General features: G+C 42.8%; 44 protein-coding genes, 3 pseudogenes and 1 riboswitch (1 of these 48 running past the window's edge). Of the genes and pseudogenes, 21 read left to right on the plus strand and 26 right to left on the minus strand.

Translation table 11 applies throughout. The annotated features are described in order from the left end of the window. The first annotated feature begins 400 nt into the window (after positions 1-400). A complete protein-coding gene (locus tag E3K36_12625; protein MCF6156061.1) occupies positions 401-1,147 on the plus strand; it encodes a class I SAM-dependent methyltransferase in 747 nt (248 codons plus the stop codon). 288 nt (positions 1,148-1,435) lie between these two features. Here the strand turns inward: E3K36_12625 and E3K36_12630 are convergent, their stop codons facing one another. The 4 genes from E3K36_12630 to prfB all read right to left on the minus strand — a co-directional run bounded on the left by E3K36_12630 (position 1,436) and on the right by prfB (position 5,637). Further along, positions 1,436-1,921 (minus strand): rubrerythrin, encoded by a 486-nt coding sequence (locus tag E3K36_12630; protein ID MCF6156062.1) that lies wholly within the window; start codon positions 1,919-1,921, stop codon positions 1,436-1,438. Between the two features lie 92 nt (positions 1,922-2,013). After that, positions 2,014-3,036 carry an NAD(P)-dependent glycerol-3-phosphate dehydrogenase gene (locus tag E3K36_12635; protein MCF6156063.1) on the minus strand — a complete coding sequence of 341 codons (1,023 nt, stop codon included), beginning with the start codon at positions 3,034-3,036 and terminating at the stop codon, positions 2,014-2,016. A gap of 118 nt (positions 3,037-3,154) precedes the next feature. Continuing rightward, a complete protein-coding gene (locus tag E3K36_12640) occupies positions 3,155-4,417 on the minus strand; it encodes a serine hydroxymethyltransferase (GenBank protein ID MCF6156064.1) in 1,263 nt (420 codons plus the stop codon). Positions 4,418-4,529: 112 nt separating this feature from the next. Beyond that, positions 4,530-5,637, minus strand: a protein-coding gene (gene prfB / locus E3K36_12645; protein MCF6156065.1) for a peptide chain release factor 2 whose coding sequence is annotated in 2 segments (ribosomal slippage) — positions 4,530-5,567 and positions 5,569-5,637 — 1,107 coding nt in all. Because the reading frame shifts where the segments join, the coding sequence is not laid out codon by codon here. 387 nt (positions 5,638-6,024) lie between these two features. Between prfB and rsmD the strand changes: the two genes are divergently transcribed. The 8 genes from rsmD to E3K36_12685 all read left to right on the plus strand — a co-directional run bounded on the left by rsmD (position 6,025) and on the right by E3K36_12685 (position 13,661). Then, entirely contained in the window at positions 6,025-6,621 is a 597-nt protein-coding gene (rsmD, locus tag E3K36_12650) for a 16S rRNA (guanine(966)-N(2))-methyltransferase RsmD (protein MCF6156066.1), read from the plus strand. Next, positions 6,618-7,508, plus strand: a complete 891-nt coding sequence (gene ispE, locus E3K36_12655) for a 4-(cytidine 5'-diphospho)-2-C-methyl-D-erythritol kinase (GenBank protein ID MCF6156067.1) — start codon at positions 6,618-6,620, stop codon at positions 7,506-7,508. Before rsmD ends, ispE begins: the two co-directional genes overlap by 4 nt. Before the next feature lie 18 nt (positions 7,509-7,526). Next, a complete protein-coding gene (locus E3K36_12660; protein ID MCF6156068.1) occupies positions 7,527-7,991 on the plus strand; it encodes a stage V sporulation protein G in 465 nt (154 codons plus the stop codon). A 204-nt stretch (positions 7,992-8,195) separates the two neighbouring features. Continuing rightward, the gene (ilvB, locus tag E3K36_12665) at positions 8,196-9,869 is read left to right on the plus strand and encodes a biosynthetic-type acetolactate synthase large subunit (protein MCF6156069.1); all 1,674 of its coding nucleotides are present in this window, start codon (positions 8,196-8,198) and stop codon (positions 9,867-9,869) included. A gap of 93 nt (positions 9,870-9,962) precedes the next feature. Beyond that, positions 9,963-10,514 carry a Uma2 family endonuclease gene (locus tag E3K36_12670; protein MCF6156070.1) on the plus strand — a complete coding sequence of 184 codons (552 nt, stop codon included), beginning with the start codon at positions 9,963-9,965 and terminating at the stop codon, positions 10,512-10,514. Positions 10,515-10,571: 57 nt separating this feature from the next. Beyond that, a complete protein-coding gene (locus tag E3K36_12675; protein ID MCF6156071.1) occupies positions 10,572-11,396 on the plus strand; it encodes an RnfABCDGE type electron transport complex subunit B in 825 nt (274 codons plus the stop codon). Continuing rightward, positions 11,397-12,131 carry a 16S rRNA (uracil(1498)-N(3))-methyltransferase gene (locus tag E3K36_12680; protein ID MCF6156072.1) on the plus strand — a complete coding sequence of 245 codons (735 nt, stop codon included), beginning with the start codon at positions 11,397-11,399 and terminating at the stop codon, positions 12,129-12,131. A gap of 126 nt (positions 12,132-12,257) precedes the next feature. Continuing rightward, positions 12,258-13,661, plus strand: coding sequence for a nicotinate phosphoribosyltransferase (locus tag E3K36_12685; GenBank protein MCF6156073.1), 1,404 nt, complete (start codon positions 12,258-12,260; stop codon positions 13,659-13,661). A 102-nt stretch (positions 13,662-13,763) separates the two neighbouring features. Here E3K36_12685 and E3K36_12690 read toward each other — a convergent pair. The 4 genes and pseudogenes from E3K36_12690 to E3K36_12705 form a co-directional block, all read right to left on the minus strand. Continuing rightward, a pseudogene (locus E3K36_12690) lies at positions 13,764-16,274 on the minus strand (type III deoxyribonuclease). Between the two features lie 46 nt (positions 16,275-16,320). Beyond that, positions 16,321-16,653 (minus strand): nucleotidyltransferase domain-containing protein, encoded by a 333-nt coding sequence (locus tag E3K36_12695; GenBank protein MCF6156074.1) that lies wholly within the window; start codon positions 16,651-16,653, stop codon positions 16,321-16,323. After that, positions 16,653-17,063, minus strand: a complete 411-nt coding sequence (locus tag E3K36_12700; protein ID MCF6156075.1) for a nucleotidyltransferase — start codon at positions 17,061-17,063, stop codon at positions 16,653-16,655. Before E3K36_12700 ends, E3K36_12695 begins: the two co-directional genes overlap by 1 nt. Further along, positions 17,060-17,176 (minus strand): annotated as a pseudogene (locus E3K36_12705) (site-specific DNA-methyltransferase). Before E3K36_12705 ends, E3K36_12700 begins: the two are co-directional and overlap by 4 nt. Before the next feature lie 717 nt (positions 17,177-17,893). Between E3K36_12705 and E3K36_12710 the strand changes: the two are divergent. Together E3K36_12710 and E3K36_12715 are read left to right on the plus strand one after the other, a co-directional pair. Continuing rightward, positions 17,894-18,043: pseudogene (locus E3K36_12710) on the plus strand (hypothetical protein). An 86-nt stretch (positions 18,044-18,129) separates the two neighbouring features. Beyond that, positions 18,130-18,693, plus strand: a complete 564-nt coding sequence (locus E3K36_12715; GenBank protein MCF6156076.1) for a hypothetical protein — start codon at positions 18,130-18,132, stop codon at positions 18,691-18,693. 288 nt (positions 18,694-18,981) lie between these two features. On the opposite strand, the gene E3K36_12720 is transcribed toward E3K36_12715, so the two are convergent. From E3K36_12720 to truA, 16 genes are all read right to left on the minus strand, one after another. After that, a complete protein-coding gene (locus E3K36_12720) occupies positions 18,982-20,556 on the minus strand; it encodes a thiamine pyrophosphate-binding protein (protein ID MCF6156077.1) in 1,575 nt (524 codons plus the stop codon). A 2-nt stretch (positions 20,557-20,558) separates the two neighbouring features. Next, positions 20,559-22,436: a thiamine pyrophosphate-binding protein gene (locus E3K36_12725; protein ID MCF6156078.1), complete on the minus strand. Its 1,878-nt coding sequence runs from the start codon at positions 22,434-22,436 to the stop codon at positions 20,559-20,561. Between the two features lie 27 nt (positions 22,437-22,463). Beyond that, positions 22,464-24,887 (minus strand): hypothetical protein, encoded by a 2,424-nt coding sequence (locus tag E3K36_12730; GenBank protein ID MCF6156079.1) that lies wholly within the window; start codon positions 24,885-24,887, stop codon positions 22,464-22,466. A 154-nt stretch (positions 24,888-25,041) separates the two neighbouring features. Next, the gene (locus tag E3K36_12735; protein MCF6156080.1) at positions 25,042-27,408 is read right to left on the minus strand and encodes a GMC family oxidoreductase; all 2,367 of its coding nucleotides are present in this window, start codon (positions 27,406-27,408) and stop codon (positions 25,042-25,044) included. A 256-nt stretch (positions 27,409-27,664) separates the two neighbouring features. Beyond that, a complete protein-coding gene (locus E3K36_12740) occupies positions 27,665-29,791 on the minus strand; it encodes a hypothetical protein (protein ID MCF6156081.1) in 2,127 nt (708 codons plus the stop codon). Positions 29,792-29,947: 156 nt separating this feature from the next. Further along, a riboswitch (cyclic di-GMP riboswitch) is annotated at positions 29,948-30,059 on the minus strand. Between the two features lie 107 nt (positions 30,060-30,166). Beyond that, on the minus strand, positions 30,167-31,648 hold the full coding sequence (locus E3K36_12745; protein ID MCF6156082.1) for a TrkH family potassium uptake protein: 1,482 nt from the start codon (positions 31,646-31,648) through the stop codon (positions 30,167-30,169). Positions 31,649-31,675: 27 nt separating this feature from the next. Beyond that, positions 31,676-33,037 (minus strand): Trk system potassium transporter TrkA, encoded by a 1,362-nt coding sequence (gene trkA, locus E3K36_12750; GenBank protein ID MCF6156083.1) that lies wholly within the window; start codon positions 33,035-33,037, stop codon positions 31,676-31,678. 26 nt (positions 33,038-33,063) lie between these two features. Beyond that, positions 33,064-35,181, minus strand: a complete 2,118-nt coding sequence (locus E3K36_12755; GenBank protein ID MCF6156084.1) for a tetratricopeptide repeat protein — start codon at positions 35,179-35,181, stop codon at positions 33,064-33,066. A 249-nt stretch (positions 35,182-35,430) separates the two neighbouring features. After that, positions 35,431-36,066, minus strand: a complete 636-nt coding sequence (locus E3K36_12760) for a hypothetical protein (protein ID MCF6156085.1) — start codon at positions 36,064-36,066, stop codon at positions 35,431-35,433. 148 nt (positions 36,067-36,214) lie between these two features. Further along, positions 36,215-36,949, minus strand: a complete 735-nt coding sequence (locus E3K36_12765) for a type 1 glutamine amidotransferase (protein MCF6156086.1) — start codon at positions 36,947-36,949, stop codon at positions 36,215-36,217. Between the two features lie 29 nt (positions 36,950-36,978). Beyond that, positions 36,979-38,253 carry a phosphomethylpyrimidine synthase ThiC gene (thiC, locus tag E3K36_12770; protein ID MCF6156087.1) on the minus strand — a complete coding sequence of 425 codons (1,275 nt, stop codon included), beginning with the start codon at positions 38,251-38,253 and terminating at the stop codon, positions 36,979-36,981. 98 nt (positions 38,254-38,351) lie between these two features. Beyond that, positions 38,352-39,173 carry an rRNA pseudouridine synthase gene (locus E3K36_12775; GenBank protein MCF6156088.1) on the minus strand — a complete coding sequence of 274 codons (822 nt, stop codon included), beginning with the start codon at positions 39,171-39,173 and terminating at the stop codon, positions 38,352-38,354. Beyond that, on the minus strand, positions 39,173-40,888 hold the full coding sequence (gene recN / locus E3K36_12780) for a DNA repair protein RecN (GenBank protein ID MCF6156089.1): 1,716 nt from the start codon (positions 40,886-40,888) through the stop codon (positions 39,173-39,175). The genes E3K36_12775 and recN overlap by 1 nt, the downstream gene beginning before the upstream one ends. A gap of 28 nt (positions 40,889-40,916) precedes the next feature. Then, entirely contained in the window at positions 40,917-41,243 is a 327-nt protein-coding gene (gene metG / locus E3K36_12785; GenBank protein ID MCF6156090.1) for a methionine--tRNA ligase subunit beta, read from the minus strand. Positions 41,244-41,793: 550 nt separating this feature from the next. After that, the gene (locus tag E3K36_12790) at positions 41,794-42,132 is read right to left on the minus strand and encodes a PilZ domain-containing protein (protein ID MCF6156091.1); all 339 of its coding nucleotides are present in this window, start codon (positions 42,130-42,132) and stop codon (positions 41,794-41,796) included. Between the two features lie 138 nt (positions 42,133-42,270). Then, the gene (truA, locus tag E3K36_12795) at positions 42,271-43,038 is read right to left on the minus strand and encodes a tRNA pseudouridine(38-40) synthase TruA (protein ID MCF6156092.1); all 768 of its coding nucleotides are present in this window, start codon (positions 43,036-43,038) and stop codon (positions 42,271-42,273) included. Between the two features lie 303 nt (positions 43,039-43,341). Between truA and E3K36_12800 the strand changes: the two genes are divergently transcribed. From E3K36_12800 to E3K36_12815, 4 genes are all read left to right on the plus strand, one after another. After that, on the plus strand, positions 43,342-43,725 hold the full coding sequence (locus tag E3K36_12800; protein MCF6156093.1) for a RidA family protein: 384 nt from the start codon (positions 43,342-43,344) through the stop codon (positions 43,723-43,725). Positions 43,726-43,843: 118 nt separating this feature from the next. Then, positions 43,844-45,589, plus strand: coding sequence for a hypothetical protein (locus tag E3K36_12805; GenBank protein ID MCF6156094.1), 1,746 nt, complete (start codon positions 43,844-43,846; stop codon positions 45,587-45,589). A gap of 110 nt (positions 45,590-45,699) precedes the next feature. Next, positions 45,700-46,176, plus strand: a complete 477-nt coding sequence (locus E3K36_12810; GenBank protein MCF6156095.1) for a 2-C-methyl-D-erythritol 2,4-cyclodiphosphate synthase — start codon at positions 45,700-45,702, stop codon at positions 46,174-46,176. A gap of 25 nt (positions 46,177-46,201) precedes the next feature. Continuing rightward, positions 46,202-46,744 carry a hypothetical protein gene (locus tag E3K36_12815; protein ID MCF6156096.1) on the plus strand — a complete coding sequence of 181 codons (543 nt, stop codon included), beginning with the start codon at positions 46,202-46,204 and terminating at the stop codon, positions 46,742-46,744. 48 nt (positions 46,745-46,792) lie between these two features. On the opposite strand, the gene serS is transcribed toward E3K36_12815, so the two are convergent. After that, positions 46,793-48,067, minus strand: a complete 1,275-nt coding sequence (serS, locus tag E3K36_12820) for a serine--tRNA ligase (GenBank protein MCF6156097.1) — start codon at positions 48,065-48,067, stop codon at positions 46,793-46,795. A gap of 561 nt (positions 48,068-48,628) precedes the next feature. Here serS and E3K36_12825 point away from each other — a divergent pair. From E3K36_12825 to E3K36_12850, 6 genes are all read left to right on the plus strand, one after another. Further along, complete coding sequence (locus tag E3K36_12825) at positions 48,629-51,352, plus strand: hypothetical protein (protein MCF6156098.1); 2,724 nt, start codon at positions 48,629-48,631, stop codon at positions 51,350-51,352. Positions 51,353-52,022: 670 nt separating this feature from the next. Continuing rightward, positions 52,023-53,381 (plus strand): phosphoglucosamine mutase, encoded by a 1,359-nt coding sequence (locus tag E3K36_12830; GenBank protein MCF6156099.1) that lies wholly within the window; start codon positions 52,023-52,025, stop codon positions 53,379-53,381. Positions 53,382-53,387: 6 nt separating this feature from the next. Beyond that, a complete protein-coding gene (locus tag E3K36_12835) occupies positions 53,388-54,572 on the plus strand; it encodes a glucose-1-phosphate thymidylyltransferase (protein MCF6156100.1) in 1,185 nt (394 codons plus the stop codon). A 204-nt stretch (positions 54,573-54,776) separates the two neighbouring features. Then, on the plus strand, positions 54,777-55,382 hold the full coding sequence (locus tag E3K36_12840; protein MCF6156101.1) for a hypothetical protein: 606 nt from the start codon (positions 54,777-54,779) through the stop codon (positions 55,380-55,382). A gap of 665 nt (positions 55,383-56,047) precedes the next feature. Next, positions 56,048-56,233, plus strand: a complete 186-nt coding sequence (locus E3K36_12845; protein MCF6156102.1) for a hypothetical protein — start codon at positions 56,048-56,050, stop codon at positions 56,231-56,233. A gap of 9 nt (positions 56,234-56,242) precedes the next feature. Continuing rightward, positions 56,243-56,536 (plus strand): hypothetical protein, encoded by a 294-nt coding sequence (locus E3K36_12850; GenBank protein MCF6156103.1) that lies wholly within the window; start codon positions 56,243-56,245, stop codon positions 56,534-56,536. 278 nt (positions 56,537-56,814) lie between these two features. On the opposite strand, the gene E3K36_12855 is transcribed toward E3K36_12850, so the two are convergent. Further along, on the minus strand, positions 56,815-57,671 hold the end of the coding sequence (locus tag E3K36_12855; GenBank protein MCF6156104.1) for a hypothetical protein. Its footprint extends 2,119 nt past the window's final position; only the last 857 of its 2,976 coding nucleotides appear in the window; its start codon lies beyond the right edge, outside the window; it ends in the stop codon at positions 56,815-56,817.

A 57,671-nucleotide genomic window follows, 5' to 3' on the forward strand; every position in this document is an offset into this window, starting at 1 on the left:
TACCTCCTTGGTTCTATTTTGGTTCTATTGAAGATATTTGATTCGTAGGAAATTATACCGTATTTGAGCCTCGTTTCATCAATAAATACTGTATATAGACAAATTTTTTCATTTGACCCAGTCTGGTAGTTTGTCCGTGTTGAACTTGTAGAATATTGTTTTTTGACTACCATCGACATCGGCAGGGGATATTTAGCATGAGTACTTATCCAGTTTCTTGATATCACTCAATTTGTAATGTTAACAAGTTAGAATTGTCGGAGTGAGAATTTTATACGTCAATAGTTATGTTAATTTTCCCTTGATTTACACTGTCATCTTTGTCAAATTAAAGAAAACTTGTTGATAACATCGTTAGGCCCGACCGAATCCATTCACACCCGTAAGGAGATTTTCTGCGTTGGATATTCCACGGATCTTCAACATTACCGAAAGTGCTCACCGCATCCATAACCCATTCACACCCGAAAAGCTCGCCACTCTCGGGGCGGCGCTGCGCCTAGAAAGGGGGACCCGAGTTCTCGACCTCGGCAGCGGTTCGGGGGAGATGCTGTGCACCTGGGCACGCGATCACGGCGTCATCGGCACCGGCATCGACATGAGCCAGTTATTCAGTGAGCAAGCGAAACTCCGCGCTGAAGAACTCGGTGTCGCCGATCAAGTCAAGTTCATTCATGGCGATGCTGCCGGCTATGTCTCTGACGAGAAGGTCAGTGTGGCAGCCTGTGTCGGTGCCACTTGGATCGCCGGTGGAGTCGTCGGCACTATCGAGCTTCTGGCGCGGAGCCTGCGCGCCGGAGGGATCATCCTCATTGGCGAGCCCTACTGGCGGCAGTTACCGCCGACGGAAGATGTTGCCAAGGGGTGTCTTGCCAACTCAATCTCCGACTTTCTCATGCTTCCAGAACTTCTCGCGTCTTTCGGCCACCTCGGCTACGACGTCGTTGAAATGGTTCTGGCTGACCAAGACGGCTGGGACAGATACGAGGCGGCCAAATGGCTCACCATGCGGCGATGGCTTGAAGCCAATCCCGCCGACGAGTTCGCGAAAGATGTTCGAGCCAAACTGATCTCGGAACCCGTGCGCTACGCCGTTTACACCCGTGAATACCTGGGTTGGGGTGTGTTCGCGCTGATGCCGCGTTGATGCATTGGCGCATCCGGCGGATCCGTAAACGGCTGTGCCGCGCAACAGCTGGTGGCTCGTCAAGATGTTATTGCGCCTGAATTCATTTCTTATGGTCCAGTTATCCGTGCAATCAACAGAAAAGGTCTGTCTAGGCAGGCCTAACAATTCATTCAAGCCAACGCCGCTTCGCGGCGCGGCTTAATTCAAGCGTTCTTGAGATTATCCCGGAGGAATCTCGAGTCATATCCGATAGATAATGGTAAACAAATTATAGAATAGGTAAACCGCTTTTGTGAATAAACCAAACTAATATTCTTCTAAATGATACCACTCTGCATTTTCAAGCCAGTTTTGTGGACGTGAAACAAAGTCAAGTATATTTTCCAATATAAAATAATGTTTCTTTTCTTCATCCGCTATCTTCAAGAATATCTCCTTTTGAGATGGATTATTTACTTCACCGGCCTTTTCTAAATAAAATATCTGGCTTTTTTTCTCAATTTCCTGTGCCTTTTTATATAGTCCAATTTGCGAGATATTTACACCAACTATATCATTCTCTTCTTTCATCTTTGCAAAAATATTTTTTACGTTTGATAATATCTCTGTATCAAGCATTTGAATTGTTTCGCTGTTTTTCATCTTCTGTAAGATATCGTAATGTTTTACTTCGGCATCTGCCAGGAGATATAATATTTTTTTAATTCCTGAGTTGTTGATCTTTTGGGCTGAATCATGGTAATAGTTCTCACCGTCTTTTTCCATCTGCATTGCATAGTCATAGATATTCATTGTGTGATCTCCTGGTTTTCGTTTGTATGGGCTAACATAAAAGGAAGATTGGGGCTATTGGTAAAGAGAAACCGCTTTTTGAAAGAGTTTTTTCAGATCAATTCTTCCATCTCTGATCTGGGAGCGCGCATCATAAGGTTACTCACCGCCTCTAAGGGATTTTTGTCGGTAAAGAGCACTGAGTAGATTTCTCTCGTGATGGGCATTTCTACCTTAAATTTATCCGAAAGGGTCATAACGGATTTTGTAGTCCAGACGCCTTCTGCAATTTGTTCCATTTTCTCCAGAATTTCCTGCAATTTTTTCCCTTTCCCAATCTGCTCGCCAACCCACCGGTTTCGTCCGTAAGGACTGATACACGTTGTTATTAAGTCGCCCAGCCCTGTAAGGCCAGAAAAAGTGCATCTCTGTGCCCCCATTGCAATACCGAGACGGCTGATTTCTGCCAATCCGCGCGAAATAAGGGCTGCCTTCGAATTATCACCAAATTTCAGGCCGTCACATATGCCCGCGGCTATAGCGATCACATTTTTCATAGCTGCGCCCAACTCAACACCGATCATATCAGGGTTTGTGTAGACCCTGAACCTCTCCGTGGTGAAAACTTCTTGAACGACTCGTGCCAAATTACCATCTATTGATGATGCAACGATGGTCGTGGGTAGTCCTCGCGCGACCTCTTCCGCATGACTTGGACCCAGAAGCAAAGAGATGGGTTGCTTCCCCAGCACGTTTGTAATAATCTCGCTGGGTCTCATGAGTGTGTCATTTTCAATTCCTTTTGTAACGCTGACGATTGGTATGCCAGGAACAAAGATGCCTTTAAATTTTGTGAGCACAGAGCGCAGGTAAGGGGTGGGTGTAGCAGATACAATGAGTTCTGCATTCATTAACTTATTTGAGATATCTGAGGTTATGTATATTCCTTCAGGAATTGGAATACCTTTTAAAAATTTAACGTTTTCTTTTTTTTCACGCAGATAATCTACGTATGATGCATCGGCACCCCACAGGGTAATTGCATAGCCCTTTTTATGTAACAGGATGGCAAGCGTGGTTCCCCATCCACCGTTGCCAACAACCGTTATTTTTTTAATGAATGATTTCGAAGTCATTTTCTCATTGAAGGAATAAAAAATAGGGCTGGATTGCTCCAGCCCTTGAAATGCCTCTTAAAAACCGCAAATAAACTAGGAAAACGACCTGCAATAGGTAAATTTATCTTCCCAATTGCTATTTTGCAACCTGATATGCCTCAACTTCAGAATATAATGGGTATGCGGAACAGAGGTCTTTCACCGTTTTCCGAACGGCATCTTTAACTTTAGTATCGTTTGGTTGCGAAAGTACTTTGTCAATACACTCTGCTATTTTAATGACCTCAGCTTCTTTCATACCCCTTGAAGCTACCGTGGGTGTTCCAATACGGATACCACTCGGTTCGTTTGCGCCCCTTTCATCAAAAGGAATCGTATTTCTATTCAGGATGATATCTACTGTCTCCAACAACATTTGAGCCTCTTTTCCCGTAATACCCTTGTTGCGTAAGTCGATCAGGAAAAGATGGTTGTCTGTCCCACCCGATACGATGTTATAACCCCTTTTAACAAATTCCTGAGCCATTGCCTTTGCATTTTGTACCGTTTGTCGTTGACATTGTTTGAATTCCTCAGTCATTGCCTCTTTAAATGCAACTGCTTTTGCCGCAATGATGTGCATGAAAGGACCACCCTGAATTCCTGGGAAAACCACTGAGTCAACCTGTTTTGCATACTTTGCTTTGCATAAGATCAAACCGCCTCTGGGTCCTCGCAGTGTCTTATGAGTTGTCGTGGTAACAAAATCCGCATAGGGAACCGGATTAGGATGTACACCGCCGGCAACAAGTCCGGCGATATGGGCAATATCTGCCATAAAGTACGCTCCAACCTCATCTGCAATTTTTCTGAATCGTGGGAAGTCGAGTATCCTGGGGTATGCACTTGCACCAGCGATGATCATATGGGGTTTCGTTTTAAGAGCAATGTCACGTAATTCGTCGTAATCTATATATCCAGTTTCTTTTTTTACACCATAGTGGGTAATCTCATACAGCATTCCCGAGAAGTTCTTTTTAAATCCGTGGGTAAGGTGTCCACCGTGGGACAAATCCATACCTAAAATACGGTCTCCTGGTTTTAGCACTGCAAAGCAAACAGCCATATTGGCCTGTGAACCTGCGTGTGGCTGAACATTGGCATATTCCGCCCCAAAGATTTTTTTTGCCCGTTCAATTGCCAGCATTTCTACGGTATCTACATTTCCACAACCGGCATACCATCGTTTTCCTGAATAACCTTCGGCATATTTATTGGTCATGGAAGACCCCTGGGCTTCCTGTACTGCAGGACTGCAAATGTTTTCAGATGCAATCAGGTCAATAGTATTTTGTTGCCTTTCTGATTCCTCTTGTATGGCCTGCCATACTTCTGGGTCGTCATTTTTTAACGTAATCATAATTTTGCTTTATCCCTAAAAAATATGTTTACTGTAGTACCGACTTGCGTAGTCGGATTTTGGTGGGTATTGATTCCCACGCTACGAAGTTACTGTGAAAATCCCTAAAAGTTTAATGAGTTTTTACCAACCTCCATTTTAGATACGCTTCCATAAACTCATCAATTTCACCATCCAGCACAGCTTGTGTATTTCCTGTTTCTTTACCAGTACGTAAATCTTTCACGAGTGAATAGGGTTGTAGTACATAGGATCGGATTTGATGACCCCATGCAATTTCTCCCTTCTCGTCATAAGCTGCAGAGAGTTCTTTCTCTCTTTCTTTTTCTTTTATCTGATACATTTTTGCTTTTAACATACTTAAGGCCATTCGTCGATTCTGGTGCTGTGAACGTTCACTCTGACATTGTACAACAATCCCCGTGGGAATATGGGTAATACGAACGGCCGATGAAGTCTTGTTTACATGCTGACCTCCAGCCCCGGATGCACGGTAGGTATCCACCCGCAACTCATTTTCGTTAATTTCAACCTCTTCTTCCTCTTCAATCTCTGGCAGTACATCGACTGCCGCAAACGACGTGTGTCTCCGTGCATTTGCATCAAAAGGAGAAATTCGTACCAAACGATGCACCCCGATTTCAGACTTTAAATACCCATAAACATAGTCACCCTTTATGAGTGCGGTAATTCTTTTAATTCCAGCTTCTTCACCAGGCAATACGTCAATGAGGGAAAGTGTATATCCACTTCTTTCGACCCAGCGGCTATACATACGGAATAACATAGATACCCAGTCACATGACTCTGTCCCACCGGCTCCCGCATAAATACTCAAGTAAGCACTGCAATGGTCATGGGGTTCGCCAAGCATTGTACGCAATTCAAATTTTTCGAGCTTTTGGGTAAAGGACTTAATGTCTTTGACGACTTCAGCCTCCGCTTGTTCATCTTGCTCTTCTTCCGCAAGCATAGATAAACACTCGATATCATCGAGTGTCTTTTGTAATTCATGAAGAGGCAAGATAATCCCTTTGAGTGATTTCAATTTTCTGATAGTTTGTTGTGCCTTATCCTTCTTTTCCCAAAAGGTTGGTGAAGAGAATTGTTCTTCTAATATTGAAAGCTCTTTTTCTTTATTCTCCAGGTCAAAGAGAGTCCCTGAGGTGGAGTAAGCGCTCTCGAAGGGGGGTTAATTCCTTTTCAATATTACTGATCATAATTACGTTACCTTAACTATACTGTTTAAAAATTCTTTTTTGAGATTATTTTGGTTGCAGGGTTTACCTTGAGGTATCAAAAGCGTGGCTATTTACTCCGCTCAAGATGGCAATGCTGAAAGGCTCTCCCAGAGTATAATATACTCTAAAAATGCGAAAATTCTCATTTAAGAAACAAAATTATAAATTATATAATATGTATATGTCAATATAGAATTTGGAATTGACTTGAGTGGGAAATATTCTTATCATGTTTCATAATGTCTGGCCAATTACTTATAAAACTTTGGACGGTTGTTGATTGGCGGTGAAAACTTGTGCGGCAATCTTGCCAAAGAAACTCAGTTAGAGATAAAAACAGGGCCAATAAAATAAAATAATACGAATGTGCGTGTGATTGCTGGCAGTGCAAGGGGTATCTGTCTCAGTTCGGTAAAAGGAAGTTCGACAAGACCTATACCGGATAGGATAAAAGGATCGTTATTCAATATCCTTGCGGATGTTGTTCCAGGGAGTCGTGTTCTTGATATGTATGCCGGTACCGGTGCGATTGGAATAGAGGCATTAAGTCGAGGGGCAAAATCCTGTATTTTTGTAGAAAACGAGTGGTCGGCTATTCAGGTTATTAAAAAAAATCTTGAAGTGACCAGGCTTCAAGATAAGGCGCGAGTCTTAAATTATGATGTGTTCGAAATTGCCCCATACCTGGAAAAAAACAATGTCGAAATTGATCTTGTACTTGCCAGCCCACCATATCCTCTTATCGAAAAAAATTCATATAGAGATAAACTCTTGACCTTGTTTTCGTCTTTATGCAGTAAGCATATCATACAATCAGAAGGCCTGATAATGCTGCAGCACAGAAAAACAGATTTTGAGATGGCTCCGGAGGTTTTTTCTATAGAATTATTTGATACTCGAATTTACGGTGATACACAAATCTCTTTTTTCAAGAACACCATGAAACAGGGTCATTCTTCATGAAATACTGGGAAGAACAAGGGAAAATAAAAATTGCAGCGCCTGCAAAGATTAACCTATTTCTTGAGATATTGGGTAAGCGACCGGACGGTTATCACGAAATTGAAACGGTTATGCAGGAGGTTAGTTTATGCGATTATATTTATATGGAAAACCATGACAGAGACATAGAATTTGTCTGCTCGAATCCAAAACTTCCTATTGGCGAGGATAATCTTGTTTTAAAGGCTGTCCGTCTCTTTCAGAAAGAATCCGGGATCTTTAGAGGGGTGAAAATATATTTAGAAAAAAGAATACCAGTTGGGGCGGGACTTGGCGGAGGAAGTAGCGATGCAGTGGCCACCTTGTTTGGGTTAAACAAGATATGGAAGGTTGAGTATAATGAAAAAAAATTAATGTCACTTGCTGAAAAATTAGGTTCTGATACCCCCTTTTTTGTTCCTGGAAGCACAGCGATATGCAGAGGAAGGGGAGAGGTGGTTACTCCATATCCTTTAAATGTAAAGTATAATTACATAATAATTTATCCAAGATTTGAGGTAAGTACTGCGACGATATATAAAAATTTCAAAATTGTCTTGACAAAAAATTTAAAAGATGTTAATTTTCTCCTGCAATCATTGTCGTCAGGCAGCCCGGAGAAATTAGGGGCTTGTTTACATAACCGCTTGGAAGAAGTGGTCTTTCGGCTCTATCCAGACATTGAGAGAATAAAAAAAACGTTGGCAAAGTTTGATTTTTGTGGCATACTTCTGTCGGGAAGCGGTTCGGCTTTATATGGTTTATGTAAGGGGGAAAGAGATTCGAAGGAAATTGAACGGCAAATAAAGATGCTTGATATTGGCGATGTGTTTGTGGTAACCAATGATTTCAATGACAATGCTAAGTGAACGGAAGGGGGAGAAAACGTGAATATTACTGAAGTCAGGGTAAAGTTAACAGAAGCTAAGAAAAACAGATTACAGGCATTTTGCAGTATTACGATAGATGACGATTTTGTCGTAAGGGATCTAAAGGTTATCGAAGGACACAAAGGGGCATTCGTGGCTATGCCCAGCAGAAAACTCACAGATAGATGTCCAAAGTGTGGTGGTAAAAATCATTTAATGGCGCAGTACTGTAATGATTGTGGCACTAAATTGAATGAGAAGCGTGCATCCAAAGGTGCAGGGAGATTGAAGTTACATGCAGATACAGCCCATCCAATAAATTCACGCTGCAGAGAACAGATACAAGAAAAAGTACTCACCGCTTATAGGGAAGAAGTAGAAAAATCCCAAAAACCTGGTTATAAGCCTCCCAAGTATGAAGATATGGAAGATGTCGATTTCGAAGATCTGGAGGATTTGGAATCAGAAAAAAGCGATACCTAAAAGTAACTTTTTATAGATAGATTCATCCTGTCAGCTTCATGCCAGATTTTTGATAATAAATAGGCTTTTTCCTTGTTTATCAAATTTGTGCCCCCCTTAAAACATACCTTTAAAGGCGATGCGTGAATGGTATCGCTGTTCCTATAACTTTAGTTTAATGTTTTGTACATTGATTCATAACTCTTTTCATAACGTAACAGTTCAATGATTAAAACAGGTTCACAAATTTTATTGGATGCATTAATTAGGGAAGGGGTTGAGTATATCTTTGGAATTCCAGGAGGTGCAAATCTCCCTCTCTTTGATGCATTATATGAGTCTCCCATAAAGTTCATATTGACTCGACACGAGCAAGGCGCAGGTCATGCTGCGGATGGATATGCCAGGGCTACCGGCAAGGTGGGTGTTTGCCTTGCCACATCGGGTCCCGGTGCAACAAACTTAGTCACAGCAATTGCAACGGCCTATATGGATTCTGTGCCTATGGTTGCTATAACAGGACAGGTCAAGACATTTCTCATTGGGAATGATGCCTTCCAGGAAGCTGATATTATTGGAATTACACGTCCTATAACAAAGCACAGTTACCTGGTGAAAGATGTTAAAGACCTTGCCAGAATCGTAAAAGAAGCATTTTATATAACTAACACAGGAAGGCGCGGTCCGGTGTTGATTGATCTTCCCGTAGATATTACCCTGGAAAAATGTGAGGAAATAATACCAACAGAGGTTGACCTCCCTGGATACAAGCCCAGATACGAGGGTAATATCCGCCAAATCAAGATTGCCGCTGAAGAGATTAATAACTCCGGGCGGCCTGTTGTCTACACCGGGGGTGGTATTGTTGCTTCTGATAGTTCAAAGGAGTTGCTTGAACTAGCAGAAAAGGGGAATCTCCCGGTAACCACAACGCTTATGGGTCTCGGCGGATTTCCGGAAGACCACGATTTGTCATTGGGAATGTTGGGTATGCACGGGACTGTATACGCCAATTTTGCAGTGACCGAGTGTGACCTTCTCATAGCTATCGGATCACGGTTTGACGATCGGGTTACCGGAAAGATTGATGAATTTGCCCCCCATGCGAAGATTATCCATATTGATGTCGATCCAGCATCCATCAGTAAAACCATTAAGGTAGATATCCCCATTGTTGGTGACGCAAAAAATATTTTACAAGAACTCAATAAACATATTCATTTTGCGGAGAGGAAAGAATGGTTTGATAAAATCAAATCCTGGAAGGAAAAAAATCCATTATTGTACAACAAGAGTGAGAACGTTATTAAACCACAATATGTCATTGAGCAAATATGCGATGCGGGTAAGGGGAACGTTATCATCACAACAGAAGTAGGACAAAATCAGATGTGGGCAGCCCAATTTTTCACCTATACAAAACCGCGGACATTTCTGTCTTCAGGAGGACTGGGTACGATGGGTTATGGTTTTCCTGCCGCAATCGGTGCTCAATTGGGATGTCCAGACAAAATTGTTGTGGATATTGCCGGTGATGGTAGTATCCAAATGAACATCCAGGAACTCAGTACCGTTGCACGTTTAAATATCCCTGTAAAGATAGCTATTTTGAATAATGGTTATCTGGGAATGGTACGACAGTGGCAGGAACTATTTTACAATAAACGGTATTCCGGTGTTAATTTGAATGGTAATCCTGATTTTGTCAAGTTGGCTGAGGCATACGGCGCAAAAGGATTTTTAGTGGAGAAAAAAGAACAAGTACGACCAACGATAGAAAAGGCTTTTTCTATCAAATGTCCTGTCATTATGGATTTTAGGATTGACCCAACAGAGAATGTCTTTCCGATGGTGCCAGCAGGACAAGCGATACACAGAATGATCGGAACCATGGCATAACGGAACTAATTGTAGCTATTTTATGTTTTAACCCATAGAACAGATGCTCCACGAGCAAACTTATAATGCGTAATCAAATAGAGGGAATAAGCGATGGCCGCTGTAACTACCAGGAAAAAAATGACATATGCTGATTATTTAAAGATTGATGACAATAATCGCTACGAAATTTTAAGCGGGGAATTATGTATGGTTCCAGCGCCATCAACAGACCACCAAGGTGTGTCAAGGAATTTAGAGTTTCTTATCTGGAACTTTGTAAAAGAAAAGAGGCTTGGGAAGGTTTTTGATGCCCCAATTGATGTCGTTTTCGATGATGACGAGGTATTTCAGCCGGATATCGTTTTTATTACCAGTGAAAACCAAGGTATAATACGCAAGACTGCAATCCATGGCATACCCGACCTTATTGTTGAAATAGTATCCCCGTCGTCCGCTTTTTATGATACGGTGGAAAAGAAGGAAATATATAGAAAATACGGTGTAAAAGAATATTGGATACTATTTCCTGAAGAAAGAGTTATTGAGGTCTTAACTTTAGAAAAAGGTGAATACCTGGAATTTTGCAAATCAAAAAGAGAAGGGATAGTGAAGTCTAAAATATTGGAAGGATTAGAAATAGACTCTAAGGATGTGTTTAATTGAAGAATTTTTATATCATATTGGAATTTTTAAAATAGTAATTTTTTGGTGGAAGATCAAATGGGTTTACTTTTAGGAGCAGCAATTACGTTAGTCATTTTAGGCATGGTCTTTGGGATAGGTCTTGCCATTGCCTCAGATAAATTTGCCGTGAAGGTCGATCCCCGCATTGACAGCATTAATGAAGTGCTTCCTGGTGCAAATTGTGGGGCATGTGGCCAACCCGGTTGCAGTGGTTTTGCCCAGGCAGTAGTGGAAGGCAAGGCGCCTGTAACAGGTTGTACGGTAGGACAAGCCGCGGTGGCAAAGCTTGTTGCAAACGTTATGGGGGTCAAATTTGAAAATAGAGAACGTGTTGTTTCCGTTGTAATGTGCCATGCGAGGGGAGTTAAGGATAAATTTGTTTATCATGGGATTAAAGATTGCCGTGCTGCAAATATTGTTGGCGGGGGTTTTTTAGGTTGTGATTACGGCTGTTTGGGTTTGGGTACCTGCGTAGAGGCCTGTAAATTTGAGGCGATGTATATGGGGGAAGATAATCTTCCCAAGGTAATTGAGGAGCGGTGTACAGGCTGTGGAAAATGTGCAGCTGTTTGTCCCAGAAAGATTATCAGTATATTGCCAGAATCCAAAATGGTGCACGTGCGATGCAAATCCCTTGATAAAGGCGCAGTAGCGAAAAAGATTTGTCAGGATTCTTGTATAGCTTGTAAACAGTGCGAGAAGATATGTCCATACGATGCCATCCACGTGCAAAACAATCTTGCCGTAATTGATTATAACAAATGTACCTCCTGTGGAAAATGTGTTGAGGTTTGCCCCAACCATACAATAATCAATTTTGCCAGAGAGCGCAGTCAGATCAAGCATACCTTGACCGTATAAATGCATCAAGACCGTTTTTACCTACCATATGCACCCTCAACTCGTGAAATTTGGTTGAATGGTGACGAAGCTCATCATATCCTGCATGTAAAACGAGCAAAACTGGGGACAAAAATTACCCTTTTTGATGGGAAAGGGTTTGAATACCTTGCACATGTTACTGAAATTTTAAGTGACAAATTAAAGATATTCATTGAGGAGTGCAAATCTGTCGATAGAGAACCCGGTATTGATATTACTATTGCCTTTTCTATCCCCAAAGGGAAACTCGTGACCTTTCTCATTCAAAAATGTGCAGAGTTAGGCGTAAAGAACCTGATCCCCCTCCACTGCAAACGAAGTGTCATAGATATCCGAGACAAATCCGCTGAAAAGATTGAAAGATGGAATAAAATCACAACTGAGGCGTCCAAACAGTGTAAACGAAACTTTGTCACTAATGTAGAAAATATCATGTCTTTGGACGATTTAATAAAAAACATTCGCAATTACGACCTTTCACTCATTGCATGCACCGAACCCCATACGAAGACATTAAAACGTCTATTAAGTGAACACCCATCAGGTAAAAAGATTATTTGTCTCATAGGGCCGGAAGGTGGTTTTACCCCAAGTGAAATTGAAACAGCAGAGAAAGCAGGCTGCATACCCGTCAGCATGGGTCTTTCGACATTGCGGATCGAAACAGCTGCCATTGCTGTCTCTTCCATGCTTCTTTATGCATATTCTGATTAGAAAAGACGGAAGAAAGGGTTGATTTCTTTCCATACCTTGCTATGCTACATTTACTTAAGCCCCTTCAACCTGAAGGAATCCATCCTGCAGTGTGTAAAGGGCTAAAGAACAATTATTCCGTGGGTTATGAAAGAACCAAAATCCCTGTTCCTGACTGAAGATTCACTTGGCATCGTTACAGACCTTTATCAACTGAGTATGGCTGCCGGATACTTTGAACAGAAGATGCACGATGTCGTAACTTTTGAATTGTTCGTTCGCCACTTACCGAAAAATCGCTCTTATCTCGTTGTCGCAGGACTGGAACAGGTGCTGCACTATCTGACCCATATTACCTTTTCACCAAAAACTATTCAATTTTTAAGACGGCTACCTATCTTTCACAATGTGGGTCAGGAATTCTTTGAATACTTAAAAAATTTTACTTTCCGTGGAGACGTTTACGCTATGCCCGAAGGAACAATTGTCTTTGCGGATGAGCCCATGCTTCGGGTTACTGCCCCTATTATTGAGACACAGATTGTAGAGACGTATCTTCTTTCAATCATTAATTTCCAGACCTCAATAGCCACAAAGGCGTCAAGGGTCGTATCTTCAGCCCAGGGGCGAGAGGTAATTGATTTTGGTACTCGTCGTGCCCATGGTCCTCAGGCAGGTGTCCTTGCAGCAAGGTCGTGTTTTATCGGTGGATGCAAGGGTACCTCCAATGTATTTGCGGCCTGTGAACTGGGCATACCAGCAGTAGGAACAGTAGCCCATTCGTGGGTCATGGCCTTTGAAAATGAACAAGATTCATTCTATAAATTTCACGAAATATTTCCTGATAATACTACCCTGCTCATTGATACGTATGATACCCTGGCCGGAGCAAGGCATGCGGCCATGATTGGTAAGAAGCTGAAGGGTGTTCGTATTGACAGCGGAGACATATTGGAACTTAGCAAGAAAGTACGAAGTATTTTAGATACTGAAGGGTTACAACATGTCAAGATCGTTGCCAGTGGCGATCTCAATGAAGATCGTATTGATAATTTGTTAAGGAATGGTGCACCCATTGATTCCTTTGGCGTGGGTACCGAGATGGTAACTTCCAAAGATGCTCCCGCATTGGGTGGCGTCTATAAGTTAGTTGAGCAGGAGCATAATGGGAAAATTATTCCGAGGATGAAATTCAGTAAAGACAAACTTACGTACCCATGCAAAAAACAGGTATATCGCATCATCGATAAAGCGGATAATTTTGTAAACGATGTAATCGGGCTTGAAGGTGAAAATTTGCAGGGAATATCCCTTTTAATACCTGTTATAAAAAATGGTAAGATATGTTACGACCTGCCAACAGTGCACGAAATCCAACGTACCACATCAAACAACCTTACACACCTGCCAGTACCCTTCAAACGGTTAACCGATGCTGAAACCTACCCTGTTACCAAAAGCAAAGGACTGGAGGCAAAGAGACACGAGGCTGAAAAAATACTGAAGGACATTAATATACCGTTGGCTGCGTTGTTTGAAGGGCCTGTTTAACCTAAACCTAAAATTAAGGAAAATAAGCCAAATCTTTCAAAATGACAACCAAAAGGTAGTTACACCGCCTTTTGCTTATGAAGAAACGTGCGCTTGTCTCAATTAGTTCAATACAGACTCAAGACCTGCCCTGAATTGATTTTCGTCTTCGTTGTTATAGAATGGTACACCAATCAAACGATATTTCTTGTCTCCAAACATCAGCGGTTTACCGCCAAACTTGGAAGTGATTTCTTTCAGGAAGGTCTCTTTCCATCGGTCATACTCTTTGAGGTGTCTCCCCTTTGGCTCGATGAAAAGCTGGTAGATAAGCAACTTGCCGGTTTTCTCGCGCAGGAACAATACGAAATCTGGCTGAAAGGCTTGACCATCGGCAAAGTTGTAGATGGCAAAGTGCCCTTCATTACGCAGCAGATAGATTTGCTCGTATTGCTCTTGCAGTTTTTGCATCTGCCGATCCAGCATACGTACAAAGGCTTTTTCTTCGCATGTGCCGTAAATGGTGTTGAAGGCAAACCAATCTTTGGCAGAGACAAAATGCTCAAACTGTGCGTCATCTGCGGCGCGGGGATTTTTCGCGTCAAATTTCAACACCTTGTCTTTGAACACTTCGCATACCCCACCACATCTGAACCCTCGCGTGCCTTCGTAATCAGTAACGTTGGCATGGATTTCGGCTTCGATTTGCGCCAGCAGGCCCTGCACAGCGGCGAGTTTTTCGGCACGGCTGTTATCCAACCCGTACATATTGCACTGAAAGGTGATTTCTAATCCGGCAAGATGATCTTCACCAGTAATAAAGTCGCGCATGGAGGTAAGATGAGGAAAATAGCGTTTCAACGATGCAAAGGTAAAGAATGGATTACGGGCAATGGCGGATTCAATAATGTTGCGCTCGATATCCCGCACCTTCACGTCCCGTCGGGTTTCGTCATTCACGACAGCGCCCTTTTCCCCGCTTCCCAGCGCAGGGGTAGCACCGCCGCGACCTGTGGCGATAAGGTGGATGTAGTTTCGCTTCTTCACGCCCAAATCGGCAAAGAACTTGACGCGTTGGTAATCTTTTAGCTGGCGGTCATTGAGCCAAATAATCCCATACTTGTAAAATGGTGTTTTCTTGAACGATTCTTTCAGTCTCAGTTCGCGGGTCACTTCTCGTTCGTCCATCATGCCCTGCTCAATGAGCGCCTGTCGGATTTCAGCAATGTAGCGCGAGTCATTGATGCTGTGATAGCGCAATTCTTCCAGCACGCACAGTTCGTGTTAAAGGTCGCTGTCGAATTTGCGGCGGAATCGGTTGCTACTTTGAGGAAGAACAAACGGGAAATAACGTGCCCCGCGCCCGATGAGTTGCGCTTCAGAGAGCATCGTTGCCCCGAGTTTGTTGTGGCCTGAATCACGTATCTCATAACAGCGAACAATGTCGAACAGGTTCAGCACGTCCCACCCTTCGTTGAGTTTTTGCACGGCGAAGATGTCGCGGATGTGGTTGGCTTTATCTTCGAGGGTGTTGACAAGGATTTGATAATTCTCTTTTTCTTTCTCGTCATTCACAGAGAGACAAAAGTCTTGATGAAACTCCCGTTTCAGACGTTCCGCCAATTGCTCATCGCTGATGCCATTTTCGTCGAAGAAATGAAATGCCCGTTGCACCAGCGGGATGTTTGATTTACGGATGCGGGCGATGTCCTTTGCCGTAAGACCTCTGATGAGGGTGTGAAATTCGGCCTTAACCTGCCTGGATTGTTCGATGGTGCGCTGGGCTTTGAACAGGATGACGGGTTTGTGATTGATGCGGTATTTTGCCGCCACCACCTGCTTGTATTGATTCAGAAGCAGGGCTTGCAGGATGCGCTCGCGCTGGCCAAAATCCGATTGAATAATGACGATATCTTTCGAGTAGCAATCGTTGCGGAATTGGAGCAGGTCTTAGCGGATGATGACCTTATTGCGGTATTTCTCCACCATCGCGGGCGTGGCGTAATCATGCGTGACCGTGAATTCCAGCAGCAGGTTGCCTTCACTCTGCGTAAAGATGCGCTCGACGGTGTTTTCCCAACTCTCAAACAGCACACCCTGCGCTCTGGTCTTGGCATTCATGTGATGCGCTTCATCTGCGATCAGCACGACCCTGTGCTTGCGGAAGTCTTCAAAGGTAATGGCGTTCTCTTTCTCGCTGGTTAGGCCGGAGTGCAGTTTTTGGATTGTAGTAAAGCAGATGTTGATGTCGCTGGGGTTGACCGCTTCAAAGTTCTCAACAGGCGTGACACACACGCGGTGGCTAGCGATGTGAATGTCCTGATTGAACAGGTATTTGATGCTGGCGGGATTAAGAAAGTTATCTTTTGTCTTTTCGATGATGTTTGTTGAGTTGACAAAGAACAGGAAGTTGCGGTAACCCTGCTCGTAAAGGTAGAGAATCAGTCCTGCCATGATGAGCGTCTTGCCGCTACCCGTTGCCATGTTGAAGAGTAAGTGCAGGGGATATGCTTTGTTCGGAAAATCGTTATTATAGCAATGGAAAAAACGCGCAAAGGCTCCTATCTGATAGGGGCGCAGTTCATAGTGCTGGTTCAGATTTTGAGCGACACTGTCGGGAATTTTTTTCTCGATATTGCCTCATTGGGAAAGCGTGTCCAGTTGCTCGCAGAGAAATGACTCAGACGTGGGATGTCTCCGTTGCTTTCTGATAGAACACAACCCCCACCCGCTGTATATGGTCAATCACATCAGGGTCGCTGATTTGCCGAAAGATGGACAGGTCGAAGGTATAGGGCAGGAGCAGGTCGTCTATCTCGTCCGTGATGCTGTAGAGAATATCAAGCGTCAAATCCTCCCCTCCGAATAGCGTCAGGTCAATATCAGAGCCGTTTTTGAAGTTACCTTTGGCGCGTGAGCCATAGAGGATCGCCTTTTCCACCTGAGGATAATGGGCAAATATGGCGCAAATGGCTTGTATGTCGCTTTCCTCAAGACCAAAGCGGTTTGTCATTAGTTCTTCTCCATAAAATTTTGCAACCTGGTTCGGAACGCAACGAATTCAGGATAATATTTATTGACAATAGCAGAGCAAACCTCTTCGGCAATGTTTTCATTATAAGTGTGAGTCGTTAAAGTTCTGCTCTTAATCATATCCATCCATGTTTTGCCGTTCTCAATCAGCCCTCGTCTGAATGCCAGACGAAAGGTATCACGACTGCCGTGTATGTCGGTTTCTCCCTGGGCTTCGAAGTAATCTTTAATAGTGTTCCAAGCTAATTCATAAGTATATTCAAACGCCTGAATCAGCCCCTGTTTTTCGAGCTCACTCAGATCGCCTTTCTCTATAAATTTTGTCAATTGGTTTAGCGCCTTATCAAAATGGTTGTACCGCTGTATCCAGCGAATATCCTCTGCGCTCATTGGGATTCTCCATAAAACTTTTTGTTCAGTTCCTTCTCCTCTTCGCTGACCTTGAGTTGCACGTCGTCAATTTCGGAAAGGTTGACATACAATTGGTTCTTGTCGAGCAATTCTGCCCGTGTTTCTGTTTTTCGAAACCGTTTGGCTCTTTGCCAATTGTCTCAAAATCCTTACCGATTTCAATATCACATCCGTCTTTTGTCTTTTTTGCCCGCAGCAAGTGTTTGATTTCTTCCACGCTTTGCCTGGCATATCTCCATTTTCGTTCTACTTTGTCCTTGTCAATTGGATATACATAGTATCGGTTGCCACGTTTTTCTGTTTGCGCTTTTGGCTGTTTATCGTCACCAAGAACATTGCCAAATCCAACAACCAGGTCGTCCTCCACAATTATTGTATTGGATAAAAACAATTTTTAGCGTCTTCGCGTTTCGATTCTCCACCCCCCAGTTCCTGAGTGGGGATCAATCAATTTTCTCTTCATCATCCGCAAAGCGCACGTCTGTTCTGAACAGGTCAATCAATTTAGAGTGAAAGGACACTAATTACTCCTATGGTTCGCAAACCCTTTGGCTGGGTTAAGCCGCATAACAAGATAATACGAAATTGTTTCTTCTTTAAAAAGGATAATAATACAAAAATAAAAAAGAATGCAAGTTTTTTTCATTTTTTTCCGGGGAAAGAACGGGGGCGAATCTTTCCAGGTTTTTTCCGAGAGGTGTATTTTAGCAAATTCATGTGTCATAATTTGTACTAATTTTGTGCTAAAATCAATCCAAAAGAATAAAATTTGTTTGCTAAAGGCGCACTTACATATTAAATTAAAAGCCATGAAAATTGCACTGGCACAGATTAATCAAACAGTAGGTGACTTTCAAAGGAATACCGAAAAAATATGCTCGTACATCGATCGTGCCATGAGACAAAACGTCGATCTTGTCGTTTTTCCAGAATTGGCCGTTACGGGCTATCCTCCAAAGTAGCATTCATGGGGTCAACATTCATGGGGATCAAACCTTCATATTTCAATTGACAAACTGTACGTAGTGGTTAAAAATAAAGCACTATAGCAAGACCATTACGATTGGAATTTGAAGGTGCTTTTTATCATATCACATCAAGAGGCAATCTGAGAGTCAGAATATTCCTTGATGATAAAGATAGGGAAAAGTTTTTGGATATCTTACGAAGAACAAAGGAGAGATATGGATACCACCTCCATGCATATGCCCTGCCGGAAAATCACTATCACCTTTTTCTGGAAACACCAAAGGCAAATATCTCTCAAATCATGCAAAATATTAACACAAGTTATACGATTTATATAAACAAAAGGCATAAAAGATCAGAGGATTATAGGTGGACAAGTTATAGGGAATATATCGGTGCTTATAAGGAAAAAGAATCAATAGTAGATACAGCAGAAACACTTTCCTACTTTTCCAAGTCAAAAACTGCTGCAATGAAGGCATACGGAGATTTTGTAAAGGAAGGTACAGGAGAAAGAAACAATCCCCTGGAAGATGTGGAAGCTGGAGTTCTCCTCGGCAATAAAATATTCATAGCAAAGATAAGAGGTATGTCACAGAGGCGGAAACCTGACGAAGAAATTCCTCAGGTGAAACGCTAAAGCGAGTAGAAACCCGGATAAAAAGAGAGAGAAAATTCCAGAAAGAAATCGATGTGTTAAAAAACAATTAATTATTGAATAACGAAGGTCTGACCCTTAATTTCCTCTCTTCATAAAAGATATTTATCTCTATCATCTTCTTCCAAACTTCCGGGAGGTTCTGCATAGTGTTATCTCAGCAATGCAAAGTATATAACAACATCACGGGAGCCTTTCTGGAGATGTGTATCCAACACAGAAATCCCATTAAATTCTTCCGCCTTACTATCCATGCCCACCGAAAGAATTTCACTTTATTATTATTGCACAAGGTGTTTTGATTTTGCCCTTAACTATATCATCCCTTTTTATTGACAAAAGGTCTATCTCCTTTACAGGGCAGTCCATGCCTTCCAATGCTAATCTCGTGTTTGCTACATTATTGTCTTTATTTATAGTATCCACGCATATGATAGTAAACTCTAATCCTGCTGAAACGGCTGGTTGTAATTCTCTTATATGGTAAAAAAGTGAATTCTTATCCGTGATAAGAACTACGTTATTATCTGGATTACCAATCGCTGCACCTATCGCAAAAGGGAGTCCAGCCCCTGGTATGTCCCGGTCATCCATGATAAAAAGATTTTTATAGATGGCCTTTCTAAAGAAACAAGATGCTGCAAGTGATAACTCTTTCCCATCAACGATAAAGATATCAGTGCCGGAAGAAATATTTTTAAGTGAAGCAAATATTTTCCCTGCATCGTCAAACCCTTTTGACAACTCTCCTGCTAATAGGTCGCAATTTTTATAGAAATCATCCCTCCATGTACGGAAAGCGTTTTTATTCGTTTTCGCTTCTCGTTCAAAATAAGAGAAACTACTCTTGGGATCTGCATGTACGGGACAAAGGTTAGGAATGCTGTCTGCAAAAGCTGACGGATCAATTTCTATCTGGATAATACTCTTTAAATGCGAAGAATTTTTCATCTCAGAGAGAATACGTTCTGAATAAGGATCGATTCCTGCAATAATGAAAAGATCCGCCTTATTCAATAATTCAATTCCTAGCTTTGAATTCACGAATAACGAAGCATCTCCAGCATAACAATTATCATCACCACAAAAAACTCCGGAACTGTGCACTGTAGTTATAACAGGTATTCCCAGTTTATTTGCGGTCTCTTTCATCTCCTGATATCGCCCGGGACGTCCAAAACCCTGACCTAAAACAATAATAGGCCTTTCAGACTTTTGAATTGTCTCACAGGCTTCTTTCAGATAAAAGGAGTCTCCCACTATGTTACCTCTATACATCGTCCTCTCGGCAGGAGGCATTATACTCTGCCTTTTCTTTTTTGTAAGTACCTTGTATCTGAACAATACATCCACAGGGATATCAACATGTACCGGTCCTGGTATACCTTGCCACGCCTCCCTGAACGCCCTGTAAATCATTTGGGGTATTCTCTCCCAGGTGTAAACGATAGTATTCCATTTGGTAATAGGGAAAAATATTTCATCCTGATTACAACCTTGTAAATTTTCCTGATGCGGTTTTATTTTCCAGCTTTGAAGCTGTGGGGCAATAGATAAAACAGGCAGATAATTGAACCACGCCTTTGACAGCCCTGAAACTTCATATATGACCCCAGCCCCGACCGTTGACATTGCTACGCTTGAGCATCCTGTAGAGGCAGTATAGCCGGATGCCATGAGAGCTGCGGCAGTTTCACAGCGTGGGACAATCAGCTTAATTTCCGGGAATTTTTCAAATGCATCATATACTGTGCCTATGTGTTCTCCGGATATAGAAAACACATACTTGATTCCACATTGAACAAGTACATCTAAAAGCAATGCCCCCCCAGTGATTATTTTCATTTTTAAGACCTCCACCTGGCCATTATGTTCACCCTCAATAAAGCTTTCCTGATATAGGTAAGATTAAAGAACACCTTGCTCCATCCTAATTTCATTATCAATAATGAACTCTTTAATACCTTAATCGGATTTAAAAGCTTCAATAAACCATCAAACTCAATAAGAGAGAAACTCGACAGACAGTCCGGAAAATTGTTTTTGTCAGTTATAATATCAACGAGCGCAGCTCTGCCTTCACTTACCCCTTTTTCGTACGCGGGTAGTATGTCCTCGACCTTATCCACCCGTGTTGCAGGCAAGCCAAATCCCCGGGCTATTTTTGAGTAATCAATGTCAGGAAGCATAGTGCCAACAAAATTTCCTGCAAACATGAAATACTGCATCGCCCTGATCATATTCCATGCAGAATCATTGGAGATTATTATCATAATAGGTAAGTTTAGCCTGCAAATGGTCTCGAGTTCCTGGATATGGTACAAAAATGACCCATCACCGCTTATCAGCATAACCCGTTTCCCCGGTGAGGCTAATTGAACCCCAATGGCATAAGGTATCCCACAACCAATTGCGGCCATGCCAAAAGGATAAAAAGATTGCCGGGGCCCCAGTGAAGGCGCATGCGTAGCAAAAAAAACTGGTGTGTTACCTCCATCCAGTACCAAGACCAGATCATCCCTCTTTATGACTTTCCCCAGCTCTTGTATGACTTTTCCCTGTTGTATAACCGGCCACTTTTTATTGATAAATTTATTAAGTCTCTTGTACCGGCCCTCTTTCAGATGAGAAAGATACTTTGCCCATGACCTCCATGCAGGTTTTCCGCTAAAACCTTCAGAACGCAATTGCTCTGTTAATTGATTAAGAACAGTTTTAACATCCCCCAATATTGATATCTCGGGAGATACGTTCAGACCAATCTGAAGCGGATCTACATTGACATGAATAAATTTAATCTTGTCAGACCATAAAGGAGGAAGACCAAATCCGTCTAATCCACAAAAGCTTACTCCCAGCGCCAGTACAATGTCAGCATCTTTGATAGCAACATGAAAGGCCTCACCCGTTGTATAGGCCGGCCCGCCAAGGCAATACTCATGATCTGACGGTATAGAGCCGAAACCACCCATTGTTGTAGCAGCAGGAATCTTAAACGCTTCAATAAAACGAATAACCTCTTCATAGGCCTCAGAGACTTTCACTCCTCCCCCGCAAAAGATGAGAGGTTTTTTTGCATTTTTAATACTCGATGCTGCTTTTTCAATTTTAAGTTTATCTCCGGCCAGCCTTATGGGTCTCATTTCGGTTGTAACAGATGAAGATGGCGGTGAGAATACGGTAGTATCAAAAGAGATTGTTTTCTCTAATAATCCGAAAGGTATGTCAATATGTACCGGACCTCTTTTATGCCTGGTACTTTCAAGTTTTCCCTTCTTTATAGTGTCTGGAATGCTCAAAAGTGTATTGATCCGTTTCCTCCAAATGGTAATCTCATGATACACTGTATTTTGGTCAAATCTGTATCTGTTGAACCCTTTATTGTAATCAACTTCATCATCATTGCAAATTGACAAAGAAAGCAAAGGGGTCTTATCAGCCCAGGAATTTGCAACTCCGTAAATCTGCGATAATGATCTGCCATTGTCATCAGTTAATACAACGGCAAACTTCCCGGAACGCCTAATGTAACCATCTGCCATTAAGGCCGCTGCCCCTTCAGTTCTCGCAATAATTACGTTTATACTCGCCTTCTTTTCTAAACACGCTCTGAGAGGGCCAAGTCTGTCTGAAGATGTAGTAAAAACATAATTGATTCCATTGGCAGCAAGACTTCTCGCGATGAGTTCGTTACCTGAAAGATCTTCCACGTTTAAATCTCCCAATAGTTTAAATTACCTGTTTATTTCATACTAATCCTTTAAAAAGTCTCCTCTTATCTGATATTCCAGGGCAAAATCAGATCTTTCCCGATCCCATAAATCGAAGGGATTTTTAACATTACGTAATGCTGGCCGAAGTTTTGGAAACTGCCGTCTGATGACATCCACCATATTAGTGGTATTCACATAATCGAATCCCCACCGGGTATAAAATTCTGGCCGATAATGTTCGGTAAAAAAACGATCGCTAAACAACCTTCGGGAAGCGTTTAAAATAAAAACCTGAAACTGAGTTTCACTGATCACGAAGCCATGCGGCCGTGAGAACTCGGCGAGGAGACCAACCAGAAGATCTACTTTTTCAATGTCGCTGTCATAAACCTTGCGCATTTCTTCCACCAGCCGTTGCTGACGTTTCAGTTCTGCTTGTTTTGCCTGAAGTTCGTCAGCGGTAAGACTGGGATCTTTACGGAAATCACGCGATCTCTTGTTTTCAATTTCCCACACAAGCTCTTTGTCGATAAAATCGGTAAAATCCTTCAAAGGTTTCAGTTGCAGTTGCCGGCGAAATTCATTGAAGCGCGGGACCCCACGCTCTCTATCCCGAATAATGTCCATTGCAGCAAGGTCAATTTTACCTCCGGGTGCCTGGGGTACTGTAAGTTCAGTCATAAAACGGGGAAAATTTTCGAGGGTGAGTTGCCCACAGCCGGTAAGGCCAAAAGACAATGCGATGCTATCGATCCCGATTCCCCGTATAAAATGTTTCGAACCCTCCCTGACGGTATCGACGATGGCGATTTGGTCCTGAACGGTTTTTATACCAGGCACCTTACTTTCTAACTCTCTGCCGCTAAATTGTCGCACTTCACCTTGGGAAAGTACGTCAGCATCATAAATTGCTAAATAATCTGGTATAGTGGGATGGAGCCGATAGACAGAAGTAAATTCCTCCGTTAAGGTGAATGGGACACCAAAATGTTCAGCTCTGGGCATCCCCATGATTCCAGTGCCCGTAACCGCAAGGCTGACCAACTCATCTTTGCGAAGATTTTGTAATGTAGCGGTGAAGTTGTTGATAGCTTTCTTAGAGCCTTCCATGGCTATGCGCATGATTTCCTCTTTAAATAAGGAATCCCCTTGAGTGCTACGCAACAAGCCTTGCCAATTGGTATGCATAGCCATGTCCCCCAGCCGATTATAAAGAAGTTGTGGTGTCCATTCAATGGTATGAATTTTGGCCAGTAATGCGGAGACGATTAGTCTGGCGGTATCATAGAGTTCCTCATCACTCCATGCTGCAGCCCCACTCGGGGGGGCAGCGTTTTGCCTCAATTGATCAACGATATAGTTGTGCTCTTTAGAAAACATAGTGTGCATCAAACTAAGGCCTATCCACCAGTTATCTGCAAAAGCTGATATTTCCTGGTCAAGGAAGCCTTTGGGGGGATGGAGTCCAACTTCACTGTAAGTGGGGAGCACACCAGTTTCCGACACTTTTAATTTGGCTTTGTCTTTGGGATCGATCACTCTTTGTTGCGTTTCCTGGTCCCAACCGTAAAGTTGCGAGGCATCCCACCAGAAGGTCACCGTATTTTTCCATGTTTCCACTGGAATGTTTTTAAAGCCAGCCAAATCTTTTTGGTCGTCGTGGGGAGTTCGTGCCACCTCCCAACCACCCTCTTGACCGACTTTCGGTAAGTTTTGCAATTTGCTTTCAGAAACGGAAAAGGTATTGCTATTATCGTTCCACCCATCACGGGTATGAGAAAACCAATCATGGGTCATAAATTGGATCCAGGCAGAGGCCCAAAGATTAAAAAATGGAGCTGCATGATGGTTAAAGGGGTCTTTTCTCACTAAAAGTCGTTCGCTGATAACGCGGGGATTAGGTTCACCCGCTTCCTGCGAAGAAGCCACTTTGCGATGGAAATCAATGATAGATATATTAGCGGTCTCAATGGTTACATTCCGCCCGAATCGTTGACCTACGGAGCCCATCAATGGGTTGTCAAAATCGTTACAGCGTCCATCGAGGGCTCGTGCGCGGTAGACGGGATTTTTCATACTCCTTTCCCCGCAAGATGAACCATCCCGCATCGCCTTCCAGACAACCCGCCGTTCGTCTCCTGTTTGCTGGCCCCGGTCACCCCATGCGCCATTGGTATCGTGCATATTCTTGGCCACAAGATTTATACGGAACTTTTCTAGCTCACCTAATGCGGCAGCAATACCAATAGCTTGTGTTAATTGATGTGCGGCGGTATCATAACGTGTTCCCGTAAACCATTGCCAAAGTACCCAGGGGCGACCCTGATTGCGTTTCACTCTGGGATTCAACCAGGCTGCGATATCTTCTACCTCAGATTTTGCTTCACTTACTCCGGTCTCTGGTTTTTTGCATCCAACAAAAGCAGACAAAAATATACTTGAGATTAATACTATGCGGATCATATCATTCTCCACTTTGAAAAGATTTGCAATAAAACGAATGTTTTTTTAGGCTGAAGATATTTTCAGATAATCTGCTGTATGTGGGGGCCTCCTTTCCCTGCTCATTGTCTCTTTTAACACTATCACTCCATGTGCACGAAAGCAGGAGCATCTCTCATCCATGAGTTTGTTGACTGGGCAAGAGATGTTTCACATATGTTTCATATAATTCACCAAAGAAAAAGGACATAAATTTGTTTTTAGTACTGAGTGCTGTCTTGAAATTGGGCGCATTACGAACCCTAATAGTGGCTAACTGTTCGGTAATATCATGTAAATGTATACGAATAATTCCTTGCCCTAATACAGGGTCTTGAGTGGTATTCCCTTTGTAAATCGTAGCGAAAAGGGTTGTATAATCTTTCCATATTTCCCAGGTATCAAAATCAGGGTCATCCCGAATCTCTTTATAGCCGTCTAGCAAGTAAGGTTGGCCATCGTCATCGAGGAATTGTAATGAAAAGAGCATACGTTTTGTATGTATTTGCGGGTCTTTGATGAACAAGTTAAACCGCCCTTGTTCAACCATTTGCTTCATGCTTCTTATCTTTATATGGCCTTCTGCACGAGCATCATGTGCGTGTTCAATCACAAATTTATCGACACTGTCTATGTACACTGTTAGTTTAAAGCCGATATTGTTCCCTTCCTGTTTTCCACGAGTTTCAGCTTTACAGTAATCTTCAGGTGTTTTTGCATTTGTCACACTCTCCGTAAAATAGCCATTCATCTCTGTGGTAAATTCAATTCCTACAAGAGGTGAAATAACCGACGGAGGGGGGAGACCGCCTTCCCTTGGTTTCTTATTTATGATGGTATCCTGAACGATCAGGTCAGCGATTCGTTCAGATAAAGCGGAGATAGTAAAAAACGGATTCACTCCTAACGAGGTTGGAATTATTGAACCATCAGCAACAAACAGTCCATTATGAACTGAGCCTAATGTATCTTGTGCCGGATCAAAGACCCTCCCGCGATGATCAACAACGCCTATATCAGCACTTTTGCCCATAGCACAACCCCCCAGCGGATGAACCGTAATTATATTCCTGCCAAAGAACGGCGTCCACCTGGGATTCCTGATGTAAGTCCCTCCCAGTGCTTTCGTTAGTTGTTTCATTTCATCATCAATCTTTTGAAAAATTGGTTTGGACGGTGCTGCTGCCCAGTGAATGCGTATCTTCCCTTCAGGGTCAACAGCAATAACGCCATCTGCGCTGTCGTGCCCTATTCCCAGATATAACATGGAATGGTTCAGGGCACCTTTTGCATCATAATGTGCAATATCTCTCACCACCCGTGCGGCTTCTGAAGCCTCATCAATGACACTGAAATCGGTGTCATGGCCGACAGCCGCACTGATCTTTGGCATAGCGTACCGGGTAAAGTCTACGAATGCCCGAGGAAAATCACCCTCTTCTATGATGTAACGGTCTTTCAGATCCAGTTCTTTCCTGCGATAATCGATAACAGAGAGGATCAAAGGACCGACTTGAATCTTCGAACGTTTGTCTCGAATATTGCCAAAACCGAGCACATCGGTTTTCTGGTCATTATTATAACCAACCCCAAATGAGTCTGCATTTCCGGAAAAATAATGCCCAAGCTTATCAGAAACGGCAAGACCACGATCGCGGGAATTCAACAGTATATGCGTAGATCCCAAGGCACCGGCAGCTATAATGACGACATTTGCATGAATAAACCTGGATTTTTTGTCCTCCGAATGGGAGGTACAATGCACAAAATAACCACCACCATCGGCTTTACTAATGTAGTTGACTTCCATTTCCGTTATAATGAATGCGCCCTGACTTTTCGCAAAAGGAAGATAATTCATGTATAATGTATTCTTAGCCAGGACGTTACAGCCGGTCATGCAGTCGCCACATAAAATGCAAGGTCTTTGATGTACACCAACATGATTGGGTTCATCATTATATTTTTCAAAATTAACTGCCAGATTCAGTTTATAGTATTTACCGGGACGGTCTTTGGCTGATTTTTCATGCGCTTTTATTTTCCCCACAGATGGACGGTTGTCCGGATAGACAGCGCCCTGTAACATGTCATTTACTTTTTCAAAATATTTATTGAGTTTGCCATTATCCTGGTCTTCACGAATCTCGTCAGGCCATCTGGTGTTGTTAAAAACGTCGTCTTCCGGTTTAAAGATGACGTTCGCATTAATTAAAGATGTCCCACCAAGACCACAGCCCACAAAAACATCAACGTCCTCAGTTACACGATAGTCATATAATCCTAATGGATTGCTATCTGAACGAAACTGTGCAGTTACTTCATCGATTTCATCAGGAAACTCGCCCGGTATCCACTCTTTACCTCTTTCGAGAAGACAGACCTCATATCCTGCTGCTGCCAATCTTGCCGCAGTTATTGAGCCACCATAACCTGAACCAATGACTATAATTCCATAACGATCTTTCAGTTCTGTTATTGAATTAGATAACTTTGTGCTCATTGCGTTCCTCCCGGTATAAAAGATGAATACTTATTATCACTAATTAGTAAATGATAGAATACTATGATAGATTACATAATGTGGCGAAGCCGCAGCCAAAATAACCGCCCCTCTTTCCCCCCTTCGCAAGGAGGGGACTTCGTCGTGAGCTCAGTCGAACGATGAAGGAGAGGTAAAAAACTTCCTCAAAACTTGTCCTCATGAAAATGGGGAAAGAAGTTTTTATACAGTAATACTTTAGAGCAGCTACGCAGCGCTAGGGGATATTTGCATGTGAGAATTCAGTAATCTGCCCCTCCTTGTTTATGACTACCCGTCTGTAATATGGCGGTTGATTGCCTAGCCTTCGTATTCCACAGGATGCAGTTTGGACGATTACAGGACTCTGCCCCCACCATGCATACGGCTTGTCATGGTTAAAATTTTCGCTGTACCTGTCGTGATATATCCTGATCTCATGATTTTTATCTTTCTCTATCCTAAATTCAATATTCCGGTGGGCGTGTCCTGAAAAAACAATGTCTATTAACTTAAACTTACGATCCGCGTCCTGTTTTACCAGATCTCCCTCTCTGTATCCCATGCAGAGATAAAAGAACTCGCTCAGATAATAATTAATCGTTCCGTATGTCAGATTACATTCCTCTTCAGGAACCCACCTTGGTCCTGCCTTTCTTTCAACTTCCCGCAGGGTATCCATATCAACATGCTCGGGTGAGTTGATGGGAGGGGCGTGGAAAAAGATGAAATTTCTACCATGAGCATCTGGCTTCTTACTCACAGCTTTCATGACTTTCTCTAACCATACTATTTGGCTCCAATTATAATAAACCTGTTCTGGATCAAACGCCTTTGAATCGGGAGATCCTCCCAGGATATTATCCTTTACACCTATTTTCTTGAGGTATTTAATCTCTTTCTTATCCAAAATTTGCCCAATGAAAATATCAGATCCTGTATCCATAATTATAAAGCAATGGTTTCCATAGTAAAAGGCATAGTCAAGGTATGGGTTTATATATCTGAAATAATAATGAAGTGCGCAAGCTTCAGCATGGAGGGGATTGTCTATAATGAAGTCAGCTATTTTACGCGTCTGATATCTTATAAATTTATTAATCCCCCATGTTGCTATTCCTGCAATTCCGGCAATTATAAAATGAGAAACGTAATTTGCTATTGGATTTACCTTTTCTCCTATACCTATCAATCCTAAAAGCGGCAAAATATGCATGAGCCAGGTTCCTATAATACTGCCAAGAAACTTTTCCAACTGTATTTTCCATTTATCGGTTTTTTTCAGGGCGTCAAGGTTAAGTCTATTTAAGGCACCGCTCGTTATCTCTTCCGCCAATTTTGCCCTCTTATCCTCTGGGTATTCTGAAGAATCAAAGGATTTGTATCTATAGTGTTTAAGCTCATCTTCCATTAAGCCGAAAGTGTCTCGGTTGTACTTTGAAATGTTTGGATCGTAAGGGCGAAGACGCCAATCATGATTCCCGGTTGATGTAAAAACCGCTATTTTTATACCGGGATTATTCCGTTCCTTTTCCTTTCCTGCACCAGTAATTATATTAACGAAGGTTTTCCAATTGTTTTCATCTAAATTTATTTCGTCTTCCCAACCATGAAAGGCAAAATCTACTAAATCTCCTGTAATTACAACAAAGTCAAGTTCACCCTCCTCAGCCATACTGTTTGCTTTCTGGATAAACTTTCTCAGGTTATGGTTGAAGTTAATGTATCTCTTTGCGATGTCGTCTCCACTTCTCTTCTCATACTTTACTTTCAAGACTTCATCGAGGATCTCGTCATTCCGCGTGGCAACATGAAGATCGGTGACCTGAATGAATTTGCAGCCATCACCAAAGCTTTTAACAAATTGTACAGAATGGTAGTTAACCCTCTCCCACTTTTCTGATTGGTCTCTGTATACCAAATCGTAAAGACACGGAGGGCATTTTCCTCCCTTTTGAGATAAAAGAAGAGTTTCATAATCTTCTGTACTTTTACAATCGATACTGACCGCGATTTTCCAATACCGGGTATTCTCACCCATTACATTGTAATGGAACTCACTAGGAATAATCTCTCTCGTATCGTCTACACTATTGAAATCCGATAGTTGATACCAATGAATAATCTCCTCAGGTTCATCGCTAATAGATAGTGGAATATCTTTTTTATCTTCATTTCCTTTATGAGAAGGCCGTAAATATAAAGTTCCCGTGAAATCATCCTTTATGGGAACCTTGTTTCCCCTGTATTGTCCGGCTATTATTAACGAAAACACCTTCTCTTGCTTAAACTCCTCAGTAGAAATAATCTGCGGGCAACCGAGGTTAGGACTTATTATCAATGGAAAATCATCTCTTTTTGTCAATTGAATCTCTTTTCCTTTCTTTGGGTAATCATTCTGTATAATTTTAATAAACTGACAGTACTACCGTAGAGATCAAATACAGGTTTTTCCATGTTCTTCTACTTTTTCAATCCTGAAAATAAAAAAGCCTTACTGCAAAGATATATTTACAACATCTTCGGCAGTAAGGCTGTCTTTTTATGAAAGGTATTTTATGCTACTTCCCTGTATGCTTAAAAGACCCTTTACTTTGCGTCCTCTGATTGCTCAGAGTTTGCCTTTATCGTATTGTTTTTGTTTATATTCCTTCATGCTGACAAAAATCATAATTGTCAGTCTTCCGCATTAAAATATCAAAGTATCGTTGGAAGTCAAGGGAAAAAATAACACAGAATTCTACCGTTTCCATAGAATAGGTAAAAATATGAGGATTAAACTATAAATTTCCAGCCTTCCTAAGAGCATACAGAAACTTAAGATCCACTTGCCGGCATAAGCCACTTCGCTATAGTTAGCCATGGGACCGACCTTTGCCAGACCAGGACCGCAGTTGGCCATGCATGTCGCCACAGCGGAAAAGGCAGTAATTATGTCTGTATTTAAAGCCATTAATGCCAGTGTGAAAATACCAAAAAAACCTAAATATACGACGAAGAATACAGAACTTTCCGTAATAATCTCTTCACTTACGGACTCACCATTGAGCTTTACGTGTTTTATCATGCGCGGCCTTAATATCCTGCCAAATTCCCTTGCACTTGATTTTAGCAACAATAATATCCGAACGCATTTTATACCGCCACCCGTCGAACCAGCGCATGCGCCAATAAACATTAATAAAACCAGGAGAAATCTGGAGGCATTCGGCCATAAGTCAAAATCAGTGGAAACATAGCCAGCTCCGGTACATGCAGTTAACACTTGAAAAAAGGCGTATCGGAAAGAATTTCCCAAACCGTCATAACGGTCGTCCTTGATTCCGCCATTATACGATTCCGGTTGGCTGAAATATAAAGTTGTCGCTATAAATACAATTGCCGTCAAAATTAATCCTGCAAAAAATCGAAGCTCTGAATTTTTAAGAACCTTTTTGAATTCCTTTTGAAAACACTTGTAATACAGTGCAAAGTTACATCCGCAAATAAACATGAAGACCGCGACGACAATTTCAATGTAGAGGCTGTTATAATATGCAATACTCGTATTTTTTGTGGAAAAGCCACCAGTGGATACAGTACTGAAAGTATGACATATCGCATCAAAGATGGGCATACCCACGCTGAAGAGGAACAATATCATCGAGGCAGTGATGGCGAGATAGATATACCATAGCAATTTTGCCGTTTCACCTATTCTTGGTTTCAATTTATCAGCAGTAGGCCCGCTAACCTCGGCGCTAAAAAGTTGATACCCGCTTACGCCCATAGCAGGCAATAAGGCAACGAAGATGACGATAATTCCCATGCCGCCTAACCAGCAAGTAAATGACCTCCAAAAAAGGATGCTATATGGTAGTATCTCAACGTCTCTGAAAATAGATGCACCTGTGGTTGTAAAACCACTGGTCGTTTCAAAAACTGCGTCACAATATGTGGTACATACGCCTGAGAACTTGAAAGGAAGAGCTCCCAAAAAGATACATATGATCCAGCTGAGTGTTACAATGGTGATACTCTCTCGGATGCCAATATCTTTCTTTTTTCTAAAGAATGCCTTGCTTAGACCGCCCAAAATTCCTGCAATAATGATGGTGTAGATAAAGGCCCACATTGTAGTATCTTCTTTATAATAAAAAGCTACCCCTAATGGAATCAACAGTATACCGGCCAGCATAAGCGCAAGGTTGCTTACCGTATACAGGACAATGGAAATGTTCATAATCGACGTGCGTTAAAATTGGTGAATTTATGTCCGGTCTTTTTTACCTATGAAAAGGGATTGAACCTTTTCGATGGCATTGGGTAGGGCGAAGACGATGACTCTTTCGTCAGGATTAATAATGGTATTACCTGCCGGTATTTGCATGACGCCTTCGCGTACGATAGCGCCGAGGATAGAACCTTGTGGAAAAGGTGTTTCTCTGAGAGGTTTACCCACAATCTTAGAGCCTTCCTCGGCGACTAACTCGATAGCTTCTGCCTCACTCTGATGAAATTTTACAACGGAAAGCGTGTGGCCGCGCCGGATATGTTGCAATATAGAACCTACAGTAATAAGCCTTGGATTTATCACAATATCCATACCCAGGGAATTGATAATTGGTACGAATGTCGGGTCTACCGTAAGTACGATCGCCTTTTTTGCACCGAGCCTTTTTGCCAGTAACGAAGAGAGAATATTCGTTTGCTCATTTTCGGATAAGGCTACGAAAAAATCGGCAATATCAATGGACGATTCTTTCAGAAGGTCAATATCAAGGACGTCACCCTGGAGTATAATGGTTTTATCAAGGACCGTTGCTGCTTGCTGTGTTTTTTCCTTATCAGATTCTATTATGGTAACCCCGATTTTTTGATCTTCCAGTTTTTTTGCTAGCTCAAGGCTTGCGCGATTTACACCATAAATAGTGATTTTTTCAACCTCGTCTGCACGCCTGTTGACCATCGGTAAGAAGTAAGGCAATGCTTCCCTGGCCACGAGTACAAAAATGTTGTCGTGCGGGAGTATTTTGGTTTCACCAGTCGGAATAACCATCTCTTCATTCCGCTGGATGGCAACGATAAGGAAGGAATCAGTCGACTCGATTTCCCTTAATTCAGAGAGTTTTTTTCGTGCTATGGGGGCATCGTCAGGTACATTAAATCCCCTCAGGAGGATGTCACCTTCTGTGAAATCGGCCACGTAGATGGCCCCCGGTGTTCCAATAATATTTAAAATAGAGTTGATAGTGATTTTTTCCGGGTTTACCACGTGACTGATGTGGAACCCATTTTGGTGCAAGACTGGTTGTTTGCCGGTAAACTCGGGACTTCTTATTCTGGCAATTTTTGTTTTAACACTGTAACTATGTGCAAGTGTGCACACTACCATATTGATTTCGTCGCTGTTTGTAACGGCCAATACCATATCGGCATTTTTTATGCCTGCCTCTTCAAGGACTATGGGTGAACTGGCGCTTCCTGGAACAACAAAAACATCCAATTTTTCATGAATTCGTTTTACAAGATCCTGGTCTTTTTCTACAACAGAGATATCATGTCCTTCTTTTGATAATTGTTTAGCCAGATTAAACCCAACAGCTCCAGCACCGACAATAAGTATTTTCATGATATCATAAGTACCTCAAGCCAAAACTAGTCTCTATCCCGGAAACTGGAGGTTTGTTCTGTACCTGAAATCTGACTCACTCTCTCAGAATTGGCTAAATCTTCCAAGCACTTTTCCGCCAGTTTTTGAAATTGGGACTTAAATGGTTCTCCGCCAAAATTGGGATCCTCTGCATGCAAGCTATCGATAAGATTCTTCACATGTTCAAACTTCCCCTGTTCGAACATGGTACTGGCGATATCCAAACGACCCTGCCAGCACAATTGATTATTTTGCGGTGTTTCTTTAGCCCATGCTGCGTACCATTCCAAAGCGCGGTCATATTGTTTCATTTCTTTTAAACACTGAATGAGTTCCGATTTTAGTGTTTCGTCGTTGGGCAATTGCTTTACCATTTCCTCATAAAGATACAACGCCTTTTGCCACTCTTTTATTGCAGACAGCGTTTTGGCTAACTTGATCTTCGCTTGTGAAATCTTTTCCTGGAGTTCTGGTTGTTTTGAGTATTCCGTGATTTGTCTTTCAAGAAGGGCGACGGCCCTTTTATAATTCTTGTTGGTATAAAAAGTGGTTGCCACTGTATCCAGAGTGTCAAAATTCATCTTCTTAATATTGACCAGAGATTCTGCGGCTTGTTCTGCTACGCGTTTATCGATATCCTGAAGTGCTTTTATCAGCGATTCTATTGCCTGTTCATTTCCGATTTGTCCTAATGCCGTCACAGCGGATTCTCTTACCCGTGCACTGGTATCTGAGAGTAATTTAACGACAGACTCCACACAAACAGGGTCACCGATTTTCCCCAAACTATCAGCAGCGTACCAGCGCACACGTTCCTGCTCGTCACTCAAGACTGCAATGAGAGGTCCCACGGCACGGGCATCGCGAAGCTTTCCAAGTGATGCAGCCGTACACTCTCTTATTTTTGATTCTTTGTGCGTTAACGAGGCAATCAAAGGTTCGACAGCCCTTGTGTCCCCAATTTGTCCCAGAGCTTCGATGATAGAAGATACAATAGACAAATTCGTATTGCTGTTTAATGCCAAAATTAAAGCCTCTACTGCTTCATGCTTTCCTAATTGGCCTAATGCCTTGGCGGCCTTTTCAGTGACGACCATACTTTCGTCATTCAGGGTATAAATCAAGGGTTTTACAGCCCTCTCATCGCCAATTTCTCCCAATGCCTGGACTACGACAATACGAACCCCTTCCTCTTTATCCGAAATGGCATTAATCAATACATCGATTACCGACGGGTCTTTGATCTTGACTAATTCTTTTGCTGCAAATATTCTTACTTCCGGGTATTCACTCTTGATGGCCTCGATTAATGGTTTTGGATCTGTTTTGTCAGGCCGAACTTCGAGCAGTTTAATTGACTTTTGGGCCACTTCAAGTTCCATCTGTGCGATCTTTGATTCCAGTTGTTTTGCATTTTCTTCCTGCTTTAATACGATATCTTCCATCCACTGTTCGCGTGTTTTTGTTTTATTGAGAAGCCACCATTCATTCCACCACGCTACATCGTTGCTGTTGGTTAACTTCGTAATTTTTTCCAAAGATTTCATTGCAGCTTCCCTCAAACCCCTGTCATCCACCGCAAGTATTGTAATCAGGGGTTCGACTGCATCCCGATCATTTGTATTACCCAGGGCCTTTGCCAACATGATTTTTGCATTCAGAGATCGCTGAGGGTCCCGTAGTGCCTCCGACATTATCTGGATAGAATTATTAGTTTTTAATTCCCCGAGGCTCTCTGCCGACGCTGTTTGTATTGCAACAGAATCGCTGTCCAGCAAATTAATCAGGATATCAGTTGCGCAATCATCTTTGATAAAGCCAAATGCTTTGATAACCGAGATCTTAACGTCGTCACGTTCTTTGTCGTCTTTTAATATCCTTATGAGCGGTTCCTGCGCATTGTGAAGGTTTAGTCCCAATAAAGAAACGGCCGCAGAGCTTCGTATCGTAGGGTCATTGGAATGCAACTGATCCGTCCACTCGTCCAACTTGCGCCGAAGTTCCATGGCAGTTTTCAGATGTACCTTTTCAATCGCAACCTTTCTCGAAATTGCAGTGCATCCTGTAAGTAAACTTACAGCTATGAGTAATATACTACAAAATGTTTGTTTTCTTTTTTGCATAAGTACAAATCTTTAAAATCAATTGCATATTATTATCTTGTATGGGAAAAGGCAGTATTCGGTGAGAGCATGTAATGTAGTTGTTCTCTATATAGCATGTTAACAGGAGTATACAATAGAATAACAAATTTTATTTTTTCAGTCAACATAAAAGACAAACCCTAACGTGTTAAATGTACAAGGCAGAACGCACGTTACGCAACCCGAGACATGTTTTTAAGTTTTTGGTCACAAATATGCTGCGCCGGGTTAGGGGATTACTTTTGATAAATCTATGACAAGCCAGTTTTCGTGGCCGGGTTCTAACTGTTGTCCGGTTGAAGGGAGTAATTTCCAAAACCCGCTGCGTCTCTTTTTCAGAGGATTTTCTAGTGTCGTATAATAATACCTTTTTTTTTCTGACATGATGTCATTGTATGTTTGAAATTTGTGAACACGGCTGAAGACAATATTCAGATTCCGGTTCTCTATGAATAATACACAATAATTATGCCTGTCGGTTAAAAGCAAACGCTCAGAATAAGACGAAACGGTAACGACTTGTGCCGGTGTTGCAACTGAAAATGCATGCACAATCAGGGGAACCAACTGTTTTATTTCCTTGTCTTGAAAGACATTTAAGGTCTTTATCCTTTTAAACAGTCCTTTTTCTTTATAATGAATATTTGATAATACTTTTGCGATAACATCTTCCATAAATTCATACGGATGGTCAAATCGGATGCGATGGCCGTTCTTCTTGACAGGTAATTCTTTGTGTTCTACGGCAACCATACCGTATTCATTGGTATACGCATGGATGTCGCACAACCAGGCAGAGAGCAGTATGCAAACAATTCCTGTAGCTAAAATCAGGTGTTTCAATTTTTGATTTCTTATGCTCATTTACACTTCCGGGCCGTTCTTGTATTTTATAAAAAATATTTCGACATTTCCGTGTAAAATAAAATTAACCCTGTCAGGGTTTGTAACCCTGACAGGGTTGACACACAAATTTCGTGCTTCGGATTTTGTCTTTTCCGACTCGTTCGGGTTAGGTAAAAGAGAAAAACTTTTTTTTCAACAAACCTGCCACAGTAAAAAAATTTACATAGAACCGTTCCGCTTGTTTCACGTAATCCTTTTCTAATTTGGTATAATCTTCAAGCATTTTTTGTTTCTCTGAGATAATGCCCTTGAGTGATTCCAATTCTCCCTTGTAAGCATCGGCCCACCGGGTGATCATATCTTTTGTCACTTCGACATGAAACTGGATGCCATATATATTTCGGCCGTATTTTAACGCCTGATTCTGGCAAAGTTCTGAAAAAGCCAATCTTTTTCCTCCGTGAGGTATTTCAAAGGTATCCCCATGCCATTGAAATACTGTGAAAACTTCCGGAAGGTCTCTGAACAAATCATCCTTAAGTCCATTATCATTAAGGACTATCTTGTACCATCCAATCTCTTTCTCTGGATTTTTTGTTATTTTGGCACCGGTTGCTTTAGCGATCAATTGTGCACCCAGGCAAATCCCCAGAAATGGCACTTCCTCTTCAGCGATTCTTTTGAGCAGGACATCCTCGTCTTTCAGGAACCGGTATTTCTCCTCCTCATACACATTCATGGGGCCACCCAGAGAAATAACCGTTCGGAAATCCTTTTCCAGTTTAGGTACTTTATCACCCTGCAAGAGATCAATAACCGTGTATGGCAACTTGTTATCTTCCAAAAAATCCGCAATAGTGCCTGGCCCTTCGATATCTATGTGTTTTATGAATAAAATCATTCTTACTCCAAAATAGAAACCAGATGATTTTATACCTTATCGCTGAGTTTGAATACACAGTATTCAGCGCACATGGAACAGACTTCTTCGTTTTGTGGTCGTCCCTTTTCGCGAATGCTTCTGGCTACCGTGGGATCGATACACGTGCTGAACTGTCCCTCCCAATTCCTCTTTCGCCTGAATTGTGACATCTTTTTGTCCCACTCCCATGCCGATTTAATACCCTTGGCAATATCGGCGGCATGGGCGGCAATCCGTGCGGCCATTACACCGCTTCTTACATCGGCTGGACTAGGCAGGCTCAGATGTTCTGTCGGTGTTACATAGCATAGGAAGTCTGCACCCGCGGCGGCTGCTATAGCCCCCCCAATGGCAGATGTAATATGATCATATCCGGGGGCGACGTCCGTGACGATTGGACCGAGTACATAAAAAGGTACCCCTTTACAGAGTTCCTTTTGTAACTGAACCTGTGCAGTTACCTGATTTAAAGGGACGTGTCCGGGCCCTTCTACCATAACCTGCACACCGGCATCCAGCGCCCTTTGCGCAAGCTCTGCGAGTACGTTTAACTCATACACCTGTGCACGATCAAACGCATCTGCCAAAGCCCCCGGTCGCATGGCGTCTCCCAAACTCAGAGTCACGTCGTATTCCTTTGCTATAGCCAATATTTCTTCATATTTATCATACAGTGGATTCTCCTGTCCATTGTGGATCATCCATTCTACTAAAAAAGTTCCTCCGCGGCTTACCACGCCGCAAATGCGTTTATTTTCTTTCAGATGCTTGAGTACCCCCTTTGTGGCGCCACAATGCACGGTAACAAAATCCACGCCGTCCTCACAGTGCAATTGAACGGCTTCAAGCATATCCTTAGCCGTCATATCGACGATCGCACGCTTGTGCTGGACGGTCTTTACGGCCGCCTCATAAATGGGTACGCTGCCTACAGCGATAGAAGACGATTCTATAATCTTTTTCCGTATCGCCCGTAAATCGCCGCCGGTGCTAAGGTCCATTACTGCGTCAGCGCCTGCTTCTTCCGCCGCTTGCAACTTTTCCAATTCGTTTGTGACATCAGCATAATCGGCAGAAGTCCCAATGTTGGCATTGACCTTGGTTTTGAGTCCTGCACCAATACCGCAAACCTTTGATGCCTTACGTTTGCGGTTCACAGGAATGACAATCTTACCCTCGGCGATACGTAGCCGGATATTTTCAGGATCCAAACCTTCATCTTTCGCAACCTGTCTCATCTCTTGTGTTATGATGTTTTGCCTGGCCAGTTGTAGTTGCGTCATATTCTCCTCGATCTTCTGAAAAGTTTAGCTCACCACAGAAAACACAGAGGTCACAGGTGTTCTCTCGTAAAAAAACGATGATTTCTTCCAGAGGGGTTTTAATTATAAATTTTACAATTCTCGACATTCCCGGCAGAGATTCTTCTTCTTTGTGTCTTCTGCGCACTCTGGGGTAAACTATTGCCTGTATCCTTTACATCGGCTCTTTCAGCTATTGTATAAAGCCGTGCCACTTCGCGATCCGTCAATTTCCGATATTTGCCGATTTTCAAGGTTGGGTCATATAAATTACCAATTTTTATCCGCCGCAGGATGCGTACCTTATAGTTACACTCAACAAGCATACGGCGGATTTCTCTGTTTTTGCCTTCCTTCAACACCATCTCAAACCTGCTCCTTTGCCTGCCTCTTCGCACATTCTGAATCCTTACGGGCCGTGTCTTGCCGAAGGAAAGCCAAACACCTGATTCCAGTGCCTTGATTGCCGCATCTGTCAGGTATCCATCGACCTCTACAAAATAGGTTTTACTCACCTCATACTTCGGGTGTGACAACGTGTTTGCAAGGTCACCATCGTTGGTTACGATAATCAGCCCTTCACTTTCCTTGTCCAGCCTTCCGATGGTATATATCCTTTGAGTCACATTTTTTATGATATCAACTGCCTTTAACCGTTCCAGCTCGTCACGGTTTGTGCACACATAGCCTTTTGGTTTATTGAGTAAAAAATAAATCTTGCGTTGCTTTTGTATCAATAACCCATCGCAACGTATTTCGCTTTTATCTGCATCGACAGTTGTACCTAAAGTTGTGACGCGTGTTCCATCAACAGTAACTCTTCCTGCTGCAATAATTCTTTCGCATTCGCGGCGGGAACCGAGTCCCGCCTCTGCCAATATTTTTTGCAAACGTTCTAACATTAACCCTTGCTTTTTGCCTTTCTTTTTGCATCCCGCAACATTTCTTGTGCTTGTTTTCTGGTAATATCTGTTTTTTCACTTCCCCTGATCATGTCGGCAATTTCTTCAAGACGGGATTCTCCCGATAAGTTTTCGATAGTCGAAAACGTTTTGCCATTTTTCACCTGCTTATTCACCTTCCATTGTTCATCTGCATAGCTGGCAATCTGGGGAAGATGGGTGATGCAGATTACCTGGTGTGACCTTGCGATGCTACTCAGCTTTTCGCCAATTACTTCTCCCATTCTCCCGCCGATATTGGCATCGATTTCATCAAAGACCAGCACCGGAGTCTTATCTACTTTGGCAAGTTGGTGCTTTAATGCCAGCATAACCCGCGATATTTCTCCACCAGAGGCAATTTTCCTCAGCGGTTTTAAATCCTCACCAGGATTCGGCGAAATCAAAAAATCAACCCGATCAAATCCATGACTATTCGCATGAAAACCATCAGTGTTCCCGCTGTTATGTAAAAATGGAGACGTGATTTGAACACAAAACCGACCGTGGGGAATACCCAGGTCGTGAAGCTCTTCATTTATCAGGGGGGTTAACTTGTCAGCGGTTGAAAGACGTTTCAGAGTTAGTTCTTTGCCTTTCTGGTTCAATAGATCAGACAACCCCCGCAATTCTTCATCCACATGCTCAGCCGATGTTCCTTCCTCCAAAAACTGCTTCAATTTTGAGTCTATCTCGTCACGATAGGATAAAATTTCTTCCACTGTGTTTCCGTATTTTGATCGTAACTTTCGGATCGAATTTAAACGCTCTTCAATATATTCTAACCTTTGAGGATCATAATTGAATGCATCTCTATACTTTCCTAATGAAAAGGCTGTATCCTCGATTTGATACAATGATTGGCTGCAGTCGTTGAATATCTTTTGCATGGTGTCGTCAAATTTTGCAACCGATTGTAATTCACGAATAACTGACTTCAACCTTTCAACAATTGCTTCGGAAGACTCGTAAAGTTGTGAATAACATGAGGTAACGGTACTGTATATTTTTTCGGCGTTACTTAAGATACCCTTTTCTTTTTCAAGCCCTTCTTCCTCACCTGCCTTGAGTTGTGCCTTATCAATCTCATCGATCTGGAAGGCATATAAATCCATCTTTTGCCTTCGTTCCTGCTGATTGCTTTTCAGTGTCTCCTGCAATTTTGTTTTTTCTGTAACCTGTTGATAGACCCCGGCAAAATCTTCCCGTAACGGAGAAATTCCTCCAAAATCGTCCAGGATATATAATTGGTTGGTACCGTGTAACAAGTTCTCATGCTCGTGCTGACCATGAATGCTGACTAATGTCTCCCCAATTTCCTTAAGCATGGATACCGTGATAGGAACATCGTTCAAGCGGCATCTGCTCCGGCCGCTTGTATCGATACTTCTTTGAATTAAGAGTTCTTCTTCGATAGTATTATTGTCCGATATTTTTGCAATCTGTTTTAAAAGATTTCTATCTTTGACAGAGAATTTGCCTATTACTGTGGCCTCATCTTTGCCACTTCGCACGACATCCGAAGTAACACGTCCGCCGAGGATAAAATTGAGCGCGCCGATCACTAACGACTTTCCTACACCCGTTGCCCCGCTAAATACATTTAACCGTCCACAGAGTTTAATGGTGACTCTATCAATTAATACAAAATTCGTTATATATAACTCCTGCAGCATGGTTAATTCGCCATTTTCTGCAAATTTTTTATTGTATTTTTGAGCCCGGCTTTATATCCTTTTCCGGTGTAAGGATTACCACCTGATTTCCATCTTTTGCGGCCAGCAGCATTCCCTGACTCTCAACGCCTCTGAGTATTGCAGGAGCAAGGTTGTTTACGATAACGATCCGTTTCCCAATCAGGTCTTCTGGTTTATAATGGTTTCTAATTCCCGCAACAATCTGCCTATTTTCTAATCCGTCGCCCGCATCGATCTTCAATATTAACAACTTATCAGCGTTTGGATGCGGTTCTGCGTGCTTCACCTCTGCCACACGCAGGTCTACCTTCAAAAAATCCTCAATCGAGATCATAAAAAAACCTTTCCTGAATAAAAAAATAAATAACCCTTTTAGGATTTAAAGTGGCTTTGGTAAATCAATACAAGCGACTATGATGCTAATCAGATGAAGTTACAAGGCTATTTATTTTTTATAAATATAACGATTTTTAAAAATTGTGTCAATGAATTAAACATAACGGGTCATTGGCAGAGAACTATGGAATACGGGGGAGTATATAACACCTGGGAAATGAGCTTACATCGTGACGAGGAATTATAATATTGAATACCCAAAAATTATGGAGGGAGTATAGCTGGCTTTATAGTATTACTGTATAAAAACTCCTTTCCCCATTTTCATGAGGACAAGTTTTGAGGAAGTTTTTTACCTCCCCTTCATCGTTCGACTGAGCTCACGACGAAGTCCCCTCCTTGCGAAGGAGGGGAAAGAGGGGCGGTTATTTTGGTTGCGGCTTCGCTGCGTTATGGTATCCAGAAGAATTTGTTTTCAGATTAGAAGGCACTTTCATCCGGCAAAACAATTTTTGAATAAATGATCTTGCCATTTTCTAAAAAGGAAGCTATGTGCTCTGCTTCAGAATGTCGGCCAGGCGCCGCAAGTCGTTGCTTTCCACTTCTAAAAACTGAAGACCCACATCGTATTTGGCAGTTGACCCATCCAACGGATTCAGCCACACGACTTTTACGTTACACGTCATGCTTGTGTTGTCTGGCAAAAACAATTCTATCTCCAGACGCTCACCAACCTTGAATGCCTTGTCACTGTATACCCGGATGCCGCCAAGTCCGATATTGATCAGTGGGCTGCGAGGCGAAGTAAGGCGTGCCGGTCTGCAATAAATAGGTGCATTAAGGCGTGGGTACAGCCTTCTATTTTGACTGGCATCGTATTCTGTCATGATTTTGCTCCGATTGAACTTGTATAGCGTTTCCCAAATTCGGGAACAAAAGACTTTTGGACATCAGTTTATTCTTGTTGCTGTTCAGAGTCAAGAAATAAGTAAGATTCCCAGAAAAATCCAAAAATCATTCTTACGTCAGATTAGAGCACATGGCTGTTCATGTTCGTTTTCGTATTGAACCTCCATGAGACACAGCCCCTTGGCCGGTGCCGTGGGACCTGCCAGATTCCGATTTCTTGCATTTAAAATATCTTTCATGTGCCCCACTGAGATTTTTCCTCTCCCTATCTCTATCAGTGTGCCCACAATGGTCCTTACCATATTGTATAAAAACCCATTTGCTTCAATGGTAAAATATATATACTGCCCTTGTTTTTTAACATCTAAACCCTTTACAGTACGTATCCGGTTCTTTTCACACCTGGCCTTCGTCGTAAAAGAGGTAAAATCCCGGGTTCCTATGAGGTATCTCGCTGCTGAAATCATTTTATCCATGTCTAATTGGAATCCGGACACATAACAAAAATTACGATTCAGTGAACTGCGTATCCAATTGTTGAGAAGTGTATACTGATACACCTTCGATTGGGCGCCATATTGGGCATGAAAGGATTCCGTTACGTCTCTTGCGTCTTTTATCGTGATGTCATGAGGCAGGTAAAAATTTATTGCATGGAGTAGTCTTTCGGATGGGATATCTGAAGTGGTGTGAAAATTAGCCACTTGGCCAAGGGCGTGGACACCTGCATCGGTGCGGCTGGCGCCATAAATTTTAATTGGTTCATGAACGACTTGTTCTATTGCCCTTGAAAGGGTTTCCTGGATGGTTTTATCGTTCTTTTGCCATTGCCAGCCCGCATAATCGGTGCCATCGTATTCTAGTAAAAGCCGTATATTCCGCATAAGCCTTGCGATTTTACAGGTATTTCCAAATGAAGTTAGATGCTGGTTTTGTTTATGGTAAAAATAGAAGCAAAAAAGACCGGAACAATCAATAAAAAACCGTAAACATTCGTTCAAATGTTGAAAGAAAACAGGTAATTTTGTTAGTATGGTACAAAGTTTGTAGGGCGCAAAGTGAATTGCGCTAATACCAGTATGCACAGTATTGTTTTGTATTGCATGTTAGCCACATGATGTTCTCAATGGAGTTATCGTACTTTACTGTATATATTTTAAATTTCTCAAGTGTGAAGGGAGGCTGTAATGGAAAAATTGGTTATATCAACAGATAAAGCTCCTGCGGCAATTGGACCGTATTCTCAGGCAATCAAGACTGGAAATCTTGTTTTTATATCAGGACAGATTCCTTTACTTCCTGCAACAGGGGAAATTGTGCAAGGGGATATCAAGGTCCAGACAAGACAGGTATTGGAAAATATAAAACATCTCCTGGAAGCAGCGGGTTCGTCCTTAGATAAGGTAGTAAAAACGACCATCTTTATGAAAGACTTGAACGATTATACGGCAATTAATGATGTTTATAAAGAATTTTTCTCACATAAACCACCAGCCAGGGCAGCAGTTCAGGCGGCAAGGTTGCCCAGGGACGTAGGCCTGGAGATTGAGGCTATTGCCTTTTGCGGCTAAGAAAGAAAAGTTTGACTTGTATTGCAAAAACTGTTAAATTAATAGTTTATAGCGCTATTCATAACGCTATTTCACTAACAAATATTAAGACAATTTTTTATTTAATTAGTTTTGTTTTATGTTAAATATAACAACAAAAGCAAAGCATAGGGACATTTATCCTGAGGTCGTAAATCTCCTCGATAACTCAAAGAAGTTCTTTGAACGGGTTGGTATATCAGAGATGGAGAAAAAAGTAGTTGAAATGCGTACCCAGTTGGAAGAGCCTTTTTATCTTTTGATAGCCGGAGAGTACAACTCCGGTAAATCCAGCTTCATCAATGCCATGTGTGGTGAACATGTTTTACAGGATGGTCCGACTCCTACCACGAATCGAATCACATTGTTAACATACGGAGAGAGCATAGAGGTCAAGGAGGTGGGTGATCATTTATGTCAGGCAACTTACCCTATGGAAACATTGAAAGACGTTACTTTGGTTGATACACCAGGCACTAATTCAATTATTCTAGAACATGCAGCGCTAACGGAAAGCTTTGTCCACAGAGCAGAACTTGTCCTCTTTGTAACCTCTGCAGACCATCCATTTACGGAGAGCGAGCGACAATTTCTGCAATTTTTGAAGGGCAAGTGGGGCCGAAAGGTGCTATTTATTCTCAACAAGATAGACCTGAAGACACCTGAAGAACTCAATGAGATCCTGAATTTTTTGGAGAAGAATTGTTACCGGTTGCTCGGGTTTGAACCAAAGATATTATCGATGTCCGCGAGGGAGGCTTACAAAGCAAAAGTTGAAGGAGATACGGTTCTCCTTGAAAAAAGCAAAATTAAAGAGGTTGAAGCTTTTGTATTTGAAAAAATGGACCTTGATACGAAGATCGATTTTAAATTGGTCAGCCCTTTAAAATATTTGTTCAATGTGTTTACTGAACTCCAACAAGGTCTCAGCGAGAGGGTTAATAAGTGCAATACTGATATCAAAAGTATTGAACGATTTGAGACGCGGCTTAAGAATAAAAAGCAGGATATGCAGGAGTATACATTAAAATACAGAGACGAGATTAAGCTTGTATTTTCGCGGTTAAAAGAAAAATTGGATAATTTTCTGAATTCGTATGTTACTATGAAGTCCGTAATTCTTTCCAAGGTGGGACGGGAAAAGATTGATGATCGGTTTAAGAGGGAAGTTTACGGGCTTTTAAATCCGCAAACTGATTTAGACCGTATTGTCGATGATGTGGTAGATTATGTCGCAAGAAATAACCGGTCATTATGGGATTTAGCAAGAGACCATATAGAGAAAGAAGTTGGATATGACCGTAGGGCGGGAAGTATCCTTGATGGGCACGCGGAACGACGCTATGACGATCGAAAGCATGAAATCGAAGTTGCTTTAAAGTCGCGTTCTAAAGAATTCAGAGAATTAGATATTGAACGAGAATCAGAGAGGCTGAGTAGTTTGGTTCAGGGTGGATTTATTGGCTTTTTGTTGACCGAAGCGTTTGCTGTTGGCATTGGTGTTGGTGTTACAATGATGTTCTCATGGATTGTACCTCCCCCTGTCATAATAGGAATCGCCGTTACCTTGGCATCTATTGGGTTTGCCATTTTCCCTCAAAGGCGGAAGTCGTTCCGGAATGAATTTATGAAACGTACGGATGCAATATGTGAACGATTTGTCGAGTTCATGAAATTTGAAATCGATAAAGCCATTGATCGCGTGATTGAAGATATCAGTAATAATATTTCTTCGTACCGCGATCTTCGATGGACAGAAAGGGAAGAGATGGTGCGGCAGGTATCAGAAGTAAACTCGTTGCTGGAAAATGTGAAGAGCCTGATGCGAAAAAGCGGTTTAACATAAGAGAAAGATCATGGGGGAAATAAGAATTTTTTTATGATGGCTTGATTGCGGAAATTTACGAAAGAATGTTGGCTCATGTGAATAAAGCTTGGATAGTAAAGAGAGGGTACATGCTGTTTGGGATCGGATATGATATTCATAAACTTGTTGAAAACCGCAAACTGGTACTGGGCGGCGTTGAGTTTGATTACCATTTAGGACTACTTGGTCATTCGGATGCCGATGTAGTGCTCCATGCTGTATGTGATGCGTTACTTGGGGCTGCAGCCCTTGGTGATATTGGAGAACATTTCCCGGATACCGATCCGAAGTGGAAAGGGGTCTCCAGCAAGTTCCTTCTTTTGAAGGTTGCTGATCTTGTGAAAGAGAGGCGCTGCAAGATAAACAATGTGGACGTAATGATCCTTGCCCAAAAACCCAAAATCGGTTCCAGGAAATTAGAGATGAAGGAAAATATTGCAGAATGGCTCCATGTGGATGCAAGGAGGGTCAATATTAAGGCAACGACGATGGAAGGCGTAGATGCCATTGGTCGTGGCGAGGCTATTGCAGCCCAGGCCATTGCAAGTTTATGTGAAGACCTGTAATTGTAAAGGATGAAATAATTTCACTATGGCGATATGGAAAAGGAAAAAGAAGGCAAAGGAATCTGAAGAAAATCTCCCGAAAGAAGGGATAGGAGAAACTTCCGAAGGGGATGTTCCTTCTGATACAATCATAGAAATACCAACCACAAAAGAACAACCCAAACAAGAAGAGACTGTTTCTGAAAAAATACCCGAAATTGAAATTTCTCCAACAGTCCAGGAAGATTTGAGTAGTGGCGTAATATTGTATGGAAAGAAGATTTCTGGTTTTCTTGGGAAGGGTTTTTGGGGGATATTGTCTATTTTGATCATGCCTCCTATATTAGTATTTGCCTTAAGCATTCTTGTTATTGTGTTTATGCTCATCTTTCCACTACTAGCAGTCGTACTGGTCGCATCGGTGCCTGCCGTCTTTGTAACCTTATCCATATTTATTATTGCGCTTCCCGTGCTATTTCCCCTGCTCGTGTTATTCTTGCTCATTACCGGCAAGGGCAGATTATTGATAGGTTCGGAAGGGAAGTGGTTCGGTATCGAAATGTTCGGAAAGAGTTACTCTCTGAAATAGCAAGATATGAATCCTGTCAGGGAAAGGAATAGATGCAGCAGGAAATTGTTACCTGGCAATAACCTTCATTCCCCCCATATATGGCTGAAGGACATCCGGGATTATAATGGACCCATCCTTTCGCTGATAGGTTTCGAGAATTGCGATAACTGTTCTTGGCAGGGCTAATCCGGAGCCGTTTAAGGTATGTACAAATCGTAATTTACCATCCTCGTCCCGGAAACGAATATTAATACGCCTTGCCTGAAAATCTTCAAAATTGCTGCAGGATGAAACCTCAAGGAATTTGTCCAATCCCGGTGCCCAAACTTCAATGTCATAACACTTAGCCGCTGCAAAGCTCATATCTCCCGTAGATAATTTTGCCACCCGGTATTCAAGTCCCAGGAGCTGAAGTATCTTTTCCGCATTAATCAGTAATGACTCCAGTTCATTGTAAGAAGTTTCTGGCCTTACCAGTTTCACTAATTCTACTTTATTGAATTGATGTACCCGAATAATACCCCTCGTATCCTTACCATAAGAACCAGCCTCGCGCCGAAAGCAAGGAGTGTAGGCAGTGTAGTAGATGGGGAGGTCTTTGAAAGAGAGTATCTCATCACGATGGATGTTGGTAACCGGAACTTCCGCCGTTGGAACGAGAAAGAGGTCATCTACGGCAGTTCGATACATATCCTCTTCCAGCTTGGGTAATTGGCCTGTGCCGGTCATAGACGTGCGGTTAACGAGAAACGGAGGAAACAATTCAGTATAGCCATGTTCTCGGGTATGGGTGTCCAGCATGAAACAAAATAAGGCACGCTCAAGTTTTGCACCGGGTCCTTTTAGAAGGATAAAACCCGAACCGGAGATTTTTGAAGAACGTTCCAGATCCAGGATATTCAAAATCCGTCCCAATTCCCAGTGTGGTAAAGGTGCAAAATCAAACGTTTTCCGCTGTCCCCATGTCCTGACGATGACGTTATCATTGGCATCCCTCCCAATGGGTACGTCCGCTGCTGGGATGTTTGGGATACGAAGGAGCAGATTGATGATTTTGGGTTCCAGTTCCTTCAGTATTTCCTCAATGGATTTTATTTCATCGCCGATCTTTTTTGTTTCTTCGATAATATTAGAGGCGTCTTGACCTCTTTTTTTCAGTTCGCTGACCTCTCTTGATTTTTCGTTACGTTTACCCTTCAATTGTTCGCAGGTATGGATTAGAGACCTGCGTTGCGTATCCAGTTCTAAAATTTGGTCTATGCTGGCTGCATTTTCATGTTTATGGGCAATGGCCTGCTTTATTTTGTCAGGATTATTCCTGATAAAATTTATGTCGAGCATATATTCAAAAAATCTCCGTTTACTATGATAGATAACAGTTTTCTGGGGTCATGGAACTGTAGCCATGTAACAAGGTCTATGTCGTTTTACCATATCTCCGAAACTTGTTATCTCACAGAACTTATGAATCACTCATAATTCTTGTAATTAATAGGTGCTGAATTATATGGAATTATTCCGCTTATTTCAATAACTTTATAAATGTTAACGATATACGGATAATCATATTTTTCTATGTCGTATTTATGACGTACATTAATTCTGTGCTACGAAGGAGATGATTTTGTTTAGCGTTATTCCCTTGTGTTTACTCATTTATTCCATGTTTATATAATTTTATATGCAACTTCTGTGTATTTCAGCAAACAAAAGATCATTGTTGAATGATAAGTAGTTGCCACAGGCGCTTCATCTGAAAGTTATTGAGGACATCTCCTGTAATTTTTTCATTGAAGAAAAGGAAAAAAAAGAATTGAATTATGGTGGTTTTTTGATGTTTCCTTCAGACAAAAACACAATTATGTATTATTTCATCCAACATCTTTGTAGGAGGATTTGAAGATGTCAAAACTTCTGTTGGGTTTGTGGACTACCATTGCCGTACTGATAGCATGTCCGATAACTTGGGCAACGCCACCTGTGCCCGAGGGCGATGCGCAGGTCTTGGATCAGTACTGGCGTGGCTTGGTAGCGATGCGTGAAGCTAAGTGGACCGAATCGATCACGCCATTGTCGCAGGCTATTGCCCGTATGCCTGGCAATGGTCGGTTGCTGCTGGCACGCGGAGTGGCGTATGCGCTTGCCAGTGATTTTGACCGTGCCATTGGAGACCTTACGCGTGCACAGATGAAAGGGAGTCGCGAACCACAACTCTGGAAGTATGCCGTAGAAGCCATGAGCAACAAACTTGCGGAGGGCAGCGGTATCCCGATACCGCGCAGTTTGCAAAAAGAAGCAGGACGTACGGCAGTGTTTTCAGGCATCCCCGGACACATGATCCAGGGTGGTAACGACTATACCACAAGCTATGCGTCATGCGTATATTACGAGCTGGCGATGCCGTACCGTATGGCAAAGGAAAGGAGAGGCAGCACGTCTACGGAGATGATTACCGCAGCCAAAAGAAAGGCCAGCCGGTGGTTCGCTAACCGCGCACTGGCTGCGCCTGAACTGGCGTCGAGGAACTATGGTTGGGCGCAACAACTTATGCATGCCAATCAACTCCCGGCGGCGAGGGACATCTTGAAAATTGCACGATCGGCGTACCCACAGGACGCGGATATGGCGGCGTCGGCTGGGGATCTGTGGAGGCTGGCTGGCAGACTGGTGACCGCACGGCGGGATTACACGATCGCGCTGACGATGAACACGGCGCATGCATCAGCATACGCCGGCCGTGCTGAGGTGGCAGCGATAATGGGCGACGCACGCCGTGCCCGTGCCGACCTGTCGCAGGCAAAGCTCTATGGGGGCGCAGAGCTGGCAGGTGTCAAACAGCGAATCGAACGTGCATTGGCACGCAAGGATGAGAAGAAAGATCCATCGGCCCTACTGGATGAACTGGACAAGGCAGCCAGCGGTGGCGCAACAATCGAAGCACTGCTCCCCTTGTCACAGAGGCTGCACCATAGCGCAGCCCAGAGTGACCGCCAGTACAGTGAGCTGTATCAGGATCAATTACGGGAGCATGAAGATGCTGTGAGACGCAATCCCAAAAACATTGATGGATGGGTAGCACTTGCGCAGTATCTCGTGGACGAAGTGGATGTCCGGGGTGAGGAGGTTGAACCACGCCGCGGCCTTGTACCATTTCGTTGGCAGTACAGTTCAGAGTCAGAGTTAAATCGTGCATTGTATGCGGTAAACCAGGCAATCCTGCTTGATAACCGTAACATCGGCGGTTTAGTGACAAAGGCATATGTGCTTGATGGGCTGGGGCAGCGTGACCAGGCAGAGCAATTACTGATGTCTGCGATCAAGATTGCAGGTCCTAACGATGCGCGGGCAGTGCGTTTGCTCGCCGAGTATCGCAGCCGCCAGGTTGGCCAATTGTTGGCGTCTGCTATGGCACTGCGAATGCCGACGTATTCTACAAGTAAGCACACTGAACATCGTTACGACGGCGTGTGGGAAATCACAACCACTTACAGGCATGATCCGAGCACAGAAGATCTGCGAAATGCTGATGATCTTGAACGAAAGGCGGCTGCACTGATGCGAGAGGCGAAGCTGACTATGGAAGCGGCGATACGTACGAGCAAAGGCACACTCGAAGGTTTGCTGCTCGAATCATCATACCAGAACTGGTTTGGCACGCGCGACAAGGCGCTGATGCTGCTGCAACAGGCCGTGCGAGACTACCCGGAATCGATCAAGGCACACGATGCATTAATTGTGTACCTGAGATTCCTTGGCCGTCATGATGAAGCGATCGAGCAGGAAACCTACGCGTGGCAGCTTTTCCAGACGACATGTGCACCGTTGCTCCGCCGCGTATGGAACAACGTGGGGAAAACAGGGTGGGCATCTTTGGTAGACGATTTACAACGAGCGCGTAGACTCAACCCTGCCGATGCACGGGGTACAGCATACTTGGCAGAGGCGAAGGCAGACATGGGACAGGAAAAGGAGGCAGATGCATTGCGCCGCGTTGCCGCTGCCCTGGAGCAGGCACGGCTCTTATTTGACGAACAAGGCATAGCGCAGTCTTGGCCACGTGACGCGGGTGAGCTGGCGCTTTCAATGCAGATGCGCCATCTTTTGGCAGCTACGGCGAATAACGGCGGAAAAAAAGATGAAGCGCTGTTACACTATGAGGCAAGTGCGGCTCTGGCTGGACGCTATCCTGTAGACGGCATTGCCGCACTTATGTTTGGTGCGATGTTGCCAGACCCCAAGGTGCCGCCAATCCCTGCTCCGGCGCCGGTCAACGGCGCGACATTGGCCGCTGCGGGCTACGTGGGAGCAGCCCGTGCACTACAGACACTCGGACGCGCCGATGAGGCTCAACGCTATTTTCAGGCCGCCGCTTCTATGACCCGCGCATACGGCGATTTGACCCCCAATATCGGTACCGGCAGGGGTGATAGCAACTTCGGAGGCATGGCTGAGGGCGCATCGGCTGAGGCCCTGGTTGAACTGGCCAGAATCGATATAAAGAATCGCAACTACAATGCCGCATTCGAAAAGCTTCAGACTGCCACCCAGGCGAAACCCTCCAACGAACTACGAGGCGAGATTAATCGCATGATAATGGAGATGTTGCCGCATCTGAACAAGCAATAATACTGCGAAAATAACAGAACAGTTTACGATTCAAAGCAAAAAGTTAAATATTCTTATAACCATTTAAATGTTTGAAAAAGTAACACGTCCCTAAAGAATCAAATGCTGCTAAATCTTTGTTCAAACGGTATAGTATAGCTGTTTGCTCTTTCCCTTCTCGTGTTTCAATTGATTGTTGCCTGATTTTAGAAGCAAGGCGCTGACCACTAGCCCGCATTTCTCACGGAGGGTTATTTGTGATATCAAAAGGTTTCAAAATGCGAATGCGGTTGCTTTACAAGACGGACTCTTTCAGCTTTTATGCATCAAAATTGAATATATTGAAGATTTTATTGATAAAAACACCGGGACATGCCACCAAAAGGCGTATTTTGGGTGCAGTGTAGCGCCCCCTGTCCTGATTCATGAAACGGCTTAATTTTGCCATGTGATTTATTCTCCTCTGTTTCGTCACTCGAAATCATGAGAGTTCTTTACCATAAAATAAATTGCAATCCCATGAGTTTTTGCTTTAATATCCTTCACGTAAAAAAAACAATTATTTTTGCATATATTATCTTTCAAAGATACTTTGGCCTTTTTAGAAAAATATGAATAAAGTCAACCCTGACAGGGTTAACTCACAAATTTCGTGCTTCGGATTTATTTTTTCGACTCGTTCGGGTTAGGAATTACCATGGAAAAATTATTTGGAACAGATGGCATACGGGGTATAGCAAATATATTTCCCATGACGCCTGAAGTTGTATTGAACATCGGTAAAGCCACTGCTCATGTTTTCAAGGAAACATACGGGAAGAAAAGGCCTAAGCTCGTTATAGGCAGAGATACCAGGCTAAGTGGCTGTATGATAGAAAATGCACTTACATCCGGGATCTTATCCGCAGGCGCAGATGTCTTCCTTGTTGGTCATATGCCAACACCTGCCATTGCCCATTTAACAAAATCATTGAATGTTGATGCAGGTATTGTAATTAGCGCTTCACATAATCCTGCCTCAGATAATGGAATAAAGATTTTTAATGGTGATGGCTATAAGTTGTCCGATGATGTCGAAGAAGAAATTGAAAAATATATCTTAATAGAAAATGTAAAAACAGAACATATAACAGGATGTTTCATAGGAAATGCACATTACGTTGATGATCCAAAAGGAAGGTATATAGAATTTGCAAAAGCTTCTATAAAAAACCTGAGTATAAAAGGATTAAAAATTGTCTTAGATTGTGCTAATGGCGCCGCATATAATACTGCACCACATGTATTGAGAGAGTTAGGCGCAGAAGTTATTGTGCTCAACGATAAACCAGACGGACTGAACATAAACTTGGATTGCGGGGCACTGCATCCTGAAAAAATGAAGGAAGTGGTGAAAAAAGAGAAGGCACATATCGGAATAGCACTAGACGGTGATGCAGACAGGGTTATCGTTTGTGATGAAAAGGGAAATAATGTTGATGGTGACCATATCATCGCAATATGCGCAATTTACCTGAAAGAGAAAGGTGCATTGAAGAAAAATTGCGTTGTTACCACGATCATGACGAATAAAGGATTCGATATTGCGATGGATAAAAAGCATATCCGTGTTGTTAAGACAAAGGTGGGCGACAGGTACGTCATTGATGAGATAAGGAAAAAAGGATATGTTTTGGGCGGTGAACAGTCCGGACATATCATATTCTCAAATCATACAACAACGGGTGACGGAATAATCTCTGCCTTACAATTGTTGGGAATTATGAAGGAGAAGGGGGAAAAATTAAGTAAGTTAAAGGAATGCATGAAATCCCTGCCCCAGGTGCTTATGAATGTTAAAGTAAAAGAAAAAAGGGATATCGATACCCTGAAAGCAAGGAAGTATATCTGGAAAGCAGAAGAAAAATTGGGGAAAAAGGGAAGGGTGCTCGTCAGATATTCGGGAACAGAGCATTTATGCAGGGTCATGATTGAAGGTGAGCAGAAAAAAGAAATTCAAAAAATGGCGAATGACATTGCCCAGGGAATAAAAAAAGAGATCGGGGTTTAAATTATGATACAAGCGATCATTTTGGCTGCGGGAAAAAGTACAAGGACATGGCCGCTGACATTGACGAAGCCAAAACCATTACTGAAAGTAATGAATAAAGAGATACTCAGGCATAATTTGGATGCGTTGCAGGGATTAGTGAGCGCGGTTATGGTAATCGTAGGATTTAAAAAGGAAATGATCATAAACGAGATCGGCAATAAATATGGGAAGTTAAGCATCCAGTATGTAGAACAAAAAACACAGTTAGGTACGGGACATGCCCTGAAATGTGTTGAAGATTTGATTAAAAACAAATTTGTCGTTTTAGGCGGAGACGACATCTTTTCCCGCCGGGACATACAAGCATGTTTAAGGCATAAATACGCTGTTTTGGGGTGCAAGGTTGAAAATCCGAGCAGATTCGGTGTTTTCGTTTTGTCAGGCAAAGAGGTGAGAAAGGTCGTAGAAAAACCCCAGACATATGTGTCAGATATAGCAAATACAGGATTATATGTCTTTGATAAAAATGTATTCAAATTTAAGCTGAAAAAAAGTACAAGGGGAGAATACGAAATAATTGACTACATCAATGAGCTTGTCAAAGAAGAAAAGGTAGTTTGTGAAACGGTAAAAGGACATTGGTTGTCGGTAGGGTATCCATGGGATTTAATTCAGGTAAATAACATTTTAGTCTCTGAAATAAAAAATGAGATAAAGGGAAAAATAGAGAAGAACGTTACCGTAAAAGGGAAGATACACGTAGGAAAAGGGACGGTAATTTTATCAGGGACGTATATAGACGGGAATGTTGTTATTGGCGAGAACTGCACCATAGGACCAAACTGTTTTTTAAGAGGAAACACCTCGATCGGAAACAACTGTCATATTGGACAGGCGGTTGAGATAAAAAATAGTATTATTATGGATAATGCAAAAGTCCCCCATCTTTCTTATGTGGGAGATAGCGTTGTTGGAGAAAATAGCAATCTGGGCGCAGGCACAATCACCGCTAATTTAAGACATGACAATAAAAATGTGCAATCTGAAGTGAAAGGTGAATTGATTGATACTGGCAGAAGGAAGTTTGGGGCTATAATCGCCGATGATGTTCATACAGGAATAAATACAACAATCTATCCCGGAAGAAAGCTTTGGCCGGGGGTAGGCACAGGGCCGGGCGAGATCGTTGATAAAGACAAGAAGGTTTAAATAATCAAATGCAGTCAGTACCACAAGCGTGAATGGTGGTTTGATTAGCCCTAAAAGGGGTTACTCAGGTCAGTATCAGGTTTATCATCAATCGATTCATTCACCTCCTGCGCCTGACAAATGCATTTCTATTCAATAGAGATTGACGTTGTTTTGGCAAATATTTACAAGCTTTGTTTAAGGAGTACTCTACCGGAATAGAAGATGAAAGAGGCAACTGAGAAAACACTGAGTATGTGGCTAAGTTTTCTTGCCATTATCTTTTCGGGAGTTAGCTTGTGGGTATCATATGAGAGTTGGAAAACTACAAACAAGGACTTCCAAGTGAACCTTCAGCCCATTCTAGGAACAGAGTTTAAAATAGATAACGGTAAACAGGTATATGTCCTTATACTGGTTAACAAAGGACCCAATACAATTTATGATCTAAACATTGAGACATTTACTCGATTGGTAGACCTCGAAAATAGGCAAATGCCAATCCAAGCAGGAGGGCCGGTAGGCGATCTAGAAAAAAACAAAAAACTAGAACCTGGTGAAACTTACACGATCCCAATAACTGAATTTATTGATAATGCAGCAAAAATGAAAGATTACTCAAGGTACAAGAAAGACGAGAACTATCAGATATTTTTCTCTTTTTACTTTTCTTTTAGACGATTGCCGGATAAAAAGCAGTTTGAAGAAACGAGGACTCTATTAATAACAAGGGCAGAAGGCACAGGACAGTTGATAGTGATAGACCCATACAAAACAATGAAGTTTAAAAATGAAACTATTAACGACTTAGAAAAGCTTTTTTCGCATTAATGAACGTTGTTTTCCTATAGGGGAAGCAATGGGCACATCCTAAAACTTAAACATTGGTATCAGGAAAATAGGGGGAAAATAGGGGAAAATAGGGGTCAAATCTTTATCATTTACAAATCTGCTTCAACTCTTTTGATAATCTGAGTAAGTGTTTGTCACCTTCCAGTCTTTCTCGTAATCGTTTTCTCCCCACGCTCACAGTACTATAGTCTACCCCCATCATTTCTCCTATCTCAGTTCCGTTTAGTCCGCCAACCCGATATAACAAGTCCATAGCTATTTGTCTTATTATGCCTCGCTCCTTTTATTTCATCAAAACTTTTCTTTGTCTCTTTGCTGAGATCAATTCATGGGTCAAACAATTCATGGGTCAAACCTTCATTTTTCAATTGACAAACTTTACGTAAAAGAAAAGTTTTTGGATATCTTAAGAAGAACATAGGAGAGATATGGATACCTCCTCCATGCATATGCCCAAAAGGCATAAAAGATCAGAGGATTATAGGTGAACAAGTAGGTTGGGTTGAGGAACGAAACCCAACAACCTAATATGGCAAGAAAATAATGCAATATCGCAGATCACAAGCGCAAGGCGCAACGTTCTTCTTTACCGTAATAGCATACAATAGAAAGAGGTATTATGTCACAAGGCAAATGTAGCGCCGATAAAAGAGGCTTTCCAGTATATTATCAAGCAACACCCCTTTAGAATTCAGGCTTTTGTCCTACTTTCTGATCATATCCATTGTATTTGGACATTACCAGAAAACGACAATGCTTTCTCAATGCATGGCGATTTATCAAGAGTTATTTCAGCAGACGATGCAAGAGTGCGTACAAATATTTTATGAAAATGTGGCATGAATAATCGCAGTTGTTGGGTTTTCGCTTTGCTCAACCCAACCTACACAACTTATAAGGAAAAAGAATCAATCGTAGATACAGCAGAAACACCTTCCTACTTTTCCAGGACAAAAACTGCTGCAATGAAGGCATACGGAGATTTTGTAAAGGAAGGTACAGGAGAAAGAAACAATCCCCTGGAAGATGTGGAAGCTGGAGTTCACCTCGGCAGTACAATATTCATAGCAAAGACAAGAGGTATGTTGCAAAGACGGAAACCCGATGAAGAGATTCCTCAGGTGAAACGCTAAAGCGAGTAGAAGCCAGGATAAAAAGAGAGAGATAATTCCAGAAAGAAATCGAAGTTAAAAAGGCAATTAATAATTAAATAACGAAGGGCTGACCCTTGGCTTTGCTTGGCTTTTGCGCTCTTCGAGAGCCTTGCGCGTGTAGTCGAAGCCCTTGTGAGTGTTCAGATCCATTCAACGAAACGTCTGGGTCGGATAGATCGGTGTAGTCGCGCTGTTTAATGTCGAGTCCTTGTCGACCCCGAAGTGAACGCATTTAGTCTCGAGTCGCATGAACCCTTCTACCCCACTCTCACAGCCATTTCGACGGCCACGCCGGGAGGTGCGGAAACGATGATGCCTCCGGGGGGTGTGATTGGTGGGCCGTCGAGCATCAGCTTCACCGTGTGAGCGCCGGTACGGCGCAGCGTGTAGGACAGCGGCCCGTAATAGGTCTGCAGGTTGCGGACACCGACGACTCCATCGTCGGCGAGCCAAAACTCTGGCACCCCGGCGGCGAGCACCAGCGCCTGGTCCGAGTGCCGCTCGTATGCGAACAGGCTCATCACGGCGAGCACGTACTCGGCACCTATCCACGAATGCGGAATGTCGCCGAGATGACCGGGGCTTCGCGGGTCACGCCACGAGATCTCGGGCCACTGGTTCCACGCGCGCGGGCGGCGGTCGCTGAGGAAGAACTCGAGCAGCTCGTGTGCCTCGCTACACCTTCCGAGTCGCACGAGCGCGCCGATGATGCGGATCTCATAGGCGGTGTAGTTGGTCCAGTCGGCCGCACCGTCGCGGCGCGCACGAAACCAGGCCAGATACTGCTCGTACGTGGCATCGAGCTTTCCGCTCGGCAGACGCTCGGCAGCGTCTGTGATCTGTAGCGCGGCGGCGGTGGCGGTCGGATCGAAATCCGCCCACTCCACTGATCCCGGAACATACGTGAGGCCCTTCTCGGAGATCAGGGTGTTGATCGATGCGTAGAGCGAGAGCTCGAGCGACGCGCGCAAATCGGTAAATCGCTGTGCCTCAACGGACTCGCCGAGAATCGTCGCGATCTCGGCTGCATCGCCAAGACCGCGCACCGCCCAGAAGTCGTCCCAATACGAGTGCACTGGCTGCGCTAGATACCCTTCGTGACTCACCGACTCGG

Source organism: Candidatus Brocadia sp. (genome assembly GCA_021646415.1).
Taxonomy (GTDB): Bacteria; Planctomycetota; Brocadiia; order Brocadiales; family Brocadiaceae; genus Brocadia.

Bases quoted from the DNA above. Each gene is read 5' to 3' on its own strand.
- E3K36_12745 (MCF6156082.1), bottom strand. From the start codon at position 31,648: ATGAACATTTCCATTGTCCTGTATACGGTAAGCAACCTTGCGCTTATG.
- E3K36_12675 (MCF6156071.1), top strand. From the start codon at position 10,572: ATGGGTTTACTTTTAGGAGCAGCAATTACGTTAGTCATTTTAGGCATG.
- E3K36_12630 (MCF6156062.1), bottom strand. From the start codon at position 1,921: ATGAATATCTATGACTATGCAATGCAGATGGAAAAAGACGGTGAGAAC.
- E3K36_12800 (MCF6156093.1), top strand. From the start codon at position 43,342: ATGGAAAAATTGGTTATATCAACAGATAAAGCTCCTGCGGCAATTGGA.
- E3K36_12640 (MCF6156064.1), bottom strand. From the start codon at position 4,417: ATGATTACGTTAAAAAATGACGACCCAGAAGTATGGCAGGCCATACAA.
- E3K36_12700 (MCF6156075.1), bottom strand. From the start codon at position 17,063: ATGAGCGCAGAGGATATTCGCTGGATACAGCGGTACAACCATTTTGAT.
- recN (MCF6156089.1), bottom strand. From the start codon at position 40,888: ATGCTGCAGGAGTTATATATAACGAATTTTGTATTAATTGATAGAGTC.
- E3K36_12765 (MCF6156086.1), bottom strand. From the start codon at position 36,949: ATGATTTTATTCATAAAACACATAGATATCGAAGGGCCAGGCACTATT.
- E3K36_12790 (MCF6156091.1), bottom strand. From the start codon at position 42,132: ATGACAGAATACGATGCCAGTCAAAATAGAAGGCTGTACCCACGCCTT.
- thiC (MCF6156087.1), bottom strand. From the start codon at position 38,253: ATGACGCAACTACAACTGGCCAGGCAAAACATCATAACACAAGAGATG.
- truA (MCF6156092.1), bottom strand. From the start codon at position 43,038: ATGCGGAATATACGGCTTTTACTAGAATACGATGGCACCGATTATGCG.
- E3K36_12755 (MCF6156084.1), bottom strand. From the start codon at position 35,181: ATGCAAAAAAGAAAACAAACATTTTGTAGTATATTACTCATAGCTGTA.
- E3K36_12720 (MCF6156077.1), bottom strand. From the start codon at position 20,556: ATGAAAATAATCACTGGGGGGGCATTGCTTTTAGATGTACTTGTTCAA.
- serS (MCF6156097.1), bottom strand. From the start codon at position 48,067: ATGCTCGACATAAATTTTATCAGGAATAATCCTGACAAAATAAAGCAG.
- trkA (MCF6156083.1), bottom strand. From the start codon at position 33,037: ATGAAAATACTTATTGTCGGTGCTGGAGCTGTTGGGTTTAATCTGGCT.
- ispE (MCF6156067.1), top strand. From the start codon at position 6,618: ATGAAATACTGGGAAGAACAAGGGAAAATAAAAATTGCAGCGCCTGCA.
- E3K36_12730 (MCF6156079.1), bottom strand. From the start codon at position 24,887: ATGATCCGCATAGTATTAATCTCAAGTATATTTTTGTCTGCTTTTGTT.
- E3K36_12635 (MCF6156063.1), bottom strand. From the start codon at position 3,036: ATGACTTCGAAATCATTCATTAAAAAAATAACGGTTGTTGGCAACGGT.
- E3K36_12760 (MCF6156085.1), bottom strand. From the start codon at position 36,066: ATGAGCATAAGAAATCAAAAATTGAAACACCTGATTTTAGCTACAGGA.
- E3K36_12735 (MCF6156080.1), bottom strand. From the start codon at position 27,408: ATGAGCACAAAGTTATCTAATTCAATAACAGAACTGAAAGATCGTTAT.
- E3K36_12850 (MCF6156103.1), top strand. From the start codon at position 56,243: ATGAATAATCGCAGTTGTTGGGTTTTCGCTTTGCTCAACCCAACCTAC.
- ilvB (MCF6156069.1), top strand. From the start codon at position 8,196: ATGATTAAAACAGGTTCACAAATTTTATTGGATGCATTAATTAGGGAA.
- E3K36_12670 (MCF6156070.1), top strand. From the start codon at position 9,963: ATGGCCGCTGTAACTACCAGGAAAAAAATGACATATGCTGATTATTTA.
- metG (MCF6156090.1), bottom strand. From the start codon at position 41,243: ATGATCTCGATTGAGGATTTTTTGAAGGTAGACCTGCGTGTGGCAGAG.
- E3K36_12775 (MCF6156088.1), bottom strand. From the start codon at position 39,173: ATGTTAGAACGTTTGCAAAAAATATTGGCAGAGGCGGGACTCGGTTCC.
- E3K36_12810 (MCF6156095.1), top strand. From the start codon at position 45,700: ATGCTGTTTGGGATCGGATATGATATTCATAAACTTGTTGAAAACCGC.
- E3K36_12680 (MCF6156072.1), top strand. From the start codon at position 11,397: ATGCATCAAGACCGTTTTTACCTACCATATGCACCCTCAACTCGTGAA.
- E3K36_12840 (MCF6156101.1), top strand. From the start codon at position 54,777: ATGAAAGAGGCAACTGAGAAAACACTGAGTATGTGGCTAAGTTTTCTT.
- E3K36_12685 (MCF6156073.1), top strand. From the start codon at position 12,258: ATGAAAGAACCAAAATCCCTGTTCCTGACTGAAGATTCACTTGGCATC.
- E3K36_12695 (MCF6156074.1), bottom strand. From the start codon at position 16,653: ATGACAAACCGCTTTGGTCTTGAGGAAAGCGACATACAAGCCATTTGC.
- E3K36_12825 (MCF6156098.1), top strand. From the start codon at position 48,629: ATGTCAAAACTTCTGTTGGGTTTGTGGACTACCATTGCCGTACTGATA.
- E3K36_12815 (MCF6156096.1), top strand. From the start codon at position 46,202: ATGGCGATATGGAAAAGGAAAAAGAAGGCAAAGGAATCTGAAGAAAAT.
- E3K36_12805 (MCF6156094.1), top strand. From the start codon at position 43,844: ATGTTAAATATAACAACAAAAGCAAAGCATAGGGACATTTATCCTGAG.